Source organism: Blastococcus sp. SYSU DS0828 (genome assembly GCF_054050975.1).
Map to the genome: position 1 here is coordinate 113142 of NZ_JBJHAK010000010.1, position 41479 is coordinate 154620.

At 74.3% G+C, this 41479-nt stretch carries 40 protein-coding genes, 1 tRNA gene and 1 pseudogene (1 of these 42 running past the window's edge); 30 read left to right on the forward strand and 12 right to left on the reverse strand.

Going from position 1 to position 41479, the window contains the following annotated elements:
* From ACI79Q_RS10510 to ACI79Q_RS10535, 6 genes are all read left to right on the forward strand, one after another.
* Window positions 1-598 carry the 3' end of a 3-oxoacyl-ACP reductase gene (locus tag ACI79Q_RS10510; RefSeq protein ID WP_456614663.1) on the forward strand. 758 nt of this gene lie to the left of the window's left edge, so the window shows 598 of its 1356 coding nt (coding positions 759-1356); its start codon lies off the left edge, out of view; its stop codon occupies window positions 596-598.
* Between the two features lies 1 nt (window position 599).
* Window positions 600-1454 carry a MaoC family dehydratase gene (locus ACI79Q_RS10515; protein ID WP_456614664.1) on the forward strand — a complete coding sequence of 285 codons (855 nt, stop codon included), beginning with the start codon at window positions 600-602 and terminating at the stop codon, window positions 1452-1454.
* Window positions 1455-1560: 106 nt separating this feature from the next.
* Entirely contained in the window at window positions 1561-2775 is a 1215-nt protein-coding gene (locus ACI79Q_RS10520; protein WP_456614665.1) for an acyl-CoA dehydrogenase family protein, read from the forward strand.
* 337 nt (window positions 2776-3112) lie between these two features.
* Window positions 3113-4699: a fibronectin type III domain-containing protein gene (locus ACI79Q_RS10525; protein ID WP_456614666.1), complete on the forward strand. Its 1587-nt coding sequence runs from the start codon at window positions 3113-3115 to the stop codon at window positions 4697-4699.
* A 169-nt stretch (window positions 4700-4868) separates the two neighbouring features.
* Window positions 4869-5996 (forward strand): class E sortase, encoded by a 1128-nt coding sequence (locus ACI79Q_RS10530; protein ID WP_456600228.1) that lies wholly within the window; start codon window positions 4869-4871, stop codon window positions 5994-5996.
* 14 nt (window positions 5997-6010) lie between these two features.
* Window positions 6011-6169: a hypothetical protein gene (locus ACI79Q_RS10535; protein WP_456590603.1), complete on the forward strand. Its 159-nt coding sequence runs from the start codon at window positions 6011-6013 to the stop codon at window positions 6167-6169.
* Between the two features lie 6 nt (window positions 6170-6175).
* Here the strand turns inward: ACI79Q_RS10535 and ACI79Q_RS10540 are convergent, their stop codons facing one another.
* Together ACI79Q_RS10540 and ACI79Q_RS10545 are read right to left on the reverse strand one after the other, a co-directional pair.
* On the reverse strand, window positions 6176-7219 hold the full coding sequence (locus ACI79Q_RS10540; RefSeq protein WP_456600229.1) for a DUF1611 domain-containing protein: 1044 nt from the start codon (window positions 7217-7219) through the stop codon (window positions 6176-6178).
* On the reverse strand, window positions 7216-8235 hold the full coding sequence (locus ACI79Q_RS10545) for a dipeptide epimerase (RefSeq protein ID WP_456600230.1): 1020 nt from the start codon (window positions 8233-8235) through the stop codon (window positions 7216-7218). The genes ACI79Q_RS10540 and ACI79Q_RS10545 overlap by 4 nt, the downstream gene beginning before the upstream one ends.
* Before the next feature lie 137 nt (window positions 8236-8372).
* On the opposite strand from ACI79Q_RS10545, the gene ACI79Q_RS10550 reads away from it, so the two are divergent.
* The 5 genes and pseudogenes from ACI79Q_RS10550 to ACI79Q_RS10570 form a co-directional block, all read left to right on the forward strand.
* Window positions 8373-9902: an ABC transporter substrate-binding protein gene (locus tag ACI79Q_RS10550; protein ID WP_456590606.1), complete on the forward strand. Its 1530-nt coding sequence runs from the start codon at window positions 8373-8375 to the stop codon at window positions 9900-9902.
* Window positions 9899-10840, forward strand: a complete 942-nt coding sequence (locus ACI79Q_RS10555) for an ABC transporter permease (RefSeq protein ID WP_456590637.1) — start codon at window positions 9899-9901, stop codon at window positions 10838-10840. The genes ACI79Q_RS10550 and ACI79Q_RS10555 overlap by 4 nt, the downstream gene beginning before the upstream one ends.
* Complete coding sequence (locus tag ACI79Q_RS10560) at window positions 10837-11835, forward strand: ABC transporter permease subunit (RefSeq protein ID WP_456600231.1); 999 nt, start codon at window positions 10837-10839, stop codon at window positions 11833-11835. The genes ACI79Q_RS10555 and ACI79Q_RS10560 overlap by 4 nt, the downstream gene beginning before the upstream one ends.
* On the forward strand, window positions 11832-12923 hold the full coding sequence (locus tag ACI79Q_RS10565) for an ABC transporter ATP-binding protein (RefSeq protein ID WP_456613580.1): 1092 nt from the start codon (window positions 11832-11834) through the stop codon (window positions 12921-12923). Before ACI79Q_RS10560 ends, ACI79Q_RS10565 begins: the two co-directional genes overlap by 4 nt.
* A pseudogene (locus tag ACI79Q_RS10570) lies at window positions 12920-13837 on the forward strand (ABC transporter ATP-binding protein); the annotation flags it as partial. The gene ACI79Q_RS10565 and the pseudogene ACI79Q_RS10570, both read left to right, overlap by 4 nt.
* A gap of 129 nt (window positions 13838-13966) precedes the next feature.
* Here ACI79Q_RS10570 and ACI79Q_RS10575 read toward each other — a convergent pair.
* Complete coding sequence (locus ACI79Q_RS10575; protein WP_456600233.1) at window positions 13967-15169, reverse strand: MFS transporter; 1203 nt, start codon at window positions 15167-15169, stop codon at window positions 13967-13969.
* Complete coding sequence (locus ACI79Q_RS10580; protein WP_456590611.1) at window positions 15166-15969, reverse strand: IclR family transcriptional regulator domain-containing protein; 804 nt, start codon at window positions 15967-15969, stop codon at window positions 15166-15168. Before ACI79Q_RS10580 ends, ACI79Q_RS10575 begins: the two co-directional genes overlap by 4 nt.
* A 205-nt stretch (window positions 15970-16174) precedes the next feature.
* Here ACI79Q_RS10580 and ACI79Q_RS10585 point away from each other — a divergent pair, with 205 nt between their 5' ends.
* Genes ACI79Q_RS10585 through ACI79Q_RS10600 form a run of 4 tightly spaced genes read left to right on the forward strand, consistent with a single transcriptional unit; the run spans window position 16175 to window position 19640 of the window.
* Window positions 16175-17146 (forward strand): ABC transporter substrate-binding protein, encoded by a 972-nt coding sequence (locus ACI79Q_RS10585; RefSeq protein ID WP_456590612.1) that lies wholly within the window; start codon window positions 16175-16177, stop codon window positions 17144-17146.
* The gene (locus ACI79Q_RS10590) at window positions 17143-17994 is read left to right on the forward strand and encodes an ABC transporter permease (protein WP_456600234.1); all 852 of its coding nucleotides are present in this window, start codon (window positions 17143-17145) and stop codon (window positions 17992-17994) included. Before ACI79Q_RS10585 ends, ACI79Q_RS10590 begins: the two co-directional genes overlap by 4 nt.
* Window positions 17991-18764: an ABC transporter permease gene (locus ACI79Q_RS10595; protein ID WP_456613582.1), complete on the forward strand. Its 774-nt coding sequence runs from the start codon at window positions 17991-17993 to the stop codon at window positions 18762-18764. Before ACI79Q_RS10590 ends, ACI79Q_RS10595 begins: the two co-directional genes overlap by 4 nt.
* 27 nt (window positions 18765-18791) lie before the next feature.
* Window positions 18792-19640 (forward strand): ABC transporter ATP-binding protein, encoded by an 849-nt coding sequence (locus ACI79Q_RS10600; protein WP_456590616.1) that lies wholly within the window; start codon window positions 18792-18794, stop codon window positions 19638-19640.
* An 85-nt stretch (window positions 19641-19725) separates the two neighbouring features.
* Here the strand turns inward: ACI79Q_RS10600 and ACI79Q_RS10605 are convergent, their stop codons facing one another.
* On the reverse strand, window positions 19726-20802 hold the full coding sequence (locus ACI79Q_RS10605) for an alpha/beta hydrolase fold domain-containing protein (protein WP_456614667.1): 1077 nt from the start codon (window positions 20800-20802) through the stop codon (window positions 19726-19728).
* A gap of 277 nt (window positions 20803-21079) precedes the next feature.
* On the opposite strand from ACI79Q_RS10605, the gene ACI79Q_RS10610 reads away from it, so the two are divergent.
* The 6 genes from ACI79Q_RS10610 (at window position 21080) to ACI79Q_RS10635 (ending at window position 29210) form a co-directional block, all read left to right on the forward strand.
* Window positions 21080-21167, forward strand: a tRNA-Ser gene (locus ACI79Q_RS10610).
* A gap of 337 nt (window positions 21168-21504) precedes the next feature.
* A complete protein-coding gene (locus ACI79Q_RS10615) occupies window positions 21505-23769 on the forward strand; it encodes an immune inhibitor A domain-containing protein (RefSeq protein WP_456590618.1) in 2265 nt (754 codons plus the stop codon).
* Window positions 23770-24191: 422 nt separating this feature from the next.
* Complete coding sequence (locus ACI79Q_RS10620) at window positions 24192-25040, forward strand: hypothetical protein (RefSeq protein WP_456614672.1); 849 nt, start codon at window positions 24192-24194, stop codon at window positions 25038-25040.
* A gap of 98 nt (window positions 25041-25138) precedes the next feature.
* The gene (locus ACI79Q_RS10625; RefSeq protein WP_456614668.1) at window positions 25139-26809 is read left to right on the forward strand and encodes an alkaline phosphatase D family protein; all 1671 of its coding nucleotides are present in this window, start codon (window positions 25139-25141) and stop codon (window positions 26807-26809) included.
* Window positions 26806-28089 carry an alkaline phosphatase family protein gene (locus tag ACI79Q_RS10630; RefSeq protein WP_456590620.1) on the forward strand — a complete coding sequence of 428 codons (1284 nt, stop codon included), beginning with the start codon at window positions 26806-26808 and terminating at the stop codon, window positions 28087-28089. Before ACI79Q_RS10625 ends, ACI79Q_RS10630 begins: the two co-directional genes overlap by 4 nt.
* 80 nt (window positions 28090-28169) lie before the next feature.
* Complete coding sequence (locus tag ACI79Q_RS10635) at window positions 28170-29210, forward strand: GGDEF domain-containing protein (protein WP_456614669.1); 1041 nt, start codon at window positions 28170-28172, stop codon at window positions 29208-29210.
* On the opposite strand, the gene ACI79Q_RS10640 is transcribed toward ACI79Q_RS10635, so the two are convergent.
* From ACI79Q_RS10640 to ACI79Q_RS10655, 4 genes are all read right to left on the reverse strand, one after another.
* Window positions 29207-30340, reverse strand: coding sequence for a geranylgeranyl reductase family protein (locus ACI79Q_RS10640; RefSeq protein WP_456590622.1), 1134 nt, complete (start codon window positions 30338-30340; stop codon window positions 29207-29209). The two genes, ACI79Q_RS10635 and ACI79Q_RS10640, sit on opposite strands and share 4 nt — an antisense overlap.
* A 27-nt stretch (window positions 30341-30367) precedes the next feature.
* Window positions 30368-31303 carry an alpha/beta fold hydrolase gene (locus ACI79Q_RS10645; protein ID WP_456590623.1) on the reverse strand — a complete coding sequence of 312 codons (936 nt, stop codon included), beginning with the start codon at window positions 31301-31303 and terminating at the stop codon, window positions 30368-30370.
* A gap of 50 nt (window positions 31304-31353) precedes the next feature.
* Entirely contained in the window at window positions 31354-31926 is a 573-nt protein-coding gene (locus tag ACI79Q_RS10650; RefSeq protein ID WP_456600239.1) for an LOG family protein, read from the reverse strand.
* Between the two features lie 97 nt (window positions 31927-32023).
* A complete protein-coding gene (locus tag ACI79Q_RS10655; RefSeq protein ID WP_456590625.1) occupies window positions 32024-32482 on the reverse strand; it encodes a MaoC family dehydratase in 459 nt (152 codons plus the stop codon).
* A gap of 245 nt (window positions 32483-32727) precedes the next feature.
* Between ACI79Q_RS10655 and ACI79Q_RS10660 the strand changes: the two genes are divergently transcribed.
* From ACI79Q_RS10660 to ACI79Q_RS10675, 4 genes are all read left to right on the forward strand, one after another.
* A complete protein-coding gene (locus ACI79Q_RS10660; RefSeq protein ID WP_456597308.1) occupies window positions 32728-33204 on the forward strand; it encodes an NUDIX domain-containing protein in 477 nt (158 codons plus the stop codon).
* A gap of 83 nt (window positions 33205-33287) precedes the next feature.
* The gene (locus ACI79Q_RS10665; protein ID WP_456614670.1) at window positions 33288-34178 is read left to right on the forward strand and encodes a 1,4-dihydroxy-2-naphthoyl-CoA synthase; all 891 of its coding nucleotides are present in this window, start codon (window positions 33288-33290) and stop codon (window positions 34176-34178) included.
* A gap of 86 nt (window positions 34179-34264) precedes the next feature.
* On the forward strand, window positions 34265-34597 hold the full coding sequence (locus tag ACI79Q_RS10670) for a hypothetical protein (RefSeq protein ID WP_456590628.1): 333 nt from the start codon (window positions 34265-34267) through the stop codon (window positions 34595-34597).
* 137 nt (window positions 34598-34734) lie between these two features.
* A complete protein-coding gene (locus tag ACI79Q_RS10675) occupies window positions 34735-35328 on the forward strand; it encodes a TetR-like C-terminal domain-containing protein (protein ID WP_456613591.1) in 594 nt (197 codons plus the stop codon).
* A 15-nt stretch (window positions 35329-35343) separates the two neighbouring features.
* On the opposite strand, the gene ACI79Q_RS10680 is transcribed toward ACI79Q_RS10675, so the two are convergent.
* Window positions 35344-36045: a TetR/AcrR family transcriptional regulator gene (locus ACI79Q_RS10680; protein ID WP_456613592.1), complete on the reverse strand. Its 702-nt coding sequence runs from the start codon at window positions 36043-36045 to the stop codon at window positions 35344-35346.
* Between the two features lie 175 nt (window positions 36046-36220).
* On the opposite strand from ACI79Q_RS10680, the gene ACI79Q_RS10685 reads away from it, so the two are divergent.
* A complete protein-coding gene (locus tag ACI79Q_RS10685) occupies window positions 36221-37336 on the forward strand; it encodes an NDMA-dependent alcohol dehydrogenase (RefSeq protein WP_456590631.1) in 1116 nt (371 codons plus the stop codon).
* 118 nt (window positions 37337-37454) lie between these two features.
* Window positions 37455-38120, forward strand: a complete 666-nt coding sequence (locus ACI79Q_RS10690; RefSeq protein ID WP_456590632.1) for an HAD family hydrolase — start codon at window positions 37455-37457, stop codon at window positions 38118-38120.
* A gap of 161 nt (window positions 38121-38281) precedes the next feature.
* On the opposite strand, the gene ACI79Q_RS10695 is transcribed toward ACI79Q_RS10690, so the two are convergent.
* On the reverse strand, window positions 38282-39118 hold the full coding sequence (locus tag ACI79Q_RS10695) for a glycerophosphodiester phosphodiesterase (RefSeq protein WP_456590633.1): 837 nt from the start codon (window positions 39116-39118) through the stop codon (window positions 38282-38284).
* A 95-nt stretch (window positions 39119-39213) separates the two neighbouring features.
* The gene (locus ACI79Q_RS10700; RefSeq protein WP_456590634.1) at window positions 39214-40179 is read right to left on the reverse strand and encodes a glucosyl-3-phosphoglycerate synthase; all 966 of its coding nucleotides are present in this window, start codon (window positions 40177-40179) and stop codon (window positions 39214-39216) included.
* 205 nt (window positions 40180-40384) lie between these two features.
* Here ACI79Q_RS10700 and ACI79Q_RS10705 point away from each other — a divergent pair, with 205 nt between their 5' ends.
* The 3 genes from ACI79Q_RS10705 to ACI79Q_RS10715 form a co-directional block, all read left to right on the forward strand.
* A complete protein-coding gene (locus ACI79Q_RS10705) occupies window positions 40385-40642 on the forward strand; it encodes a hypothetical protein (RefSeq protein WP_456590635.1) in 258 nt (85 codons plus the stop codon).
* Between the two features lie 71 nt (window positions 40643-40713).
* Window positions 40714-40953 carry a hypothetical protein gene (locus ACI79Q_RS10710; protein WP_456590636.1) on the forward strand — a complete coding sequence of 80 codons (240 nt, stop codon included), beginning with the start codon at window positions 40714-40716 and terminating at the stop codon, window positions 40951-40953.
* Between the two features lie 117 nt (window positions 40954-41070).
* A partial coding sequence (locus ACI79Q_RS10715; protein WP_456614671.1) for a hypothetical protein occupies window positions 41071-41479 on the forward strand: 409 nt, incomplete at its 3' end.

Below are 41479 nucleotides of genomic sequence, written 5' to 3' on the forward strand. Positions count from 1 at the left end.
GAACGAGATCGGCGGCACGGCCGTGGCGCTGGACATCACCGCCGAGGACGCCGGCCCCCGGCTGGTGCAGCAGCTCGTCGCGCGGCACGGCGGCGTCGACGTCGTCGTGCACAACGCCGGGATCACCCGCGACAAGCTGCTGGTCAACATGGACGCCGCGCGCTGGAACTCGGTGATGGCGGTGAACCTGCAGGCGCAGCTGGACATCACCCAGGCGCTGCTGGACGCCGAGGCCGCGCTCAGGCCCGGCGCCCGCGTCGTCTGCGTCTCCTCGCAGTCGGGCATCGCGGGCAACCGTGGCCAGACCAACTACGCGGCGAGCAAGGCCGGCGTCATCGGCATGGTGCGCGCCTGGGCGCCGGAGTTCGCCGGCCGGAACGCCACGATCAACGCCGTCGCGCCGGGCTTCATCGTCACCGAGATGACGGCGAAGATGCCCTTCGGCACCCGGGAGATCGGCTCGCGGATCAACTCGCTGCAGCAGGGCGGGCTGCCGGTCGACGTCGCCGAGACGATCGCCTGGCTGTCGCAGCCGGCCAGCGCCGGGGTCAACGGGCAGACCGTGCGGGTCTGCGGCCAGTCGATGCTGGGGGCCTGAGGTGGCGACGACGGAGTTCGACGGGCCGCCGAACATGGCGGCGCTGTTCGCGAAGGCGGCGCTCACCGCGCGCGGCCGGGGCGGGGAGCTGCCGAACACCCGGCTGGCGCGCACCGGGGTGGCGGTGGACGGCGCGCACCTCGCCGACTACGCGCGCGTCTGCGGGTTCCCGCTGACGGACTCGCTGCCGGCGACCTACCCGCACGTGCTCACCTTCCCGCTGCAGACGGCGCTGATGACCGACCGCGCGTTCCCGCTCGCCCTGCCCGGGCTGGTGCACGTGCGCAACCGGATCGACGTGCTGCGGCCGGTCGGCGTCACCGAGGCGCTCGACCTCGGGGTGTGGGCGGAGCGGTTCGCCCGCCATCCACGCGGGGCGACGGTCGACCTGTGCGCGTCGGTCTCGGCCGGCGGCGAGGAGGTCTGGCGGAGCCGCTCGACGTACCTGGCGCGGGGAGCCAGCGCTCCCGAGGGTGCACCGGAAAGCGATGTGACGGTAGCGGTGGGGGACCTGGAGCGCCCGGTCGCCACCTGGCGGGTCCCGGCCGACGCCGGCCGCCGGTACGCCACGGTCTCCGGCGACGTGAACCCGATCCACCTCTCGGGGCTCACCGCGAAGGCGTTCGGCTTCAAGCGGGCGATCGCGCACGGCATGTGGGTGAAGGCCCGCGTGCTGGCGGCGGTGGGCAACCGGCTGCCCGAGGCGTTCGGCGTCGACGTCGCCTTCCGCAAGCCGCTGTTCCTGCCCTCGACGGTCACCCTCGCCACCGCGCAGGCCGACGGCGGCTGGGATGCTGCCGTCCGCAACGCGAAGTCCGGCACCGAACACCTGGTCGGGACCATCCGTCCGCGCTGACCAGGGGCTCTTTCCGTCGTCGATCATCGGCGAATGGCCGGTCGACACGCCGGTGACGGCCACCAGATGCCGATGATCAACGGGCTGCACTGACAGGAGAACCCGCATGGCCGTGTCGTTCGAGCTCACCGAGGACCAGGTCGAGCTGCAGAAGTGGGTGCACGAGTTCGCCGCGACCGTCGTCCGCCCGGCGGCCGCCGAGTACGACGAGCGGGAGGCCTTCCCCTGGGAGGTGCTGCAGGAGGCGGCGAAGATCGGGCTCTACTCGCTCGACTTCTTCGCCACCCAGTGGTTCGACGAATCCGGCCTCGGCATCCCGCTCACCATGGAGGAGCTCTTCTGGGGTGACGCCGGCATCGGGCTGGCGATCGTCGGCACCACGCTGGCCGCGGCCTCGGTGCGTGCGAACGGCACCGACGAGCAGGTCGGCCAGTGGATCCCGGCCATGTTCGGCACGGAAGCCCAGCCGAAGGTCGCCGCCTTCTGCTCCTCGGAGCCCGACGCCGGGTCCGACGTCGGCGCCATGCGGACGCGGGCGGTCTACGACGAGGCGACCGACGAGTGGGTGCTGACCGGCACCAAGACCTGGGCGACCAACGGCGGGATCGCCGACATCCACGTGGTCACCGCCGTCGTGGACCCCGAGCTCAAGGCGCGCGGGCACGCCAGCTTCGTCGTCCCGCCGGGCACGAAGGGCATCAGCCAGGGGCAGAAGTTCCTGAAGCACGGCATCCGCGCCTCGCACACCGCTGAGGTCGTCCTCGACGAGTGCCGCATCCCCGGTGACTGCCTGCTCGGCGGGCGGGAGAGGCTGGAGGAGCGCCTCACCCGTGCCCGCGAGGGCGCGAAGAGCGGGCGCACCCAGCCCTCGATGGCCACTTTCGAGCGCACCCGGCCGGCGGTCGGCGCGCAGGCCGTCGGGGTGGCGCGGGCCGCCTACGACTACGCGCTTGACTACGCGAAGCAGCGGGTGCAGTTCGGCCGGCCGATCATCGAGAACCAGGCGATCGCCTTCCAGCTCGCCGACATGCGGACGCGGATCGACGCCGCCCGCCTGCTCGTCTGGCGGGCCGCGTGGATGGCGCGCAACGGGCAGCAGTTCACCGCGGCCGAGGGCTCGATGTCCAAGCTCGTCGCCGGGGAGACCGCGGTGCGGGTCACCGAGCAGGCGATGCAGATCCTCGGCGGCAACGGCTACACCCGCGACTACCCCGTCGAGCGCATGGCGCGGGACGCGAAGATCTACACCATCTTCGAGGGGACCTCGGAGATCCAGCGCCTGGTCATCGCCCGCACGATCTCCGGCGTGCAGATCCGGTGACGCGAGTCGCCGCCCCGGCAGGGTGGTGACGACGGCGTCGGGCACCCGCCGGGCGCCCGACGAGCGTCCCGTGACCTGACAACCCGCCGGACGGCGTTCGGCACAGTTTCGACTGCATCCACGAGCGCGTCGGCCGGTCGTCGGCGATCCAGGATCACGAACGGGTAACGCGCAGGCACGCCCGTGCCAGGCGGCGTTGCGCCACCGGAGCGCCGGAGTGCGCGTGGTCCCGTGCTCCGTCGCCCGGCTCCGGGCGTCCGCGCCCGGCGTCCCGGGTTCGATCATCACGGGGGTCGGCGTGCGTTCCACGTCTCCATCTCGTCGTGCCCTGGGCCTCGTGGCCGTCGGTGCGATGGGCCTCTCCACGACAGTTCTCGCGGTCGGCGGCGTCGCGCAGGCGGACCTGCCCACCGACATCTCCTGGGGCACCACGTCGGCGTCGACGATGACGGAGCCCATCCCGGCCGGCGTGTGCGCCGTCGACTGGGTGGTGTCGGGGGCGTCCGGTGGCGGCGGCAACCACAGCAACGGCGGTTTGGGTGGGCGCGTCGAGGCCCGCCTGCCCGCGACCCCCGGCCAGGTCTTCGAACTGGTGGCCGGCCAGAGCGGCGCCCCGTTCGACATCCCGGGATTCGAGGGACTAGGCGGCGGCAGCGGCGGTCAGCCCAGTGGTGGCAACGGTCACTTCGGCGGTGGCGGCGGCGGGCGCAGCGCACTCCTCCTCGACGGCTCGCCGCTGATCATCGCCGGCGGCGGCGGTGGTGGCGGCTACTACGTCGGCGGGGGGAACGCCGGCCCGGTCGGCGTGAAGGGCGTCGACGAGTCGGCGGGTGTCCTCGGCGGCACCGGCGGCACGGCCTCGGCGCCCGGCGCCGGCGGCGCGTCCGGCTGGAGCTCCGGGACGGGCGGCGACGGCATCGGCGGGGTCGGTGGTGCGGCCACGGGCCACAATGCGGGCGGTGGTGGCGGCGGCCTCTACGGCGGCGGCGCCGGGGGCAGCGACGGTGAGGACGGCGCCGGTGGCGGTGGTGGCTCGAACCTGGCGCCCGAGACGGCCACGGTGAACGGTGTCAGTGAGATCGGCGGCAACGGCTCGGTCAGCGGAAACTACGTCGACTGCCCCGCGCCGAACGCTCCGACGCTGACGGCCCTGACCGCGGGCGACGGCTCGGCCACGGTCGCCTTCACCCCCGGCACCGACACGGGGACGGCGGTCACCGGTTGGGAGTACCGGGTGGACAAGGACGCCTGGGCACCGTTGACCACGACCTCGACCAAGGATGGCGCGCGTACCGGCACGGTCCCGGGTCTGACCAACGGCACGCCGGCGATCGTGGTCGTGCGCGCCACCAGTGGTCGGGGACCGGGCGCGATCAGCAACGCGCTGACCGTCACGCCGTCCGCCCCGGTCACGAGCACCCCGCCGGCTCCGGAGCCGGCCCCGGAGGAGAAGGCGGACACCCCCCGGGTGCCGGCCACCGTCCCCACCACGTCGCTGACCCTGACCACCGACAAGGGTGACATCACCAGTGCCGCCCCGGGCGAGGAGCTGGTCGTCATCGGCACGGGATTCCGGCCGAACTCGACGGTGGCCATCGTCATCTACTCCGAGCCGCGGCTGCTGGGGACCGCGACCACCGATGGCAACGGCGACTTCCGCACGGCGGTGACCGTGCCGGCCGATCTCGCGGCGGGCCAGCACAGCCTGGTGGCTTCCGGCTTCGCGCCGGACGGCACGGAGCGCTTCCTCCGCCTGGACGTCACCGTCGCCGCACCCGCCGAGGACGAGACGACGGCGCCCACCGGCGCCGGCACCACGCTGGCCTCCACCGGTGCCGACATCGCCGTGCCGGTGGTGGGCGGACTGGTGGCGCTCGCCGCGGGTGGCGCGCTGCTGCGTGCCGCCCGCCGTCGCGCCGCCTGATCCGTACGGCCGCACGACGCATCTGGGGCCCGGGTCCCGCCCTCACCGGCGGGCCCGGGCCTCCGGCGTCCCACGGCGCGTCGGATCACGCTGAGCACCTGTTCCGTCACTTAACATCTGGCGAGGCGCGCCACGGGCGTGCACGCAGGCCGACGACCGGGGGCACGGTATGGCGGACCCGGACCGGGGACGGCGCGAGGACGACACCCGTCCCACGCAGCGGTGGGACCGCGTCGCCGAGCCCGACGTGGTGCCGGTGCTCGGTCGCCCGCCCGTACCGCCGGTATCCAGTCGCGCCGCCGCGCCGCGGTACGGCGCGCGCCCGGCCGGGGGTGGCAGCCCGGCGGGCACCGTCGCCGACGCCCCTTCGGCCGAACGCCCGTGGGACGACGGGCCGTGGGACGAGCACTGGGACCAGCTCGTCTCGGACGACGGGTCCTGGGACGACATCCCCTCGGACGGCGGCACCTCGGTCGATGGCTCCTGGGACGACCAGTCGTGGGACGACCAGTCCTGGGACGACCCGTCGTGGGACGACGACGGCGAGGAGCCGGCCGGCGGCCCCCGGCGCCGCGAACCGCGGTGGCAGGTGGTGTCCCGCGGCATCGGCGAGCTGTTCGTGACGGCCGGTCTGGTGCTGCTCCTGTTCGTCGTCTACGAGGTGTACGTCACCGACCTGCTCACCGACCGCCGGCAGGGCCAGCTCAGCGCCGAGCTGCAGGAGCGCTGGGAGGACGCCCCCGCCGACGCCGGCCTGGTCCAGGTGGAGATCGGGGACGCGTTCGGCGTCCTGCGGATCCCGCGGCTGGGCGAGGACTACGCGCGCGTCATCCTCGAGGGGACCACCGAGAACGAGCTCTCGCAGGGCCCGGGCCACTACGCCGACACGGCGATGCCCGGTGAGCCCGGCAACGTCGCGCTGGCCGGCCACCGCGTGGGCAAGGGCTCGCCCTTCCTGGAGCTGGACGCGATGCGCGCCGGCGACCCGATCGTCGTGGAGACCGCCGACACCTGGTTCGTGTACCGGGTGCTGGGCGACCCGGCGACCGGCGACGTCGACGCCGACCCCAGCGGGATCCCCGGCATGCAGATCGTCAGCCCGAGCGACGTCTCGGTCATCGCCCCGACGCCGAACGCCGATGTCGCCGTCGGGCCGACGGGCTCCTACCTCACGCTCACGACCTGCCACCCGCGGTTCTCCGCGAAGCAGCGGCTGATCATCCACGCGGAGCTCGACGGCGCGGGCATCCCCAAGGCGGAGATGCCCGACGGCCCGCCGGCGTTGCGCGAGAGCTGACCGAGGAGGCTGCGATGTACGGCTGGATCTGGCGTTCCCTGCCCGGCGGGAGGGGCGCGAAGACGCTGGAGGCGCTGGTGCTGGCGCTCGCCGTCTGCGCCCTGCTGCTCTTCGTCGTCTTCCCCTGGGTGGAGCCGCAGCTGCCCTGGAACGACGTCACCGTCGACGGCTGACCCGGCTCACCCCCGGTCGAGCGCGCTCAGCACGGCGTCGAGCACCCGGGTCGCGCCGAAGCGGACGACGTCGTCGCTGACCAGCCCGGTCTCCGCCGCGGCGGACCCGACCGCGGCCCGGGCGTCGGCGTCGTCCAGCCCGGCGGTGTTCAGCGCGACGGCGGCGACCCGCGCGGGGCGCACCCACCCGGCGGCCTGCTCGTAGCCGCGCACGATCTCGCCCAGCGACGGGAGCGCGGTGCCCGGGTAGTCGGCGATCGCGGTGCGCCCGGCCCGGTGGCACAGCACCAGCGCGTCCGCCGAGGAGCCGTGCAGCAGGCCGAGCGTCACCCCCGAGTAGGCCGGGTGGTGGATCGAGCCCTGGCCCTCCAGCCAGAGCAGATCACCACGGGTCGCCCCCTCGCGCACCAGCCGGTCGGCGGCGCCGGCGACGAAGTCGGAGATCACGTGGTCCACCGCCATGCCCCACCCCGAGATGGCGACCCCGGTCTGCCCGGTGGCCACGAACACCGAGCGCAGCCCGCGGTCCCGCGCGGCCTGGTCGAGCTCCAGGACGACGCTCATCTTCCCGATCGCGCAGTCCGAGCCCACCGTGTGCACGACCCGGGCCCCGACCGGCCCGGTAAGCGGCACCCCGAGGTCGTCCGGCACCGCCCGCAGGTCCCGGATCCGGACCCCGGCCGCCCGGGCGGCCGCCGCCAGTTCAGGATCGGCGCCCAGATCCGTGTGCAGCCCCGCCTCGACGTGCATCCCCAGGCGCAGCGCCGCGAGCAGCGTCCGCCGCCAGGTGTCGGTCAGCCGGCCCCCGAGCGGGGCCACGCCGAGCAGCACCGTCGTCGCGCCGAGCTCCCGGGCCGCCGCGACGTCGGCGACGACCGGCACGGGGCGGGCGCAGAACGGGACGACGTCCACCGCCCGCTGCCCGGCGTGGACGTCGTCGATCACGCACACGACCTCGCGGGCGCCGTAGCGCAGCACCCCGTGGGCGGTCTTGGCGTAGGACTCCGCGAGCTGGCCACCGGTGAGGACGGCGAGCCGTTCGGCGCTCACGCCGCATCCTCCGTGACGAGCCCGAGCCCCGGTGCGTCCGGCAGCACCAGCCGCCCGTCCCGCAAGCCCAGGCCGGTGAACGGCTCGTCGCTGATCAGCAGGTGGCCGTCCAGGTCGACCAGATCGGCGAGGGGGCCCAGCTGGGCGGCCTGCGCGATGCCGAGCTGCGACTCGATCATGCAGCCGAGCATCACCCGCAGGTCCAGCGCGGCCGCCGCGGCGATCATGCGGTGGGCCTCGCGGATGCCGCCGCACTTGGCCAGCTTCACCACGATGCCGTCCGCGTAACCGGCGATGCCGGCCACCGAGGCCAGGTCCTTGCAACCCTCGTCGACGAAGACCGGGAGCCGGCCGGGCAACTCGCGGTAGCGGGCGAACGAGTCCAGGTCGGCTGCCGGGAACGGCTGCTCGATCATCTCGACCCCCAGCTCGCGCAGCCGGGGCAGGAGGTCGCGGGCCTGGTCGAGGGTCCAGCCCTCGTTGCCGTCGATCCGCAGCGGGGCGTCGGTGACCGACCGGATCGCCTCCAGCCGGGCGAGGTCCTCCGGCCCGCCCACCTTCACCTTGTAGACGGCGAAGCCGGGGGCGCGCCGGACCCGGGCGGCGGTCTCGGCCACGGTCGTGATCCCGATGGTGAAGCTCGTCGGCGGGAGCACCCCGTCCAGCCCCAGCAGCCGCCAGACCGGCAGGCCGTAGCGGCGGCCCACCCAGTCGTGCACCGCCCCGTCGAGGGCCATCTTCGCGCCCTGCGGGCCGTCCCAGGCGCGCAGCCGGCGGGCGATGCCCTCCAGGTCGCGCAGGTCGTCGCCGAGCAGCGCGCGCCCGTCCGCGGCGACGGCGTCGGCCATCGCGGGCACCGACTCGCCCCAGTAGGCCACCGGCGCGCCCTCGCCGTACCCGCGGACGCCCCCGTCGGCGAGCCCGACCACGAGCACCTCCTCGGTGTCCACCGACGAGCGGGCGATGGTGAACGTGTCGCGCAGGCGCAGTGTCAGGCGACGGCAGGTGAGTTCCACGGGGTGAGTCTGGCGGGCCACGGCCGGGATGTCTCGAACAGGCAACGATCCTGCTCAGCGGTCGGTTCGGGTTGTCGGCCGGCAGCGACGGGGTCAAGGTCGGAGGTGGACGACCTGCCCCGACCCCGGAGGTTCCCGTGCGCACCACCCGACTCCTGTCCCTGGGCGCCGTCGGCGCGCTCGCCCTCTCCGCCTGCGGCGGCGGTGGGGAGAGCGTCGACACCGGTGGCGGCGGTGGCGGCGGCGGGGACAACGTGCTCGTGGCCGCGGTGAGCGCGCAGCCCGACAAGCTCGACCCGCACACGACGACGGCCTACCCGGCGTTCCAGATCCTGGAGAACGTCTACGACACCCTCGTCGTCCCGGCCGCCGACGACCTGACGATGGAGCCCAGCCTGGCCGAGAGCTGGGAGACCAGCGAGGACGGGCTGACCTGGACGTTCACCCTCCGCGAGGGCGTCACGTTCCACGACGGCAGCGAGTTCGACGCCGCCGACGTCGTCTACTCGTACAACCGGATCATCGACGAGGAGCTCGCCAACTCGTACCGGTTCGCCAACGTGGAGTCGGTCGAGGCGGCCGATCCGCAGACCGTCGAGATCACCGTCAGCCAGCCGACGCCCAACCTGCCGGCGCTGATCGGCGGCTTCAAGGGCATGGCGATCCTGCCCGAGGGCGCGGCCGAGGAGTTCGACCTCAACACCGAGGCGGTCGGCACCGGCCCGTTCCAGCTGGAGAGCTCGGACGCGAGCAGCACGGTGCTGACCCGGTTCGACGAGTACTGGGGCCAGGAGCCCACGCTCGACGGGGTCGAGTTCCGCTACATCACCGAGCCGGCCGCGGCGCTCACCGCGCTGCAGAACGGCGAGGTGCAGTGGACCGACAACATCCCGCCGCAGCAGATCGAGTCGCTGGAGGGCGACGACGCCGTCGAGCTGGCCACCACGCCCAGCGTCGACTACTGGTACATGAGCATGAACTACGACCGGGAGCCCTTCGGCAACCCGCAGGTGCGGCAGGCGATCGCCACCGCCATCGACCGCGCCGCGGTCACCGAGGCGGCCCGGTTCGGGGCGGCGCAGCCCAACCAGACCGCCATCCCCGAGGACAGCTTCTACTACTACGACTACGCCCCGTTCGAGCCGAGCGCCGAGGAGGCGCAGGCGCTGCTGGAGCAGGCCGGCGTCCAGACGCCCATCACGATGGGCCTGATGGTCACCGACGAGTTCCCCGAGACCGTCACCGCCGCGCAGGTCATCGCCAGCCAGCTGCAGCCGATCGGGATCAACGTGGACGTCCAGACCGTGGACTTCGCGACCTGGCTGGACCGGCAGAGCCAGGGCGACTTCGACGCCTTCATGCTCGGCTGGCTGGGCAACATCGACCCGTTCGACTACTACCACTCGCAGCACATCACCGACGGCTCGAACAACTACCAGGGCTACAGCAACCCCGAGGTGGACCGGCTGCTCACCGAGGCGTCGACGGAGACCGACGAGGACACCCGCAAGGACCTCTACGACCAGGCGGCGCAGCTCATCGTCGACGACGTCTCCTACGTGTACCTCTACAACCCTGACGTCGTGCAGGCCTGGGCGCCGGGGCTGTCCGGGTACGAGATCCGCGCCGACAAGGCGATCAACTTCGAAGGCGTGGAGTTGCCCTGACCGGCTACGTCCTCCGGCGGATCGGCCAGTCGGCGGTCGTCCTCGCCGGAGTGAGCGTCATCGTGTTCGGCCTGGTGCACCTCGTACCGGGCGATCCGGTGCGGCTCGCCCTGGGCACCCGCTTCTCGCAGCAGAGCTACGACGCCCTCCGCGAGCGGTCGGGGCTGGACCAGCCGCTGGTCGAGCAGTTCTTCGGCTGGTTCGGCCGGGCCCTGACCGGGGACCTGGGGGTCAGCTTCCGCAGCGGCGAGACGGTGACCTCCCAGATCGCCGAGCGGCTGCCGGCCACGTTGACGCTGGCGTTCGCCGCGATCCTGGTCGCCCTGCTCATCGCCATCCCGCTGGGCACGATCTCGGCGCTGCGCCCGCGCTCGCTCGTCGACCGGGTCGCCACCGTGATCAGCCAGTTCGGCATCTCGGTGCCCGACTTCTGGATGGGGATCGTGCTGATCCTGGTCTTCGCCGGGACGCTGGGCTGGCTGCCCTCGGGCGGGTACGTGCCGCTCAGCGAGGACCCCGGAGCCTGGTTCCAGCGGCTGCTCATGCCGGCGTTGGTGACCGGCGTGGTCTCCGGTTCGGTGATCACCCGGTTCGTCCGGTCCAGCATGCTGGAGGCCCTGGGCGCCGACCACGTGCGGACGGCGCAGGCCAAGGGGCTGCCGCAGCGGCAGGTCTTCTCCTGGCACGTGCTCCGCAACGCCCTGCTGCCACTGGTCACGGTGACCGGCGTGCAGCTGGCCTACCTGCTGTCGGGGGTGGTCGTCGTGGAGATCGTCTTCTCCTGGCCGGGGCTGGGTCAGCTGGCCCTGCAGGCGGTGCAGGCCCGCGACTACCCGGTGCTGCAGGGTGCCATCCTGCTGTTCGCGCTGGTCTTCCTGGTGATCAACCTCGTCGTCGACCTCCTCTACACCGCCATCGACCCGCGGATCCGCCGATGAGCATCCAGCCGACCCCCGGGCCGCCGCCCTACCAGGAGCCGAGCGGCGAGCGCCGCCCGGAGGCCCCCGAGGAGCCCCCGGGCGGATCGCCGCAGCGGGAGTCGCGGTCGGCGCCGCCCACGCTGCGCCCGGCCCGCCCGCGCTGGCGGGAGACGCTCGGCCTGCTGGCGCGCAACCCGACGGCGGCGATCGCCTCGGCGGTCCTGCTGCTGATCGTGGTCGTGGCCTTCTTCGACGACACGTTCGCCCCGGAGGGGGCCAACGAGATCTCGGTGACCGACCGGCTCCAGTCGCCCAGCTGGGAGCACCCGTTCGGCACCGACGACCTCGGCCGGGACATCCTCAGCCGGGTCATCCTCGGCGCCTCGGTGTCGCTGCGGGTGGGCTTCCTCGCCGTCGGCTTCGCGCTCGTCGTCGGCACCCTGATCGGCCTGCTCGCCGGCTACTACGGCAAGTGGGTCGACGACGTCCTGATGCGGTTCATGGACATGCTCTTCGCGTTCCCCGCCGTGCTGCTGGCGATCGCCGTCCTCGCCGTCCGCGGACCCGGGTCGGGCAACACCGCGCTGGCGATCGGGATCGTCTACACGCCGATCTTCGCCCGGGTCACCCGCGCGAGCGTGCTGGGCGTGCGCGAGGAGGTCTACGTGCGGGCGTCGCGGTCGGTGGGGGCCTCGGACTGGCGGATCCTCACCCGGCACATCCTGCCGAACGCCGCGCCGCCGATCATCGTGCAGACCTCGATCAGCCTGGCGTTCGCGGTGCTGGCCGAGGCGGCGCTGTCGTTCCTCGGTCTGGGCACCCAGCCGCCCAACCCCTCGTGGGGGCTGATGCTGGCCGAGGGACGCGGCTACATCGACCTGGCCTGGTGGCTGGCGTTCTTCCCGGGGATGGCGATCTTTCTGACCGTGCTCTGCTTCAACCTGCTCGGCGACGGGCTCCGCGACGCGCTGGACCCGCGGCAGCGCACCCTGATGGCCGGGGGTGGCAAGTGAGCGGCGAGCCGGTGCTGGAGGTCGAGGACCTGCGGGTGCGGCTGCGCACCCCGCGCGGGCCGGCCGACGTCGTCAACGGGCTGAGCTACACCGTCGGCGCGGGGGAGACGGTCGCCGTGGTCGGGGAGTCCGGCAGCGGCAAGAGCGTCTCGGTGCTGGCGCTGCTCGGCCTGCTCCCCGCCCGGGTGGCGACGGTGACCGGCCGGGCGCTGCTGCAGGGCGAGGACCTGCTGACCATGTCACCCGAGCGGCTGCGCCAGGTGCGCGGCCCGGGCGCCGGCATGGTGTTCCAGGACCCGATGACCTCGCTGAACCCGGTGCTCACCATCGGCCGGCAGCTGGTCGAGGGCATCCGGGCGCACGGCGACGTCTCCAAGGCCGACGCCCGGACCCGCGCGGCGGACCTGCTCCGCGAGGTCGGCCTGCCCGATCCCGAGAAGGCGCTGGACCGCTACCCGCACGAGCTGTCGGGCGGCATGCGCCAGCGGGTGGTCATCGCGATCGCGCTGAGCAACTCCCCGTCGCTGCTGATCGCCGACGAGGCGACCACCGCGCTCGACGTCACGGTGCAGGCGCAGATCATCGACCTGGTCGAGAAGCTGCAGGCCGAGCACGGCACCGGCGTCATCTGGATCACCCACGACCTCGGTGTGGTCGCCGGGATCGCCGACCGGGTGCTGGTCATGTACGGCGGCCGGTGCGTGGAGGACGGCACTGTCGACGACGTCCTGGAGCGCCCGGCACACCCCTACACCCGTGGGCTGCTGGGCTCGCTGCCCGACCTGGCCGCACCGGTGGGCCCCGACGGCGAGGTGCCCGAGCTGACCGCGATCCCGGGTCTGCCGCCGCCCCCCACCGACCTGCCGCCGGGCTGCGTGTTCTGGCCGCGCTGCCCGGTGCGGGCCGATCCGCGCTGCGAGACGGAGCAGCCGCCGCTGGCGGTCGTCTCCCGCGCCGCGGCCGGCGGGCCGGCGGGCGCGACCGCGTCGAGCGCCTACGCCGGCGAAGGGTCGGGGAAGGGCGCGGGGCTGCCGCACCGCGCGGCCACCTGGTGCACCGAGGGCACGGACGGGGGGAGCCCGGCATGAGCGAGGACGTGCTGGTCTCCGCCCGCGGCCTGGAGGTGCACTTCCCCGTCGGGGGCGGCGGCCTGCGCCGGGCGCCGGCGAGCGTGCTGCGCGCCGTCGACGGCGTCGACCTGGACATCCTGCGCGGCGAGACCCTGGGCCTGGTGGGGGAGTCCGGCTGCGGGAAGTCGACGCTGGGCAACGCGCTGCTGCGGCTGGTGCCGCCGACCGGGGGGACGATCACCTTCGACGGCACCGACGTCACCTCGCTGGACCGCCGCGGTCTCAAGGAGATGCGCCGCCGGGCCGGAATGGTGTTCCAGGACCCGTTCGCCTCCCTCGACCCGCGGCGCACCGTGGCCCAGACGGTGAGCGAGCCGCTGGAGGTGCACGGCCTGCGCTCGGGCAAGCGCGAACGCGCGGCGCGGGTGGGCGAGCTGCTGGAGCTCGTGGGCCTGGACCCGGTGGTGGCCGGGCGCTACCCGCACGAGTTCTCCGGTGGGCAGCGCCAGCGCGTCGGCATCGCCCGGGCGCTGGCGGGGGAGCCGGACTTCCTGGTCTGCGACGAGGCGATCGCCTCCCTCGACGTGAGCGTGCAGGCCCAGGTGCTCAACCTGCTGCGCCGGCTGCAGCGGCAGCTGGGGCTCACCCTGCTGTTCATCTCCCACGACCTCTCCGCCGTCCGGCACATCTCCGACCGGATCGCGGTCATGTACCTGGGGCGGATCGTGGAGATCGGGCCCGCGGCCGCCGTGGGCAGCGAGCCGCAGATGCCGTACACGCAGGCGCTGCTGTCGGCGGTGCCCGTGCCGCACCCGGCGCAGGAGCGGGCGCGGGAGCGGATCGTGCTGCACGGCGACGTCCCCTCGCCCTCCGACGTCCCCTCGGGCTGCCGGTTCCGCACCCGCTGCCCGTACGTCTTCGAGCCGTGCGACGACGTCGACCCGGCGCTGCAGCCGGCCGGGTCGCCCGGCCAGCTGGCCGCATGCCACCTGCACGGCGTCGCCGGCACCCCCGTGACGAAGACCCCGGAGGGCGTCACCGCCGACCCCTGGGGGTCGGGGTCAGACGGCGGGGCCGACCAGCCGGGGGCGGGCCGCGGCGATCCCGACGGCCGTCTGACCCACCACCACGACCAGCAGGAGCAGCAGCCCCGGGACCCACTCCCCGGTGGCCTCGTGCAGCAGGCCGACGCCCAGCGGGCCGGTGGCGGCCAGCAGGTAGCCCACGCTCTGCGCCGACGCGGACAGCCGGCCGGTCTGGGCGACGTCGCGGGTGCGCTGCAGGATCAGCGCCATGGCCAGCGGGAAGGCCGCTCCCGTGCCGATGCCGTAGAGCAGCGTCCACAGCAGCGGGGCCGCGGCCGGGGCCACGAGCAGCCCCACGATCGCCACGATCACCGGCACGGTGCCGACCAGCACCCACCCCTGCTGGCCGGGGCGCCGCGCGGCCAGCGGCGGGACCACCAGGGAGGCGGGGACGCCCAGCGCGGCGGCGAGCGCCAGCAGGCCGCCGGCCGCGACTGGGGAGACGCCGGCCTCGGCCTGGAGGATGTCGGCCAGCCAGGTCAGCATCGCGTAGAACGAGAGCGACTGGAGCCCGAAGAACAGCGTGACGGCGAGCGCCACCCGGTCGCGCAGCACCGCGGTGCGGGCGCCCGAGGGGGCGGGCGGCGGAGGGGGGACGTCGCGCCGAGCACGGGCGAGCGCGGCCACGGCGACCAGGGCGGCCAGCACCGGCACGCCCCACAGCAGCAGGCCGACCACGGCGCTGCCGGCCGCGGCGGCCAGCGGCTGCGCCAGCCCGGCCCCGATGCTGGCGGACGCCGCCATGGAGGCGACGATCATCCCCACGACCACCGCGCTGCGCGCGCCGTACTCCGCACGCGCGACCGCGGGCAGCAGCACGTTGGCGATGGCGATGCCCCCGGTGAGCAGCACGGTGCCCACGTAGAGCCCGGGCGTGGCGGCCAGTCGCAGCAGGATCCCGATCGCCAGGAGGGCGACGCCGAGCAGCACGGCGCGGTGCACGCCGACGCGGCCGGCGAGAGCGGGGGCGAACGGTGAGATGAGCCCGAAGCAGACCAGCGGCAGGGCGGTGACGACGGCGAGCGCGCCCGTGGAGAGCGTCAGCTCGTCGCCGAGCTCCCCGAGGAGCGGGCCCACGGCGGCGAAGGGCGCGCGCAGGCAGAGCGCGACCAGGACCATCGCCACGGCCGGCAGGGCCAGCCGCCATGCGGGGCGGGTGCGGGTGCCGGTACCGGTCACGACCGGGAGCTGCGGCCGAGGTCGTGCTCGATCTGGGTGGCGGTCTCCAGCAGCGGCGGCACGTACTCGTCCTCCAGTTGCTCCAGCGAGGTGCGGCTGGCGCTGACCGAGAGGTTCACCGCGGCGACGACGGCGCCGCTGCGGTCGCGGACCGGTGCGGCGGCCGAGCGCAGCCCCTCCTCCAGCTCCTGGTCGACCATCGCGTAGCCCTGCGCCCGCACGGTGGCCAGCACGCGGCGCAGCTCCGCGGCGTCGGTGACGGTGCGCGAGGTCAGCGCGGGCAGCTCCGCCCGCGCCAGGTAGGCGTCGAGCTCCTCGTCGGGCAGGCCGGCGAGGAGGACCCGGCCCATGGACGTGGCGTGGGCCGGGAAGCGGGTGCCGACGGTGATCATCACGGTCATGATGCGCTTGGTGTGCACCCGCGCCACGTAGACGACGTCGTCGCCGTCGAGCACCGACAGGGAGGAGGACTCCTCGACCCGGGCGACCAGCGCCTCCAGGTGCGGCTGCGCGACCTCGGGCAGGGTGAGCCCGGACAGGTAGGAGTAGCCCAGCTCCAGGACCCGGGGGCGCAGCGAGAACTCCCGGCCGTCGGCGCGCACGTAGCCCAGCTGCACCAGCGTGAGCAGGAAGCGGCGGGCGGCCGCCCGGGTGAGCCCGGTGGCGCGGGCGACCTCGCTCAGCTGGAGCCTCGGGTGCTGGGCGTCGAAGGCGCGGATGACGGCGAGACCGCGGTCGAGGGACTGCACGAAGGTGCCGTCCCGGACGGGCACCGGCCGCTCGTCGGGCACGGAGGTCACGGCGCTCCTTCGGTCGGATCGGTGGTGAGCGGCATCACTGTACGGTGCGCATCGGGAACGCGAGTGCGGTATGCGCACGGATACGGCACGGTCACGACCGTTTGACGTGACAGCGCTCACGTGTCAGCGTTCCTCCGTTCACATCGCACACATGCGTTCGCATAGCGAACACATGTGACGCTCGGTCGTCATCGAAGGAGATCTCATGCGCCGCACCGTCGCTGCGTTCGTCACCGCGCCGCTGATGCTGGTCGCCGCCTGCGGCGGCTCCGACGAGGAGGCGGGCGGCACCACCGGTGGTGGCGAGGGCGGCGGGCTCGAGCAGGTGTCGGTCGGCGTCATCCCCATCGTCGACGTCGCGCCGATCTACCTCGGTGACCAGCAGGGCTTCTTCGAGGAGTGCGGCCTCGACCTGACCCTGGAGACCGGTCAGGGCGGCGCGGCCATCGTGCCCGCGGTCGTCAGCGGCCAGTCGCAGTTCGGCTTCAGCAACGTCACCTCGCTGCTGCTCGCCGCCAGCGAGGGCCTGCCGCTGCAGGTCGTCGCGAACGGCGTCGCCTCGACCGGTGAGCAGGGGGCCGACTTCGGCGCCGTCGTCACCACCCCGGACTCCGGCATCACCGGTGCCGCCGACCTCGCCGGCCGCACCGTGGCGGTCAACACGCTGAACAACATCGGGACGACGACGGTGCGCGAGTCGGTCCGGGCCGCCGGTGGCGACCCGGACAGCATCCAGTTCGTCGAGCTGCCGTTCCCGGAGATGCCGGCCGCCCTCGAGCAGGGCAACGTCGACGCCGCCTGGGTGGTGGAGCCCTTCCTGGCCCTGTCGACCGGTGAGGGCGCCCAGGTCGTCACGTCGAACTTCGTCGACACCGCCGACGACCTCACCGTGGCCACGTACTTCACCAGCCAGCAGTACGCCCAGCAGAACCCCGAGGCCGTCGAGTGCTTCAGCGACGCGATGGCGCAGTCGCTGGAGTACGCCCAGGAGAACCCGGACGCCGTCCGCGAGATCCTCGGCGAGTACACCCAGATCGACCCGGCCGTCGCCGAGCAGATGACGCTGCCGGCGTGGCCGGCCGAGATCAACCGCGACTCGGTGCAGACCCTTGCGGACCTCGCGGTCGAGGACGGGCTGCTCGACGAGGCGCCGGATCTGGACGCCCTGCTGCCGTGACCGGGTCGACCGCCACCCGGGCGTCGGCGGATCCCGCCGCCTCGCCGGCCCGCTCTCCGCAGGCGGGCCGGCGGCGGCAGGTGCCGGCCTGGGCCCTGGGGCTGCTGGGCCTGCTCGCGCTGATCGCGCTGGTCGAGATCGCGCCGCGGATCGGCCTGGTTCCGCGGCGCTGGTTCCCGCCGTCCTCGGAGATCGGCGCCGAGCTGCTCGTGCAGTTCGGCCGCCCGGAGTTCTGGACCGCGGTCCTGGACACCCTCGAGGGCTGGGCGATCGGCCTGGCGATCGCCGCGGTGGCCGGCGTGCTGCTCGGGCTGCTGCTCGGCACGTTCCGGTTCGCCCGCGAGTTCACCGCCTCCACCATCGAGTTCCTGCGCCCGATCCCGTCGGTGGCGCTGATCCCCATCGCCGTCCTGCTGTTCGGCAACGACCTGGAGAGCGAGCTGCTCCTGGTCGTCTACGCCTCCTTCTGGCAGATCCTCATCCAGGTCCTCTACGGCGTGCAGGACGTCGACCCGGTCGCGCAGGACACCGCGCGCGCCTACGGGCTGGGCCCCTGGGCGCGGGTGCGGCACGTCACCTGGCCCACCGCGCTGCCGTACGTGATGACCGGGCTGCGCCTCGGGGCCGCCGTGGCGCTGATCCTCGCGGTCACCGCCGAGCTCGTCATCGGCACCCCGGGCCTGGGGCAGCTGCTCAACAACGCGCAGAGCAGTGGCGCGGTGGCGGCCACCTACGCGATCGTCGTCGTCACCGGGATCCTCGGCGTGATCGTCAACCTGGTCTTCCGGGCCGTCGAACGGCGGGCGCTGTCGTGGCACCCGTCCCAGCGAGCGGAGGTGGCGGCATGAGCGTGCTGCGTCGCGTGGCGATGACCCTCGGCCTGCCGGTCATCCTGCTCACCGCCTGGTGGTTCGCCAGCGCCGGGAGCACCAACTTCTTCTTCCCGCCGCTGTCGGAGATCCTCGAGAGCCTGGTCGAGGAGTGGTTCGGCCCGCGCCTGGCCGCCGACGTCTGGCCGAGCCTCTACCGCCTGGCGGCCGGCTACGCCCTGGCCGTCGCGGTGTCCCTGGCCCTCGGCGTGCTCATCGGCACCTCCCGCACGGTGCGGGCGGTGACCGAGCCGGTGTTCGAGTTCTTCCGGGCCATCCCGCCGCCGGTGCTGGTGCCCATCTTCATCCTGCTGTTCGGCCTCGGCGACGGCATGAAGATCGTCGTCATCGCCTTCGGCTGCATGTGGCCGATCCTGCTGAACACCGTCGAGGGCGTGCGCGCCGTCGACGAGGTGCTCAGCGACACCGGCCGCGTGTACGGCCTCCGCGGCTGGTCCCGGCTGCGCCGCCTGGTGCTGCCCAGCGCCAGCCCGCAGATCTTCGCCGGGCTCCGCCAGGGGCTCTCGGTCGCGATCATCCTCATGGTCATCAGCGAGCTCTTCGCCGCGACCAACGGGCTCGGCTACGCCGTCGTCCAGGCCCAGCGCAGCTTCGCCATCGCGGAGACCTGGGCGGGCATGCTCATGCTCGGCCTGCTCGGCTTCCTGCTGGCCCTGCTGTTCCGGATCGTCGAGAGCCGGCAGCTCGCCTGGTACCACGGCCTGCGCCGCGCCCAGCGCTCCTCCTGACCTCCTTCACCACCTGGAAGGTTCCCCATGCTCGACGTCCGCGGCATCAAGAAGGTCTACGAGAGCAAGGACCGCACGGTCGAGGCCGTCCGCGACCTCACGTTCACCCTCCCGGCCGGGGAGCTCGCCTGCCTGGTCGGGCCCTCCGGCTGCGGCAAGACCACGCTGCTGAAGATCATGTCCGGCCTGCTGGAGCCGACGTCCGGCGAGGTCCGCATGGAGGGCGAGGTCGTCAACGGCCCCCCGCCGGGGATGGCCGTGGTCTTCCAGGAGTACGGGCGCAGCCTCTTCCCGTGGATGACGGTGCGGGAGAACGTGGAGCTGCCGCTGAAGCAGAAGAAGCTGCCCGCCGCCCGCCGCAACGAGCTGGTGGAGGAGTCGCTGGCCGCCGTCGGCCTGGCCGAGGCGCACGCGGCCTACCCGTGGCAGCTCTCCGGCGGGATGCAGCAGCGCGTGGCCATCGCCCGCGCGGTCGCCTACGAGCCGCACGTGCTGCTCATGGACGAGCCGTTCGCCGCCGTCGACGCGCAGACCCGCGCCGACCTCGAGGACCTCATCCGCGACCTGTGGCACAAGTTCGGCGTCACCACGCTGTTCGTCACCCACGACATCGACGAGGCGGTCTACCTCGGGCAGCGGGTGCTCATCCTGTCGAACTCGCCGACGGTCATCCGCGACGACCTGGTGATCGACCTGCCCGACGAGCGCGACCAGCTCACCACCCGCTCGTCCCCGCGGTTCGCCGAGCTCCGCGCGCGGGTCTACGAGCAGATCCACCGGCCCAAGGACGAGCCGGCCGAGGAGCCGGCGCAGCCGGTGGCCGCGAGTCCGGTGACCGGGCCCGCACCGGCCGCACCCGACCACTCGGGGTTCTGACCGCTCCCCGAGGGGCCCGGCGCGAGACGCGCGAAACGGGGCCCCGGCAGCTGCGCCGGGGCCCCGTTCGCCGTCTCTCGCGGGCTCAGCGGTTGGCGCGCTCCGCCTGGGCGAAGCCGGCGCGCAGGAACCTGTCGATGTCGTGCCACGTCGGTGCGGCGCGGTTGACCACCCGCTCGCGCCCGGCGTGGTTCGTCATCCACGTCGTGGAGACCTCGGCGCCGATGATGTCGTCGACCGAGTGGCCGGCGTCCGGCACGAGCGTGAACCTCGCCTCGTTCCCCTCGGCCGTCGTCGTGTCGTAGACGAGCCGGCTCTGGTTGTACGGCAGCAGCGGGTCGGCCAGGCCGTGGAGCACCCACACCGGGATCTCCTCGCCCTCGATGTAGCTGCTCGGGTCCGCGGCCTCGGTCTCCTCCGGGCACGCCTGGATGCTCAGCTGGCCCGGGAACTCCTCGCCGGGGCAGTGGATCAGCAGGCTCTCCGGGGACGTCGGGGCATCGTGGGGGTAGATCCCCGGCTGCATCGGCAGGTCGTTGTCCGCGGCGAACGTGTCCATGGAGAGGAAGTCGGTCGGCGGGAAGAACGGCACGGCCACCTGCACGGCGCTGGAGGTGCCGTCGACGCCCGTCTCCCCGGGCAGCTGCTCGATGTCGCTCGTCGTCGCGGCGAACGCCGCCGACCAGCCGCCCGAGGAGTTGCCCATGAACGCGAAGCGGTCCGGGTCGAGGCCGTACTGCGCGGCGTTCTCCCGCAGGTAGCGGACGGCGGCCCGCACGTCGTAGCCCTGCTCGGGGAACCGGGCGTCGGCGCTGGAGCGCACGTTGATGGTGGCGACGGCGTAGCCGCGGCCGGTGAACTCCTCGACGACGTCGAGCGCCTGCTCGCCGGTCTTCACGTCGTTGCTGAACCACGCGGAACCGGAGTGCCAGACGACCAGCGGCAGGGCGTGCCGGCGGGGGGTGCCGGGGAGGTGCAGGTCGAGCAGGTTACCCGGGGTGGCCGGGCCGTAGGCGAGGTCGCTGATCACGGTCGGCTCGGGAGCGGGCGGTGCCGCCTGGGCGGGCGTGGCCAGGGCCAGCGCGACGGTGGAGGCGGCGGCGAGGCCGCAGGCGGCGGTGATCGCGCCCTGTCGTCGGGGTGCACGTGCGGTGTGCTGCATGGGATCCGGACTCCATTCCTGGTGGCGACGTTGCCGGTGCGGAGCGTGGGTGGTGTGAGGCTAGGCACACCCTCGGCCGGACACGAGGAGCAGCTTCCACTCGCTGGAAACCGGCTGGGACCGGGCGATGCGGCGCCGCCGCGGGAGTCGAGCGTGTGTGCCGATCGGCAGATCGAGCCGCGCTTCCTGCCGGTCCGCGCACGGCGTCCGGCGCCGGGTTCGGCGCGGTGGGCCGGGAGCGGGCGTCCGGGGTGACGCACTAGCCTCGACGGCGCCAGGAGGGCTCGCCTAGTGGCCGATGGCGGCGGTCTTGAAAACCGCTAAGAGGTAACCCCTCTTCGTGGGTTCGAATCCCACGCCCTCCGCGCTGCGGTGCCGCAGGGCGTCGTCACCTCGCCCCGGCACGTCTCCGCGCTGCCGCCTGACCTGCGGCGGATCCCACCCCGCACCCGATCGTCCCAGACAGTGGGACGCTGCCGGGTCGGATCCGGCGGTCCGGGAACTGTTTCGCAACGGTAAAGAGCCTGGTCGGATCCGTAGTCGCCCGCCGCGGGGTGCGGCCCCTGCGTAACCGGGCGGTGTCGATATGTAGACACACGTGCAGGCCGCATCTAACGTCCCGCTCGACCGTCCGCGAGCGGCCGCCGGTGGCCCCCCACCGTCCGGCTGGACGGTCTTCCTCCGAACGCAGGAGAACCATCCTTGAAGAGAGCTCTGGCCGTCGTCGCCGGTGCCGCCCTGGTCATGGCGGTTCCCGTGACGGCTTCCGCCGCACCCCCCGCAGAAGACGCCCCCGCGACCCCGCAGCGCGCCCACGACCTGCCCAACCCGCTCGCCGAGACGCAGCAGGCGCTGCGTGCCGAGGCACTCGAGCAGGTGCTCACCGGGCAGGCCACGCCGCGCGGCAACAACAAGGTGGTCGAGGTCGCCCGGGGCCGCTACGTCGAGCTGGCCCAGGAGGACAGCGACGCGATCTGGACCGTCCTCGGCGAGTTCAGCGACCTGCCGCACAACTCGATCCCGGAGCCCAAGCGGTCGGTGGACAACACCACCATCTGGACCCCGGACTTCTCGCAGGGCTACTTCGACACCCTGCTGTACAGCTCCGAGCCGGGCGTCAACTCGGTGGCCAACTTCTACGAGCAGCTCTCCTCGGGCCGCTACACCGTGACCGGCGAGGTCGAGGACTGGGTGCAGGTGCCCGGCACCGGCGCCTCCTACGGCGACAACGACCTGGGCGACAGCGCCGTCTGGGGCTTCATCAACGACTCGGTCAACACCTGGTACGCCAACCAGCTGGCCGCCGGCAAGACGGCCGAGCAGATCGACGAGTACCTCTCGCAGTTCGACGTCTGGGACCGCTACGACTCCGACGGCGACGGCAACTTCGACGAGGCCGACGGCTACATCGACCACTTCCAGGCCGTGCACTCCGGCGAGGGTGAGGAGGTCGGTGGCGGCGTCCTCGGCGACGACGCCATCTGGAGCCACCGCTGGTACAACCAGACCAACCGGATCGGCACCGCCGGCCCGACGGTCAACGGTGCGGTCAACCCGCTCGGCGGCACGCAGGTCGGTGGGTCGAAGTACTGGATCGGTGACTACACCGTCGAGCCCGAGAACGGCGGCGTCGGCGTCTTCGCCCACGAGTTCGGCCACGACCTCGGTCTGCCCGACCTGTACGACACCTCCGGCAACAGCGGCGGCGCGGAGAACAGCACCGCCTTCTGGACGCTGATGAGCTCCGGCTCCTACGGCAACTCCGGCCGCCCCGAGGACGGCATCGGCACCCAGCCGATCCACATGGGCGCCTGGGAGAAGCTGCAGCTGGGCTGGCTCAACTACGAGGTGGTGCAGCCCGGCGAGAGCGCGAACCTGCGCCTCGGCCCGGCGGCGTACAACTCCAAGGAGAACCAGGCCGCCGTCGTCGTCCTCCCGGACAACGAGGTCACCACCACGATCGGCACCCCGTTCGAGGGCGAGGACTTCTGGTACTCCGGCTCGGGCGACAACCTCGACCACAGCATGCTGGCGCCCAAGCCCGCGGGGGCGGCTGAGCTGACCGCCCAGGTCAAGTACGAGATCGAGGCGGACTGGGACTACGCGTACGCGGTGTACACCACCGACGGCGGGGCCACCTTCACGTCGATCCCGACCAACCTGTCGACGACCACCGACCCCAACGGCCAGAACTTCGGCCACGGCATCACCGGCAGCACCGGTGGCGAGTGGGTCGAGCTCACGGCCGGCCTGGCGGGCGTGCCCGACGGGGCGCAGGTCGGCTTCCGGTACTGGACCGACGGCGCGGCCACCGAGCCGGGCCTGCAGGTCGACGCCGTGGCCATCGACGACGCACCGGTGACCGACTGGACGCTGGACGGCTTCGAGCTGACCACCGGTACGACGACGAACTCGTACTTCAACGCCTACATCCTCGAGAACCGGGCCTACACCGGCTACGACACGGGGCTGAAGACGGGGCCGTACAACTTCGGTGACCCGCGGCGTCCGGACTGGGTGGAGCACTTCCCGTACCAGGACGGCCTGCTGATCAGCTACTGGAACACCCAGTACAACGACAACAACGTCGGCGCCCACCCCGGTGCGGGCCTCGTCCTCCCGGTCGACGCCCACCCGGGCCTGCTCTACGAGCCGACCGACGACGAGGGTGAGGACCGCACCAACGGCGAGAGCTGGCGGCCGCGGGTCCAGTCCTACGACTCGACCTTCGGGCTCCAGCCGACGGACAAGCTGACGCTGCACGACCCGGACACCGGCGTGGCCGGCCGGGTCGGCGGTCTCCCGGCCGTCCGCACCTTCGACGACACGCTCGACTGGTGGGTGGCCCCGGGCGAGCAGCCCGACGCCAACGGCTGGACCGGCGTCGACGTGCCGAAGACCGGCACGACGATCACCGTCACCGGCATGAGCGCGCAGGGTGCGCTCATGCAGGTCCGGGTCAACTGACCCGGTAGCGCAGCACGCGAACGGCCCGCCGGCACCCGCCGGCGGGCCGTTCCGCGTCCCCGGGACGGTGCGCCGGGCAGCGACGTGCGGGCGCGGCGCGCGACCCCCCGGGGACGGCGCCCGCAGCGCGCATCGCGGCCCCTCGGCGCGGCCGCCCGACATGCCGGGCGGCAGCGCCGGCGAGGGGTGACCGGTCCGACCGCCGACGGCATCCACGCTGGTCGACGCGGTGCATGTCGACATGGCGGTGGCCCGCGGGACGGGTCACCGTGCCGCGGCAGGGGCGGTCGCAACGATCCGGTGACGGGCCTTCCGGTGAGGCGCCGAACCCGCCGATCGCGGGGTCGGTGCGCCGTAACTTCTCCCGTGATCGCGGCACCTTCCCCGGCCGCGACGAGGCACGGAGGAGTTTCCCGGTGATCATGGGCACGATGCTGCTGTGGCCCGCCGCGGCGGTGCTCGGTTTCCTGCTGTGCACCGCGGTCGTGGTCGCGCTCGGCGCGAGCTCCACCGCCCGGTACGAGTACGCCGGCGCGGCCGCCACCCAGCAGGTCCAGCGCGCGGCGGCGAGGGCCGCCGGCACCCACCCGGCCGGGCGCCGCGCCGCCCCCGCCCCGGCCGGGCGCGGGACCCAGCGGAGCCCCCAGGCGGTCGCCCTCGCCGTCCGGCCCGCCGCGGCGCCCGCGCCCGCGCGGCCGGCCGGCCCCACTCCCGGGGCCGCCAACGGCTGGTGGCTGGTCGACGGGTCGGCGCAGGCCATGGCCGGCCCCTTCGCCGACCGGATCGACGCCGACTGGGCGGCGCTGGCGGGTGAGCTGGCGGCCGTGACCGTGTTCGGCGTCCCCCGGGCCGACGGCACGATCGCCCCGCGCCCCTCGCCGGCGGACCGGGTCTGGCTGACCGAGCTCGGCGACCAGCTCGACCGGCTACCCGAGGACTGGGACGCGCTGCTGACCGACACCGACCCGCTGACGACCCTGGTCGTGGAGGTCGCCGCGGCGCTGGTCGAGGCCGGGCTGCCGCTGCACGACGCCGCCGGGAGCGGAACGTCGGGCGGGGTCTGCCTGGTGCCCGAGACCGCGTCCTGCGGGGTGCTGGTCAGCTGGCGGACGCACGACCGGATGGGCGTGCAGCACTCGCGCGGCGAGGCGGCGCACGTGGTCGTGCAGGAGGTCATGGCCGCCGCCCTCGCCGACACGCTGGCCGAGCTCGGCTTCGTCGTCCAGACCGTCGGGGCGACCGGGGTCACCCTGGTGACCGCGCTGCGCTGAGCGCCGCTCCCACGAGGCGACGCGGAACCGGTGGCGAACGCTCGGTGAACGCTGCGTCCGGGCCGTAACCGCGGGCCGGGCCGCTCAATGGACGGGCCGTGATCACCCGCACGCCGCCGTTCTCCCGCCGCACCGCCCTGCAGCTGGCCGCCGTCACCGGCGCCGGGGTCGCAGGCGCGGTGTCCGCAGGGCCCGCTGCCGCCGCGCCGTCCCCCGCCCGCATCCCCGGGCCGTTCGCGCACGGGGTCGCCTCCGGCGATCCGCTGCCCGACGCCGTGGTCCTCTGGACCCGCGTGACGCCCGACGCCCGGTCGACGCCGGGCTCCGGTGCCGGCCCCGTCGTCGAGGTCGGCTGGGAGGTGGCCACCGACCCCGGTTTCCGCCGCGTCGTCCGCCGGGGCCGGGTCCGCACCGGCCCGGCGACCGACCACACGGTGAAGGTGGACGCCGCCGGGCTGCGGCCGGGCACCGGCTACTGGTACCGCTTCAGCTGCCGGGGGGCGACCTCCCCGGTGGGCCGCACCCGCACGGCGCCCGCCACCGGTGCCGCCGTGCCGCGGCTGCGCATGGCGGTGGTCTCCTGCGCCAACCTGCAGGCCGGCTGGTTCACCGCCTACCGGCACCTGGCCGCGCGCGGGGACCTCGACCTCGTGGTGCACCTGGGTGACTACCTGTACGAGTACGCGCCGGGGGAGTACCAGGCGCGTGACGTCGTCGTCCGGCCGCACGACCCGCCGCACGAGATCGTCACCCTCGCCGACTACCGGCGCCGGCACGCCCAGTACAAGGCCGACCCCGACCTGCAGGCCCTGCACGCCGCCGCGCCGTGGGTGGTCACCTGGGACGACCACGAGAGCGCCAACGACGCGTGGTCCGGCGGCGCGGAGAACCACACGGAGGGCGCCGAGGGCGCCTGGCCGGCTCGCCGCGGGGCCGCCCAGCAGGCCTACACCGAGTGGATGCCGGTGCGCTACACGCCGGGCGGCCGGCTCTACCGGCGGCTGCGCTTCGGCCGGCTGGCCAGCCTGTCGATGCTCGACCTGCGCACCTACCGCGACCAGCAGGCCGCCTCACCGCTCGACCCCGCCCTCGGGGACCCCGGCCGCACGCTGACCGGGCCGGAGCAGCTGGAGTTCCTGCTCGACGGGCTGGCCGACGACGCGGTGCAGTGGAAGCTGGTGGGCAACCCGGTGATGATCGCGCCGGTGCGGTTCCCGAACGGGCTGGACCTGCGGGCGACCCAGGCGATCGCCGGCCTGGTCGGCGTGGACCTCCCGCGGGTGACCGGCCTGCCCTACAACGTCGACCAGTGGGACGGCTACCCCGCCGAGCGGGACCGGGTGCGGGCGCACCTGCGCGACCGCGCGCTGCGCGGCACCGTCTTCCTCACCGGTGACATCCACTCCGGCTGGGCGGCCGAGCTGCCGGCGGACGACGCCACCTACCCGCTGACGCGCGACAGCCTCGGCGTGGAGCTCGTGTGCACCTCGGTGACCAGCGACAACCTCGACGACATCCTCGGCACCCCGCCCCGGACGACGTCCCTGGCGGTGGAGACCGCGATCCGGTTGGCCAATCCGCACGTGAAGCACCTGGACTTCGACTCGCACGGCTTCTCGGTCCTCGACGTCACCCCGGAGGCGGTCCAGATGGACTGGTACGTCCTCACCGACCGCACCGATCCGGCGTCGGCCGCGGTCTGGTCGACGTCCTGGCGGACGCCGGCCGGCACCGGCCGCGTCGAGCGTGCGCCCCGGCGGCTGGCGTGAGCGGCCCGGCGCAGGGGATGGACCGCCGGCAGTTCCTCCGGGTCACCGCCGCGGGCGGCGCGGCCGTCGTCCTGTCGACGGCGCTCGGGGCGCCGCGGGCCCGGGCGGCCGACCGGCTGCGGGTCTACGTGCTGGTCGTCGACGGGACGCGACCGGAGGAGATCACCCCGCTGCTCACGCCGAACCTGCACCGGCTGAAGACGGGGGGCACCTGGTTCCCGTCGGCGCGCTCGCTGCCGGTGATGGAGACCATCCCCAACCACGTGATGATGATGACCGGCGTCCGGCCCGACCGGTCCGGGGTGCCGGCCAACTCCGTGTACGACCGGGCCGAGGGCGCCGTCCGCGACCTGGACCGCCCCTCGGACCTCCGCTTCCCCACGCTGCTGGAGCGGGTGAACGCCACCGGCCGCACCACGGGCACCGTGCTGTCGAAGGAGTACCTGTACGGGATCTTCGGTGAGCGGGCCACCTACCGCTGGGAGCCGTTCCCGGTCATCCCCGTCACCGGGCACGCGCCGGACGCCGCGACCACCGACGCGCTGATCGCGATGGTCGACGAGGCCGACCCCGACCTTGTCTTCGTCAACCTCGGCGACATCGACCGGGTCGGCCACAGCGATCTGACCGGCAGCACCCTGCGGGTGGCGCGCGCTCTCGCGCTGGGCAGCACCGACCTGCAGGTGGGCCGCTTCGTCGCGCACCTGCAACGCACCGGCCGGTGGGCCGGCAGCGTGCTGGTGGTGCTCGCCGACCACTCGATGGACTGGTCGGTGCCGACGAACCTCGTCTCGGTGGACGCCGTCCTGCGGCCGCGCCCGGACCTGCGGCAGTCGGTGCAGATCGCCCAGAACGGAGGCGCGGACCTCCTCTACTGGACCGGCCCGGCCGCGCAGCGGGCCGCTGGGCTGGCGGAGGTGCGGCGGCTGGTCGCCGCACACCCCGGCGTGCTGTCGGTGCACCGGCCGGCGGAGCTGCGGCTGGGGCGGGAGGCCGGCGACCTGGTCGCCTATTGCCGGGCCGGCTGGCGCTTCACCGACCCGACGCCGCTGTCCAACCCCATCCCCGGCAACCACGGGCACCCGGCCACCGAACCGATCCCGTTCCTGGTGGCGGGCGGGCACCCCCTGGTGCGGGCGGGCGCGGTCAGCGGGGCGCCCGCGCGCACGGTGGACGTCGCGCCGACCGTCGGCGCGCTGTTCGGCCTGGGTGCACCGCGGGGCGGGTACGACGGCGCAGCGCGCACGGAGGCGTTCACCCGGCTGTCCGGGCGGCGGTAGCCGATCGCAGCGGGGGGTTGCCCACCTCTCGGGGGGACGCGGCGCTCCGCTGCCGGGGTCGCCGTGCCGATGCGGGGGAGGTGACCTTCCCGCCGTCGCTGCGAGCACGCGAGCCCGCCGCTGCCGCGCGCACGGCCGTCGTCGTCCTGGCCATCTGCGCCGGGATGCTGGCGCTGGTCGGACTGTTGGGGCCCGCCACGGACGGCGACGCGAGCCCGGCGGTGGTCTGGGCCTGCGTGATCGGGCTGGCCGGGGTGGCGGCCCTCTTCCACGTCGTGCCCGCGGAGCGCCTGGACCGCGCCGGCGCGTTCGTCGTCCTGGCCGTCGGCGGGGTGGCGGTGCTGTGCGTCCTGGCCGTCGTGAACGGGGGGACGTCGACCCGCGCGCAGGCGTTCCTGGCGTTCGTCGTGCTCTACGCGGGCTTCCACCTGCGGACGGCGGGCGCGGTGGTCGCCACGGTCGTCGCGGTGGCGGCCGGCGGGGTCATGCTGTTCGACGCCGCGCCCTTCAGCGGTGCCCTCACCGACTTCGCGTTCTTCGGCGCCATGCTGGGTGTGATCGGCGGTCTGCTCATCCGCTCCACCGACAAGCAGGAGCGCCTGGTGGCGGCGCTCCAGGAGCAGGCGGACGTCGACGCGCTGACCGGGATGGTCACGCGGCGGGTGCTCGACGAGGCGCTGGAAACCGGGGGCGCCGGCGCGGCGTCGTCCCAGGGCACCGCGCTGCTGCTCATGGACGTCGACCGGTTCAAGATGATCAACGACGTGCACGGCCACCTGGCCGGCGACGACGCCCTGGTGCACCTGTCCACCGTGATCAAGCAGCAGATCCGCGCCGCCGACGCGCTGGTCAGCCGGCTCGGCGGGGACGAGGTCGCCGTGCTGCTGCGCGACTGCTCGCGGGCCACCGCGGTGCGCCGCGCCGAGCAGCTGCTGGACGCCGTGTGCGGGGCGCCCCTGGTGCTCTCCGACGGGAGCAGCCTGGGCATGTCGGTGAGCGTCGGGGTGTCGCACCTCGCCGGCGCGGCCACCGATCTGCGTGAGCTCTACGCCGCCGCGGACGTCGCCCTGTACACCGCCAAGCGCGCCGGGCGGGGCCGGGTGGAGGTCGCGGCGGCCTAACCGGCCGGCGAGGGGAGGCGCAGGGAGCGGGCGGCGCCCGCGAGCGCCCGCAGGCTGAGCCGGCCGTCGGCTAGGCCGAGGTCGACCACGTCGTCGAACACGCCCTGGGAGCCGGCGGCGGCCCGGAACACCGAGTCCATCAGCGCCGGCCAGCGGCTCAGCCGGGAGGCCACCGACGAGTGCCGGAGGTGGCGGCCGAGCCGGTCGGCGAGCGCGCGCCGGTAGGCTGCGCCCGCGTCCGCCCCCCGGGTGGCGGCCTGCCCGGCGAGGGCGCCGGAGAGCACGGCGTAGAAGATGCCCTCACCGGTCAGCGGGTTGATCAACGCGGCGGCGTCACCGGCCAGGAGCACCCGCCCATCGGGCTGGCGGGGCCGGCCGGTGCTCAGCGGCAGCCGGTGGGCGCGGAGCTGCTCGGGCTCGGCTCCCGGCAGCAGCCGGTGCATGCCGGCGACGAGCTCGACCCGGGTGGCGCCGCCGGACACCAGCTCCCCGTACCCGACGTTGGCCCGTCCGTCGCCCAGCGGGAAGGACCACGCGTAGGCCGGCCAGCGCTGGTCGGTGGTCGTGATGACCTGGACGCCGCGCTGCCCGGGGGGCTCGGGGGCGTAGCCGCGGAGGGCGACGGCGAGCTGGTCGGGCCGGTTGCGCCGGGTGCCCAGCGCCCGGCGCACCACCGACTCCGCGCCGTCGGCGCCGATCAGCACCCCGGCGGTGACGGACCCGTCCACCTCGACCGCGTCGGCGTGCACCGCGATCCGCCGGACCACGTGCCGGCGCAGCACCGCCCCGGCGTCGCGGGCGGCCGCGATCAGCCGCGCGTCGAGCACCGCCCTGGGGATGACGTGGGAGGGCCGGGCGGTGGCCCGCTCGACCGTCGTCCCCCCGGGCGACCGCAGCCGCAGCCGCGGCACCGGCGGGAAGCCGGCGGTGAGGGCGGCCGGGCGCAGGCCGAGGCCGGCGAGGACGTCGAACGCCTCGGCGGCGATGCCGTCGCCGCACACCTTGTCCCGGGGGAACTCGGCGCGGTCGAGCACCAGCACCCGCGCCGAGGGCCGGGCCCGACGGGCGGCCAGGGCGGCGGCGGCACCGGCCGGCCCACCACCGACGACGACGACGTCCCAGTGCTCCACCCGTCCGACGCTAGGCAGTGGAGGGGCTCACCGCGCGACCGACCGCGGGACGCCGTCCCAGTTCTGGGAGAGCAGCCGCCGCCAGCTGTCCAGGTCGTGGTGCGCCGGTTCGGTCGTGGCGACGAAGTCCAGCAGCACGTCGCAGAAGCGGTCGGGCTCGTCGAGGTGCGGCCAGTGGCCCGCGTCCTCGAACACCTCGATCCGCGCCGACGGGACCGCGGCCCGGACCGGCTCGGCGTGCTGCGCCGGCACGATCGGGTCGCGACCGCCCCAGATGACCAGCATCGGCACGGAGTCGGCGAGGTACAGCCGGTCCAGCGCGGTCACCGCCTGCCCCCGCACGTCGACCGCCCCGCGCAGCGTGCGCAGGAACGCCCGCCGCGCCTCGGCGTCCTGCAGGGCCAGCAGCGCGTCGCCGGCCTCGGCGAGGTCGCGCACCCGCCGCCAGCCGGCGAGCGCCCCGAGCTGGTCGACGGCCCGCAGCCCGATGCGCAGCGGGCCGGAGATCCCGGCCAGCGCGGTGACCACGAGCTCGGCCCCGGGCAGGGTGGCCGCCCGCAGCCCCGCGGAGAGCTCCGAGCCCAGCCCGCCGCTGCCCACGAGCGCCAGCCGTTCGCAGCGCTCGGGGAACTGGTAGGCGAACTGCAGGGCGATGCCGCCGCCCAGCGAGTGCCCCACGACGGTGGCCCGTTCGACGTCGAGCACCGCGAGCAGGTCGCGCACGCCGTTGGCGTAGCCCGCGATCGAGTAGTCGCCGCGCGGCTTGTCCGAGTCGCCGTGCCCCAGCAGGTCGGGGGCGATGACGGTGTGCGACTCGGCGAGGCGGTCGATCACCCCGGCCCACGTCTGGCAGTTGTTCCCGATGCCGTGCAGCAGCAGCAGCGGCGGGCCGTCCCCCGCGCGGAGAAAGGCCCGCTTGTGCCCGTGGACGATCCGCGACTCTCGGACCTGACCGGTTGCCACGGCCCCAGTGCACCACGGTTCTTGTTGCTCTGCAGTCACGACGGCGCTGGTCAGGCCGGTGCGGGTGCCGTCCACTTCCGCGGCGGGTGCTCGTAGCCCTCGACGAACCGCAGCAGCCCGGCGGCGTCGCGGACCACGCCCAGCGCGTCGAGCCGGGGGCCGTCGAGGTAGCCGTCGTCCACCATGCGGCGGAGCTGGGCCAGCAGCGGCTGCCAGAACCCGTCGACGTCCAGCAGCGCCGCCGGCTTGGCGTGCAGCCCGAGCATGCCCCACGTCCAGGCCTCGAACAGCTCCTCCAGCGTGCCGGCGGCGCCGGGGAGCGCGACGAACGCGTCGGACAGGTCGGCCATGCGCGCCTTGCGCTCGTGCATGGAGGAGACCACCTCGAGCCGCGGGAGGCCGGGGTGGGCCAGCTCGTCGTCGACGAGGTGCTGCGGAATCACGCCGACGACCTCACCGCCGGCGGCGAGCGCGGCGTCGGCGACGACGCCCATCATCCCGACGCGCCCCCCGCCGTAGACGATCCCGACGCCGGCCTCGGCCAGCCCGGTGGCGAAGGACGCGACGGCCTCCGCGTGGGCCGGTGGCCCCGCGTGGGACCCGGTGAAGACGGCGATCCGCACCGGACGAGGCTATGCCGGGTGCCGGCGCGAGCTGCCGTCGACCCCGTCCCGGGCACCGCCGCGAGTCTGCGAGCGGTGGGGAGGACGGGGTCCTTCCTCAGCCGCCGTAGTAGCGGTAGACGGGCTCGGCGATGCAGACGGGCTTGTCGCCGCCCTCCCGCTCGATGACCGCGGCCAGCGTCAGCTGCAGGCCGCCGGCCACCTCCTCGACCGACTTCAGGGTCGCGGTGAGCCGCACCCGGGAGCCCACCGGGACGGGGGAGGGGAAGCGCACCTTGTTCAGGCCGTAGTTGACACCCATCACCGTGTCGGTGACGACGAGGACCTGCGAGGAGAGCGGGGCCAGCAGGGACAGCGTCAGGTACCCGTGGGCGATCGGGCCACCGAACGGGCTCTCCTTCTTCGCGCGCTCGACGTCGACGTGGATCCACTGGTGGTCGCCGGTCGCCTCGGCGAACTGGTTGACGTGCTCCTGGGTGACCTCGTGCCAGTCGCTGGTGCCGAGCTCCGTGCCGATCAGCCCGTTCAACTCGGCCATGGTCGTGGTGGTGCTCACGTGGTCGTCCTTCCCTGGGGTGGGCGGTGTTCCTGGGGACACTCTGCCTCTGATCACCAGGGCACTCAGAGGCAGAGGTTCCGCCGCACACCTTGCCCGGCCCGGCGCGACGGCGCGCGTGCGGGTGCGGCGGGTGCGGATGTCCTCTCCCGGGATGCTCGTGCCCTGCCCGCGGGGGTGGGCAGGGCACGAGTTCCGGCGGGGTGCCCCCGGCGGCCGCCCGCGCGAGCGGGTTCACTGGGCGGGTGCTCGCCTCGACCGACGGCTGGACCGCCTGCAGCCAGGGGCACCGTCACTGGGGGCGGGCCGGCGCGGCCGGCCTGCTGATCCACCGCGATGGTCCCGACGGTGTCGAGCTGCTGCTGCAGCACCGGGCCTGGTGGTCGCACCACGGCGGCACCTGGGGGACGCCGGGCGGCGCGCTGCACGCGGGCGAGTCGGCGGCCGATGGTGCGCTGCGCGAGGTGGCCGAGGAGCTGGGGCTGACGGCCGGCGACGTCGTGCTGGGCGCGCAGTCGGTGGACGACCACGGGGGCTGGGCGTACACGACGGTCCTGGCCCGGCCGGTGCGCCGGTTCGAGGCGGTCGACCTCCGGCTGGACGGGGAGAGCGACGGCGTGGCGTGGGTGCCGCTGGCGGGCCTGGCCGCGGTGGCCCTGCACCCGGGGCTGGCCGCCTCGCTGGACCGGCTGCGGCCGCTGCTCGCCGGCGACGACGCGTAGCCGGGGCCTGGGCGGCCCTCCCGGCGGGGGTGGGTGACCCGGCGGCTGCCGGTCCACCCCGCCCCGCGGGTTAGGTTCGGCGCATGAGCGCCCGCGACGACGTCTCCGAGATCTTCGACAGCTCCGCGTGGGCGCCGGTCGAGGGCTTCGACTTCAGCGACATCACCTACCACCGGGCGGTGGACGCCGGCGTCGTCCGCATCGCCTTCGACCGCCCGGAGGTGCGCAACGCCTTCCGGCCGCAGACCGTCGACGAGCTGATCACCGCGCTGGAGCACGCGCGGCTCTCCACCGACGTGGGGTGCGTGCTCCTCACCGGCAACGGGCCGAGTCCGAAGGACGGCGGCTGGGCGTTCTGCTCCGGCGGCGACCAGCGGGTGCGCGGGAAGTACGGCTACGAGCACGACAAGGGTCGCTCGAGCGGTCGGCTGCACATCCTGGAGGCCCAGCGGCTGATCCGCTTCATGCCGAAGGTCGTCGTCTGCGTCGTCCCGGGCTGGGCCGCCGGCGGTGGGCACAGCCTGCACGTCGTCGCCGACCTCACCCTCGCCAGCGCCGAGCACGCCCGGTTCAAGCAGACCGACGCCGACGTCGGCAGTTTCGACGGCGGCTTCGGCTCGGCCTACCTCGCGCGGCAGGTCGGGCAGAAGTTCGCCCGCGAGATCTTCTTCCTGGGCGAGGAATACGCCGCGGCCGACGCCCACGCCATGGGCATGGTCAACCGCGTCGTCCCGCACGCGGAGCTCGAGGCCACCGCCCTGGAGTGGGGCAAGAAGATCGTGGCCAAGAGCCCGACGGCCCAGCGGATGCTCAAGTACTCGTTCAACCTGATCGACGACGGCCTGGTCGGGCAGCAGCTGTTCGCGGGCGAGACCACCCGGCTGGCCTACATGGCCGAGGAGGCCGTCGAGGGCCGCGACGCCTTCCTCGAGAAGCGGGACCCCGACTTCGGCCGCTTCCCCTGGCATGTCTAGCGGAAGGACCCCTCCTCCCCACCCCTCGCACGTCCAGGGCGGTGCCCTGGACGGGGCCATAACCTGTCATCCATGAGGAGTTCGAAATGATCGTCGAGGTGATGACGGGCGCCGACGAGCGACCCGAGGCGCGGGTGGTCGACGTCGAGGACCTGGGCCGGCTGCACCTGGCCCTGGGCGCGGTCACCGACGAGGAGGCCGCCGAGGCGCTGGAGCGATCGGGCCTCGGCCGGCTGCAGGACGCCGAGACGGCCACCCTCGACGTGGCGGCGCTGCGGGCTGCCGCGGCGCCCCGGGCCACCGCCCCGGACTGGGACGCGCGGTGGGATCAGATGATCGCCGGCGCCCGGGCGCAGGGCTGGCTGTCCGAGGACGGGGCGAACCTGCGGGTGCACATCGAGAGCGCCGCGGGCGCCTGACCAGGCGGTCCTCCCCGGCGCCCGGCCGGGGCGCGCGGAAAGTTAGGTGTACCTCAGAGGACCGAGATCATTGTGGTGACCCCGTCCGGCAGCCAGGATGGCCGCGTGCATAGAACCAGCCGTGACAGGACGGCGTCGTGAGCGGTACGCCGGGCCGTCCGCTGAGTGCGGAGCTGTCGGAACAGCTGCTCGCCGTGGCCGTCGACATCCTGGCCGACGAGGGATGGGGCCGCCTGAACAGCGATCGCATCGCCGCCCGGGCCAGGGCCGGCAAGGCGGGCATCTACCGCCGGTGGCCGTCCATGGCCGCGCTCGCCCGGGCGGCGGTGAGCCGCTTCGAGCTGGTGGTGCTGCCCGAGGACTCCGGATCGCTGCGGGCGGACCTGCTGGGCCTGGTCAGCGCCCGCTGGACGCAGCCGCTGGACCGGCAGGAGCGCGCGGTGGCCAGCTTGGTGGGCGCGGCCCGGCACGACGAGGAGCTGCGGGCAGGGCTGGACGAGGCTCTCGTGCGCCCGCTGGCGGCCGCCGTCCAGACCGTCGGCGAGCGGGCCCAGCAGCGCGGGGAGCCCCTCCGGCTCGAGCGGCTGCGCTTGCTGGCCTCGGTGCTCGAGGCCTTCTGGTGGCAGCGCTACCGGATGGTCGAGCCGCTGACGGCCGAGCAGGTCGAGTGCATCGTCGACGAGGTGCTGGTGCCGATGCTGCGGCCGGTCGACGAGACCGTCGCCGCCTGACCTCCCGGCGGCGCCTCAGCCGACGCGGCGGGTCAGCGAGGCGACGTTCGCCGGTGGCTCCAGGCCCAGCTGCGCGTACAGCCCGCTCATCAGGCTGTCGGTCAGCGTCCGCACCTCGGTCGCGGCGGTGCGGTGGTCGGCGGCGTGCTCGACGACCCGCCGCTGCTCCACGACGACCACCCGGGACACGGTGAGCCAGAGGGCCGCGGCCAGGGGGGCGGCGATCCGCGGGCAGAACAGGACCGGCGAGGTGGCCATCCCGGGCTCGGGGTCGGTCTCCCACGCCTCGGCCAGCGCGACTGCCAGCTGCCGTTCGGCCTCGAACAGGATCCGCTGCTCGTAGCCGGCCAGTGCGGGGCTCTCGTGCACGGTGTCGGTGAACGTGCGTTCCTCGGGACGCACGTGCAGGGCCACGAAGTACGCGGCGCCCTCCGCCAGGTGGTCGCCCAGCGCGACCAGCGGCGTGGTCCCCGGCGGCCGGTTGCGGACCGCGTCGGCCGGGCCGTGCGGACACGGGATGCGCCCGTCGAAGAAGAGCTCCTCCTTCGTCGGGAAGTGGTTGAACACCGTCTGGACGGCGACGTCGGCCTCGCGAGCGATGTCGGCGACGGTGACCGCCTCGAACCCGCGCTCGGCGAACATCTCGTGCGCCACTGCCCGTACGTGGGCCCGGGTCTGCGCCTTCTTCCGCGCACGGCGGTCGCTGAGTTCACCCACGGTGCACAGCTTAGGCACCGAACGTGTCCACCGCCGTCAGGACCGACCGCCCGGTATGTCGCCGGGCGTGCTCTGGTCGGGGGCCTGCGCGGCGGACCGGGCGCCACCAGGCACGATGGCCGCGGATCGACCCGCCCGGGGCGACCGGACGACGACTGCGAGGAGGAGCCGCCCGGTGCGGACGAGAGCTGCGGTGCTGCGCGAGGCAGGAGCCGAGTACGAGATCGTCGAGCTGGAGGTTCTCGACCCCGGGCCCGGCGAGGTGCTGGTCGAGATGGCCTACGCCGGCCTGTGCCACTCCGACGAGCACCTGCGGCACGCCAACCCCGGCGGCCGCTACCCCATCGTCGGCGGGCACGAGGGCTCCGGCGTCGTCCAGGCCGTCGGCGCCGGCGTGACCGGGGTGGCACCCGGCGACCACGTCGTCACGAGCTTCCTGCCCGCCTGCGGGCACTGCCGCTACTGCGCCTCCGGCCGCTCCAACCTCTGCGACAAGGGCGCCACCATCGCCACGGGCCAGCTGCCCACCGGCACCTTCCCGTACCGCCTCGACGGCGAGCCGCTGGGCGGGTTCTGCATGATCGGTGCCTTCGCCCGGCACACGCTGCTCAGCGAGTTCTCCTGCGTGCGGATCGACCCCTGGCTGCCGCTGGAGACCGCGGCCCTCGTCGCCTGCAGCGTGCCCACCGGCTGGGGTTCGGCGGTGTACTCCGGCGGGGTGCGGCCGGGCGACACCGTGGTCGTGGTCGGCCTCGGCGGGGTGGGCGTCAACGCCGTCCAGGGGGCCGTCCACGCCGGCGCCATGCACGTCATCGGCGTCGACCCGGTGGCGATGAAGCGGGAGTTCGCCGAGTCGCTGGGCGCCACCCGCACCGTCGCCGACGCCGGGGAGGCGGTGGGGCTGGCGCGCGAGCTCTCCCGGGGCACCGGTGCCGACGTCGTCGTCGTGACGGTGGGGAAGATGACCGGGGAGGTCTACAAGGCCGCCTCGGCCTGCCTGGGCAAGGGCGGCACGCTCGTGCTCACCGCCCTCGCCGACCGGCCGGAGGAGGGCCGGGCGACGCTCAACGGTCAGCTCACCACGGTGTTCGAGCACCGCGTGCAGGGCTCGATGTTCGGCTCGTGCAACCCGTTCACCGACATCCCCCGGCTGCTGCGGCTGCACGAGGAGGGTCGGCTCGAGCTCGACCGGCTGATCACCCGCCGCTACGCCCTCGACGAGGTGAACCAGGGCTACCGCGACCAGGCCGCCGGCGAGACGGTCCGCGGGCTGCTCGTCCACGCCGACTGAGGAAACACCCCGTCGCCCACCCCAGCACTCGCTCCGCTCGCGCCGGGCCCTGCGACGGGGCGAGCCTCTGGACGGAGCCGGCGTTCGGAACGGGCGCCGGGTGGGCAGCCCCGGGGGCGTGAGCTCTCCCCGTATCGCAGTCCTCGACGTCGACGGCACGCTCGTCGACACCAACTACCAGCACGCCCTCGCCTGGTACCGGGCCTTCCGGTCGCTGGGGGAGACCTTCCCGATCTGGCGGATCCACCGGCTGATCGGCATGGGCGGCGACCGGCTCCCGGCCGCGCTCGGCGGGGACGACGTCGAGGAGCGCATCGGCGGCCAGGCCCGTGAGCGCTGGACCGAGGAGTTCGACCGGCTGATCGACGAGGTCGCGCCGCTGCCCGGCGCCCGGGAGCTGGTGCAGGCGCTCCGTGAGCGGGGGCACCGCGTGGTGCTGGCCAGCTCCGGCAAGGCGAAGCACGTCGACCACTCGCTGGACCTGCTCGACCTGCGCGACCTGGCCGAGGCCTGGACCACCAGTGACGACGTCGAGTCGAGCAAGCCCGCCCCCGATCTGCTCGAGGTGGCCGTGAAGAAGCTGGGCGAACCCGTGGGTGCGCCGAGCGTGATGGTCGGCGACTCCGTCTTCGACGTGGCGGCGGCGAAGCGCGCCGGGATGCCGGCCCTCGTCGTGCGCTCCGGCGGGTTCGGGGACGACGAGCTGCGCGAGGCCGGGGCGATCGACGTCTTCGACACCCCCGGTGACCTCGCCGCCGCCCTGGATCGCCTCGACCTGAGCTGACCGGAGGACCGCCCGAGGGGCTCCGCGGATGCTCTGCCTCTGAGTGCAGGTGCACTCAGAGGCGGAGCGAGCGGGGAAGGGATCCCGGAGGGCGCTGGGACGGTGCCGGTGCGTGCGGTGGTGGGTTGCGGCGCGGTGCGGCGGTGCGGCGGTGCGGAGGCTCAGGAGGCCGTGGAGGAGCGGCCCAGGCGGCGCAGCGCTTCGTCCGGGTGGTCGGTGATCATCGCGTCGACGCCGAGCGACACGAGGAAGTCGATGTCGGCGGCCGTGTTCGCCGTCCACACGTGCACCTCCTTCCCGGCGGCGTGCGCCTGGGCGACGTACCCAGGGTCGGCCCGCAGCAGCGCCAGCCCCGGGCCGACGGCGCTCATCGCACCCCCCAGGAGCTCGGTGCGCACCGAGCGCAGGCGCTTGCCGATGAGCTGCACGGTCGGCACGCCCGGTGCGAGCGCGCGGATCCGGCGCACGGCGAGCTGGGAGAAGCTCATCACCCGGAACGCCGGCCGCCCGGCCCACTGCGCCGGCCGGTCGCCCTGCAGGAGGCCGTAGCGGCGCAGCGACCGCACCAGCTCCTGCTCCACCCGGTTGGTGTGCCGGGTCGGGTGCTTGGTCTCGATGGCGAGCCGGACGGAGCCGGGGGTGGCGGAGGCGTACTCGAGCAGCCGGTCGAGGGTCAGCACCAGGCCGTTCTCGATGTCGGGCTCGTCGGTGACGGCGGTGATCGTGTCGTCCCTCCACCGGTCCAGCCGGCCGCGCCGGGCGCCGAACCGGAACTGCTCCAGCTCGGCGAGGTGCAGGGCGGAGACGACGCCGCGGCCGTTCGACGTGTGCCGGATCCTGCGGTCGTGGACGCAGACGAGCACGCCGTCGCGGGTCATCCGGACGTCGACCTCCACCGCGTCGGCACCGACGATCGCGGCGTTCCGGTACGCGGCCAGGGTGTGCTCGGGGGCGTCCGCGGTGGCCCCGCGGTGGGCGACGACCTCGGGGCCGCTCACCGCAGCGGGCGGGCAGAGCGGCGCGCAGCGCGGACGGGAGGCACGCGGGGATCCTCCCCGCCCGCCGCGCGTTCCGCGAGCGGTGGGCGCCGCCGTCAGACGGCGAGGCGCGCGCGGTACTCGGGCACGCTGATCATCGGCGGGCGCTCGTCGACCGCGACGGCGTTGCTGCGCGGCACGAACCCGGCGCCGTCGTGCCGGAACTGGGTGAGCAGCCCGCTGGGCTGGCGGGTGCACGCCGCCCGGGCCAGCACGGTGGCGACCACCTGGCCGGCCATCTCGCCCAGCGCCTCGACGCTCTGCGAGGTGTGCCGGCGCTCGCCGAGGTCGACCTGGGCCAGCGAGGAGAGCCCGCCCAGGCCCAGCAGGTCGACGAGCAGGCCCACCTCCACGCCGTAGGCCGAGACGAACGGCACCTGCTCCAGCGCCGCGCGGCGCCCGGCGTACTCGCCGCCGAGGGGCTGGACGAAGCCGGCGAGCTCCGGCCACAGCGCGTTGAGCAGCGGGCGGGCGGTGAGCTCGGTGACCCGGCCGCCGCCGGCGGGCTGCTCGGCCCCGCCGACGGACAGCGGCCGGGTGTAGCAGCCCTTGACGTAGCTGACCTGCGGGTCGGTGAGCAGCGGCCCCAGCAGGCCGGGCACGTAGTGGGCGACGTCGCCGAGCAGGTCGGCGTCGAGGAAGACGACCAGGTCGCCGGTCGTGGCGGCCAGCGACTTCCACAGCGCCTCGCCCTTGCCCCGGCGGGTGCCCATCGCGGGCAGCACGTCGGTGGTGGCGACGACATCGGCGCCGGCGGCCCGGGCGACGTCGGCGGTGGCGTCCGTGCTGTCGGAGTCCACGACGACCAGCTCGTCGACCAGCGGCACCCCGCGCACCCAGTGCGCGTGCAGGTCGGCGACCAGCCGGCCCACGGTCGCCTCCTCGTTGCGGGCGGGGAGGACGACGCTGACCCGGTGCCCGCCACGGCGCTTGGCCTGCAGCAGGGCCGCGGGATCGACCTGCGCCAGGGAGCGCGCAGCGGTGGTGCGATCGGCGAACCAGGCGCGGGCGTCAGGTCTCACGCGCCCACTGTCGTCCAGCTCCGGTGCGGGCACCAGGCGGTCTCCCCGGTGTTCACCGGGCCGTCACGTGAACGTTCCGGCGGTGAGCGATCGGGTCGGTGCGGGCCCGCAGGAATCGGCTCGTGGGGCCGCGTCACCCGGTCGGGGAACCGGTCCCGGTGGGCGCTGAGTCGCGGGCCGGCCGGACCTCCCGCACGATGCGGGCATGACCTCGGGTCAGCTGCCCGCAGCGCGCGTGGGAGGCGAGGAGCGGCGGCGGGTCGCGCTGCTGCTGGAGACCGCCGACGTCCTCGCTGACCGGGCCTCGCGCACCCCCGACGCGGTCCAGGCCCAGGTGCTGCTGCGCCGGTCCGCCCAGCGCCGGGCGCAGGCCGCGCGCCTGGCGGCGGAGAGCCCGCCGGGGGGCGACGGCCGCCGCGCGGGCGGTGCCCCGCCGGGTGCGGGGAGCGCCGCCCGGCCCTGACGAGGTCACCGCGCGGGGCCGCCGTTCCTCGGGAAGGGCGGACCGAGCCCGGGCGCGGTTACCGTGGTCCGATGCTCCGCTGGCTCTGCGCCCTCGTCGCCGGAGCCGTCGTCTCCGGGTTCGCCTTCCTGCTGGTCACCGGCGAGTACCGCAACGAGGGACCGGTGCTGCTGACGATCGTCGGCAACCACGGCGTGCACGCCGGTGACCTGTTCATCCTGGCGGGGTGGGCGGTCGCCGTCCTGGCGCTCCTCGTGCTCGCGGCCGCCCCCTGCCCGCGCCGGCCCGCCGAGGCGCCGCCGCGGGGCTGACGCCGCCGTCCTGCGCTTTTCTTGCGGATCGCTGGACACGACCCTGCGGCTGGCCGCGCAGGGTGGCTCGTGCCGGGATGGAGCCGCCACCCCGGTACGAGCAGGGGAGGCAGCGACGTGAGCAGCCGGACGAGCAGCGCCGTGGCGCACCAGAGCACCACCGCGAAGGTCGTGGGCACGGTCGCCGTGCTCGCCGCGGTGGGCGCGGTCGCGGGACTGGGGACCCTCGGCGGGTTCAGCAGCAGCGACAGCGTGGACACCGAGGTGCAGGCGGGGGTGGTGTCGATCCGGCTGGATGCCGCGGCCGGCGGGCAGAGCGTGCCGTTCTCCGGCGGGGCGATGCTGCCCGGCGACGTCGTGCAGGTGCCCTTCGACCTGCGCAACGACGGGGACGTGCCGCTGTCGTCGGTCGGCTTCCGCTCGGTGGCGCGGGGGGGGGGGGGGGGGGGGGGCGGCGCCGGGCGCCGCCCGCCCCGACTCCCGCCCGCCAGCGCCCCCCCCCCCTCCCCCCCGGGCGCGGGGGGCG

Excerpts from the sequence above, each read along its gene's own strand:
- ACI79Q_RS10520 (WP_456614665.1), top strand. The coding sequence starts at position 1,561 with ATGGCCGTGTCGTTCGAGCTCACCGAGGACCAGGTCGAGCTGCAGAAG.
- ACI79Q_RS10530 (WP_456600228.1), top strand. The coding sequence starts at position 4,869 with ATGGCGGACCCGGACCGGGGACGGCGCGAGGACGACACCCGTCCCACG.
- ACI79Q_RS10535 (WP_456590603.1), top strand. The coding sequence starts at position 6,011 with ATGTACGGCTGGATCTGGCGTTCCCTGCCCGGCGGGAGGGGCGCGAAG.
- ACI79Q_RS10560 (WP_456600231.1), top strand. The coding sequence starts at position 10,837 with ATGAGCATCCAGCCGACCCCCGGGCCGCCGCCCTACCAGGAGCCGAGC.
- ACI79Q_RS10585 (WP_456590612.1), top strand. The coding sequence starts at position 16,175 with ATGCGCCGCACCGTCGCTGCGTTCGTCACCGCGCCGCTGATGCTGGTC.
- ACI79Q_RS10595 (WP_456613582.1), top strand. The coding sequence starts at position 17,991 with ATGAGCGTGCTGCGTCGCGTGGCGATGACCCTCGGCCTGCCGGTCATC.
- ACI79Q_RS10600 (WP_456590616.1), top strand. The coding sequence starts at position 18,792 with ATGCTCGACGTCCGCGGCATCAAGAAGGTCTACGAGAGCAAGGACCGC.
- ACI79Q_RS10605 (WP_456614667.1), bottom strand. The coding sequence starts at position 20,802 with ATGCAGCACACCGCACGTGCACCCCGACGACAGGGCGCGATCACCGCC.
- ACI79Q_RS10620 (WP_456614672.1), top strand. The coding sequence starts at position 24,192 with ATGGGCACGATGCTGCTGTGGCCCGCCGCGGCGGTGCTCGGTTTCCTG.
- ACI79Q_RS10665 (WP_456614670.1), top strand. The coding sequence starts at position 33,288 with ATGAGCGCCCGCGACGACGTCTCCGAGATCTTCGACAGCTCCGCGTGG.
- ACI79Q_RS10670 (WP_456590628.1), top strand. The coding sequence starts at position 34,265 with ATGATCGTCGAGGTGATGACGGGCGCCGACGAGCGACCCGAGGCGCGG.
- ACI79Q_RS10705 (WP_456590635.1), top strand. The coding sequence starts at position 40,385 with ATGACCTCGGGTCAGCTGCCCGCAGCGCGCGTGGGAGGCGAGGAGCGG.
- ACI79Q_RS10710 (WP_456590636.1), top strand. The coding sequence starts at position 40,714 with ATGCTCCGCTGGCTCTGCGCCCTCGTCGCCGGAGCCGTCGTCTCCGGG.